45 protein-coding genes (2 of these 45 cut by a window edge) are annotated in these 57,671 nt (G+C 62.1%); 23 read left to right on the forward strand and 22 right to left on the reverse strand.

The window, feature by feature from the left end; genetic code table 11:
• From ACZ6WW_RS11440 to ACZ6WW_RS11465, 6 genes are all read right to left on the reverse strand, one after another.
• Positions 1 to 606 carry the 5' portion of a 4-carboxy-4-hydroxy-2-oxoadipate aldolase/oxaloacetate decarboxylase gene (locus ACZ6WW_RS11440; protein ID WP_465274289.1) on the reverse strand. 102 nt of this gene lie to the left of the window's left edge, so only the first 606 of its 708 coding nucleotides appear in the window; its start codon is at positions 604 to 606; the stop codon falls past the left edge of the window.
• The gene (locus ACZ6WW_RS11445) at positions 603 to 1,328 is read right to left on the reverse strand and encodes a PIG-L deacetylase family protein (RefSeq protein ID WP_465274290.1); all 726 of its coding nucleotides are present in this window, start codon (positions 1,326 to 1,328) and stop codon (positions 603 to 605) included. The genes ACZ6WW_RS11440 and ACZ6WW_RS11445 overlap by 4 nt, the downstream gene beginning before the upstream one ends.
• A 28-nt stretch (positions 1,329 to 1,356) precedes the next feature.
• Positions 1,357 to 2,439: a 4-oxalomesaconate tautomerase gene (locus ACZ6WW_RS11450; protein ID WP_465274291.1), complete on the reverse strand. Its 1,083-nt coding sequence runs from the start codon at positions 2,437 to 2,439 to the stop codon at positions 1,357 to 1,359.
• Between the two features lie 724 nt (positions 2,440 to 3,163).
• Positions 3,164 to 4,078: a LysR family transcriptional regulator gene (locus tag ACZ6WW_RS11455; protein ID WP_281851059.1), complete on the reverse strand. Its 915-nt coding sequence runs from the start codon at positions 4,076 to 4,078 to the stop codon at positions 3,164 to 3,166.
• 109 nt (positions 4,079 to 4,187) lie between these two features.
• A complete protein-coding gene (locus tag ACZ6WW_RS11460) occupies positions 4,188 to 5,543 on the reverse strand; it encodes a carbohydrate porin (RefSeq protein WP_465274292.1) in 1,356 nt (451 codons plus the stop codon).
• 299 nt (positions 5,544 to 5,842) lie between these two features.
• Positions 5,843 to 6,424: a TetR/AcrR family transcriptional regulator gene (locus tag ACZ6WW_RS11465; protein WP_465274293.1), complete on the reverse strand. Its 582-nt coding sequence runs from the start codon at positions 6,422 to 6,424 to the stop codon at positions 5,843 to 5,845.
• A 153-nt stretch (positions 6,425 to 6,577) separates the two neighbouring features.
• On the opposite strand from ACZ6WW_RS11465, the gene ACZ6WW_RS11470 reads away from it, so the two are divergent.
• The gene (locus ACZ6WW_RS11470; protein ID WP_465274294.1) at positions 6,578 to 7,384 is read left to right on the forward strand and encodes an SDR family NAD(P)-dependent oxidoreductase; all 807 of its coding nucleotides are present in this window, start codon (positions 6,578 to 6,580) and stop codon (positions 7,382 to 7,384) included.
• 214 nt (positions 7,385 to 7,598) lie between these two features.
• On the opposite strand, the gene ACZ6WW_RS11475 is transcribed toward ACZ6WW_RS11470, so the two are convergent.
• Complete coding sequence (locus ACZ6WW_RS11475) at positions 7,599 to 9,161, reverse strand: GDSL-type esterase/lipase family protein (RefSeq protein ID WP_465274295.1); 1,563 nt, start codon at positions 9,159 to 9,161, stop codon at positions 7,599 to 7,601.
• Positions 9,162 to 9,671: 510 nt separating this feature from the next.
• Here ACZ6WW_RS11475 and ACZ6WW_RS11480 point away from each other — a divergent pair.
• From ACZ6WW_RS11480 to ACZ6WW_RS11525, 10 genes are all read left to right on the forward strand, one after another.
• On the forward strand, positions 9,672 to 10,199 hold the full coding sequence (locus tag ACZ6WW_RS11480) for a winged helix-turn-helix transcriptional regulator (protein WP_465274296.1): 528 nt from the start codon (positions 9,672 to 9,674) through the stop codon (positions 10,197 to 10,199).
• Complete coding sequence (locus tag ACZ6WW_RS11485) at positions 10,196 to 11,278, forward strand: HlyD family secretion protein (RefSeq protein WP_465274297.1); 1,083 nt, start codon at positions 10,196 to 10,198, stop codon at positions 11,276 to 11,278. The genes ACZ6WW_RS11480 and ACZ6WW_RS11485 overlap by 4 nt, the downstream gene beginning before the upstream one ends.
• Positions 11,279 to 11,297: 19 nt before the next feature.
• The gene (locus tag ACZ6WW_RS11490) at positions 11,298 to 12,857 is read left to right on the forward strand and encodes a DHA2 family efflux MFS transporter permease subunit (RefSeq protein WP_281851052.1); all 1,560 of its coding nucleotides are present in this window, start codon (positions 11,298 to 11,300) and stop codon (positions 12,855 to 12,857) included.
• A 22-nt stretch (positions 12,858 to 12,879) separates the two neighbouring features.
• On the forward strand, positions 12,880 to 14,397 hold the full coding sequence (locus ACZ6WW_RS11495; RefSeq protein ID WP_465274298.1) for an efflux transporter outer membrane subunit: 1,518 nt from the start codon (positions 12,880 to 12,882) through the stop codon (positions 14,395 to 14,397).
• A gap of 146 nt (positions 14,398 to 14,543) precedes the next feature.
• The gene (locus ACZ6WW_RS11500) at positions 14,544 to 15,839 is read left to right on the forward strand and encodes a carbohydrate-binding protein (RefSeq protein WP_465274299.1); all 1,296 of its coding nucleotides are present in this window, start codon (positions 14,544 to 14,546) and stop codon (positions 15,837 to 15,839) included.
• A gap of 532 nt (positions 15,840 to 16,371) precedes the next feature.
• Positions 16,372 to 17,661, forward strand: a complete 1,290-nt coding sequence (locus tag ACZ6WW_RS11505) for a carbohydrate-binding protein (protein WP_465274300.1) — start codon at positions 16,372 to 16,374, stop codon at positions 17,659 to 17,661.
• A gap of 596 nt (positions 17,662 to 18,257) precedes the next feature.
• A complete protein-coding gene (locus tag ACZ6WW_RS11510; protein ID WP_465274301.1) occupies positions 18,258 to 19,361 on the forward strand; it encodes a sensor histidine kinase in 1,104 nt (367 codons plus the stop codon).
• On the forward strand, positions 19,358 to 20,113 hold the full coding sequence (locus tag ACZ6WW_RS11515; RefSeq protein WP_465274302.1) for a LytR/AlgR family response regulator transcription factor: 756 nt from the start codon (positions 19,358 to 19,360) through the stop codon (positions 20,111 to 20,113). Before ACZ6WW_RS11510 ends, ACZ6WW_RS11515 begins: the two co-directional genes overlap by 4 nt.
• Positions 20,114 to 20,235: 122 nt before the next feature.
• Positions 20,236 to 20,739, forward strand: coding sequence for a nuclear transport factor 2 family protein (locus ACZ6WW_RS11520; protein WP_281851046.1), 504 nt, complete (start codon positions 20,236 to 20,238; stop codon positions 20,737 to 20,739).
• A gap of 274 nt (positions 20,740 to 21,013) precedes the next feature.
• Positions 21,014 to 21,643 carry a YceI family protein gene (locus ACZ6WW_RS11525; protein ID WP_465274303.1) on the forward strand — a complete coding sequence of 210 codons (630 nt, stop codon included), beginning with the start codon at positions 21,014 to 21,016 and terminating at the stop codon, positions 21,641 to 21,643.
• A 109-nt stretch (positions 21,644 to 21,752) separates the two neighbouring features.
• Here the strand turns inward: ACZ6WW_RS11525 and ACZ6WW_RS11530 are convergent, their stop codons facing one another.
• A complete protein-coding gene (locus ACZ6WW_RS11530; protein ID WP_465274304.1) occupies positions 21,753 to 22,361 on the reverse strand; it encodes an NAD(P)-dependent oxidoreductase in 609 nt (202 codons plus the stop codon).
• Between the two features lie 113 nt (positions 22,362 to 22,474).
• On the opposite strand from ACZ6WW_RS11530, the gene ACZ6WW_RS11535 reads away from it, so the two are divergent.
• On the forward strand, positions 22,475 to 23,392 hold the full coding sequence (locus ACZ6WW_RS11535; protein ID WP_465274305.1) for a LysR family transcriptional regulator: 918 nt from the start codon (positions 22,475 to 22,477) through the stop codon (positions 23,390 to 23,392).
• 50 nt (positions 23,393 to 23,442) lie between these two features.
• Here ACZ6WW_RS11535 and ACZ6WW_RS11540 read toward each other — a convergent pair whose 3' ends face one another.
• A complete protein-coding gene (locus ACZ6WW_RS11540; protein WP_465274306.1) occupies positions 23,443 to 24,186 on the reverse strand; it encodes a tetratricopeptide repeat protein in 744 nt (247 codons plus the stop codon).
• A 140-nt stretch (positions 24,187 to 24,326) separates the two neighbouring features.
• Positions 24,327 to 24,893, reverse strand: a complete 567-nt coding sequence (locus ACZ6WW_RS11545) for a DUF4142 domain-containing protein (protein ID WP_465274307.1) — start codon at positions 24,891 to 24,893, stop codon at positions 24,327 to 24,329.
• A 134-nt stretch (positions 24,894 to 25,027) separates the two neighbouring features.
• On the opposite strand from ACZ6WW_RS11545, the gene ACZ6WW_RS11550 reads away from it, so the two are divergent.
• A complete protein-coding gene (locus tag ACZ6WW_RS11550; RefSeq protein WP_281851038.1) occupies positions 25,028 to 25,231 on the forward strand; it encodes a hypothetical protein in 204 nt (67 codons plus the stop codon).
• 3 nt (positions 25,232 to 25,234) lie between these two features.
• Here ACZ6WW_RS11550 and ACZ6WW_RS11555 read toward each other — a convergent pair whose 3' ends face one another.
• Genes ACZ6WW_RS11555 through ACZ6WW_RS11565 form a run of 3 tightly spaced genes read right to left on the reverse strand, consistent with a single transcriptional unit; the run spans position 25,235 to position 27,594 of the window.
• Positions 25,235 to 25,852, reverse strand: a complete 618-nt coding sequence (locus ACZ6WW_RS11555; RefSeq protein ID WP_465274308.1) for a GIY-YIG nuclease family protein — start codon at positions 25,850 to 25,852, stop codon at positions 25,235 to 25,237.
• Positions 25,849 to 26,619 carry an N-acetylmuramoyl-L-alanine amidase gene (locus ACZ6WW_RS11560; protein WP_465274309.1) on the reverse strand — a complete coding sequence of 257 codons (771 nt, stop codon included), beginning with the start codon at positions 26,617 to 26,619 and terminating at the stop codon, positions 25,849 to 25,851. Before ACZ6WW_RS11560 ends, ACZ6WW_RS11555 begins: the two co-directional genes overlap by 4 nt.
• 54 nt (positions 26,620 to 26,673) lie before the next feature.
• The gene (locus ACZ6WW_RS11565; protein ID WP_465274310.1) at positions 26,674 to 27,594 is read right to left on the reverse strand and encodes a LysR family transcriptional regulator; all 921 of its coding nucleotides are present in this window, start codon (positions 27,592 to 27,594) and stop codon (positions 26,674 to 26,676) included.
• 107 nt (positions 27,595 to 27,701) lie between these two features.
• On the opposite strand from ACZ6WW_RS11565, the gene ACZ6WW_RS11570 reads away from it, so the two are divergent.
• Positions 27,702 to 28,526 carry an aldo/keto reductase gene (locus ACZ6WW_RS11570; protein ID WP_465274311.1) on the forward strand — a complete coding sequence of 275 codons (825 nt, stop codon included), beginning with the start codon at positions 27,702 to 27,704 and terminating at the stop codon, positions 28,524 to 28,526.
• 28 nt (positions 28,527 to 28,554) lie between these two features.
• Positions 28,555 to 29,346 carry an SDR family NAD(P)-dependent oxidoreductase gene (locus ACZ6WW_RS11575; protein ID WP_465274312.1) on the forward strand — a complete coding sequence of 264 codons (792 nt, stop codon included), beginning with the start codon at positions 28,555 to 28,557 and terminating at the stop codon, positions 29,344 to 29,346.
• A 38-nt stretch (positions 29,347 to 29,384) separates the two neighbouring features.
• Here the strand turns inward: ACZ6WW_RS11575 and ACZ6WW_RS11580 are convergent, their stop codons facing one another.
• The 7 genes from ACZ6WW_RS11580 to ACZ6WW_RS11610 all read right to left on the reverse strand — a co-directional run bounded on the left by ACZ6WW_RS11580 (position 29,385) and on the right by ACZ6WW_RS11610 (position 46,860).
• Complete coding sequence (locus ACZ6WW_RS11580; protein WP_465274313.1) at positions 29,385 to 30,251, reverse strand: alpha/beta hydrolase; 867 nt, start codon at positions 30,249 to 30,251, stop codon at positions 29,385 to 29,387.
• A 405-nt stretch (positions 30,252 to 30,656) separates the two neighbouring features.
• Positions 30,657 to 32,363: a ShlB/FhaC/HecB family hemolysin secretion/activation protein gene (locus ACZ6WW_RS11585; protein ID WP_465274314.1), complete on the reverse strand. Its 1,707-nt coding sequence runs from the start codon at positions 32,361 to 32,363 to the stop codon at positions 30,657 to 30,659.
• A 65-nt stretch (positions 32,364 to 32,428) separates the two neighbouring features.
• Positions 32,429 to 41,404, reverse strand: a complete 8,976-nt coding sequence (locus ACZ6WW_RS11590) for a YDG domain-containing protein (protein ID WP_465274315.1) — start codon at positions 41,402 to 41,404, stop codon at positions 32,429 to 32,431.
• Between the two features lie 700 nt (positions 41,405 to 42,104).
• A complete protein-coding gene (locus ACZ6WW_RS11595; RefSeq protein ID WP_465274316.1) occupies positions 42,105 to 44,420 on the reverse strand; it encodes a S53 family peptidase in 2,316 nt (771 codons plus the stop codon).
• Positions 44,421 to 44,990: 570 nt separating this feature from the next.
• Positions 44,991 to 45,521 carry a molybdopterin-dependent oxidoreductase gene (locus ACZ6WW_RS11600; RefSeq protein WP_465274317.1) on the reverse strand — a complete coding sequence of 177 codons (531 nt, stop codon included), beginning with the start codon at positions 45,519 to 45,521 and terminating at the stop codon, positions 44,991 to 44,993.
• 63 nt (positions 45,522 to 45,584) lie between these two features.
• Positions 45,585 to 46,016: a cupin domain-containing protein gene (locus ACZ6WW_RS11605; RefSeq protein WP_465274318.1), complete on the reverse strand. Its 432-nt coding sequence runs from the start codon at positions 46,014 to 46,016 to the stop codon at positions 45,585 to 45,587.
• A 97-nt stretch (positions 46,017 to 46,113) separates the two neighbouring features.
• A complete protein-coding gene (locus ACZ6WW_RS11610; protein WP_281851026.1) occupies positions 46,114 to 46,860 on the reverse strand; it encodes a glucose 1-dehydrogenase in 747 nt (248 codons plus the stop codon).
• A gap of 108 nt (positions 46,861 to 46,968) precedes the next feature.
• Between ACZ6WW_RS11610 and ACZ6WW_RS11615 the strand changes: the two genes are divergently transcribed.
• Positions 46,969 to 47,349: an ArsR/SmtB family transcription factor gene (locus tag ACZ6WW_RS11615; protein ID WP_465274319.1), complete on the forward strand. Its 381-nt coding sequence runs from the start codon at positions 46,969 to 46,971 to the stop codon at positions 47,347 to 47,349.
• A gap of 3 nt (positions 47,350 to 47,352) precedes the next feature.
• Here ACZ6WW_RS11615 and ACZ6WW_RS11620 read toward each other — a convergent pair whose 3' ends face one another.
• Complete coding sequence (locus tag ACZ6WW_RS11620; protein WP_465274320.1) at positions 47,353 to 48,273, reverse strand: LysR family transcriptional regulator; 921 nt, start codon at positions 48,271 to 48,273, stop codon at positions 47,353 to 47,355.
• A 242-nt stretch (positions 48,274 to 48,515) separates the two neighbouring features.
• Between ACZ6WW_RS11620 and ACZ6WW_RS11625 the strand changes: the two genes are divergently transcribed.
• The 7 genes from ACZ6WW_RS11625 (at position 48,516) to ACZ6WW_RS11655 (ending at position 54,859) form a co-directional block, all read left to right on the forward strand.
• A complete protein-coding gene (locus tag ACZ6WW_RS11625) occupies positions 48,516 to 49,745 on the forward strand; it encodes an acyl-CoA dehydrogenase family protein (RefSeq protein WP_465274321.1) in 1,230 nt (409 codons plus the stop codon).
• A complete protein-coding gene (locus ACZ6WW_RS11630) occupies positions 49,742 to 50,812 on the forward strand; it encodes a phosphotransferase family protein (protein ID WP_465274322.1) in 1,071 nt (356 codons plus the stop codon). Before ACZ6WW_RS11625 ends, ACZ6WW_RS11630 begins: the two co-directional genes overlap by 4 nt.
• Positions 50,805 to 51,506, forward strand: coding sequence for a histidine phosphatase family protein (locus ACZ6WW_RS11635; protein ID WP_465274323.1), 702 nt, complete (start codon positions 50,805 to 50,807; stop codon positions 51,504 to 51,506). Before ACZ6WW_RS11630 ends, ACZ6WW_RS11635 begins: the two co-directional genes overlap by 8 nt.
• A gap of 43 nt (positions 51,507 to 51,549) precedes the next feature.
• Positions 51,550 to 52,320, forward strand: coding sequence for an SDR family oxidoreductase (locus ACZ6WW_RS11640; RefSeq protein ID WP_465274324.1), 771 nt, complete (start codon positions 51,550 to 51,552; stop codon positions 52,318 to 52,320).
• A 14-nt stretch (positions 52,321 to 52,334) separates the two neighbouring features.
• The gene (locus ACZ6WW_RS11645; RefSeq protein ID WP_465274325.1) at positions 52,335 to 53,123 is read left to right on the forward strand and encodes an SDR family oxidoreductase; all 789 of its coding nucleotides are present in this window, start codon (positions 52,335 to 52,337) and stop codon (positions 53,121 to 53,123) included.
• Between the two features lie 31 nt (positions 53,124 to 53,154).
• Entirely contained in the window at positions 53,155 to 54,168 is a 1,014-nt protein-coding gene (locus ACZ6WW_RS11650; RefSeq protein ID WP_465274326.1) for an NADP-dependent oxidoreductase, read from the forward strand.
• A gap of 331 nt (positions 54,169 to 54,499) precedes the next feature.
• Complete coding sequence (locus ACZ6WW_RS11655; protein ID WP_465274327.1) at positions 54,500 to 54,859, forward strand: RebB family R body protein; 360 nt, start codon at positions 54,500 to 54,502, stop codon at positions 54,857 to 54,859.
• Positions 54,860 to 54,886: 27 nt separating this feature from the next.
• Here ACZ6WW_RS11655 and ACZ6WW_RS11660 read toward each other — a convergent pair whose 3' ends face one another.
• Positions 54,887 to 57,671, reverse strand: the 3' portion of a protein-coding gene (locus ACZ6WW_RS11660; RefSeq protein ID WP_465274328.1) for a type 2 lanthipeptide synthetase LanM family protein. 41 nt of this gene lie beyond the right edge of the window; 2,785 of the gene's 2,826 nt are visible here — the last part of the coding sequence; its start codon lies off the right edge, out of view; its stop codon occupies positions 54,887 to 54,889.

The following is a 57,671-nucleotide window of genomic DNA, read 5'->3' on the forward strand; positions in this document are numbered from 1 at the left end:
GCGTTTCGACGTCTCGTTGGCGACACGCTTTTCGCCGAGCTCGATCGCCTTGTCGACGCTTGCGTTGGCGACCACGACGACACCGTCGTCATCGGCGATGATCGCGTCGCCGGGCAGGATCGCTTGCCCCGCCACCACGACTGGCACATTGACCGAGCCCAGCGTGGCCTTCACCGTGCCACGGGCGTGCACCGCCTTGGCCCAGACCGGGAAACCCATCGCGCGCAGTTCGGCGGTATCGCGCACGCCGGCATCGATGATCAGGCCTTTGACGCCGCGCGCCATCAGCGAGGTGGCGAGCAGATCGCCGAACATGCCGTCGGTATTGTCGGTCGTGCAGGCCACCACCAGGATGTCGCCCGGGCGGCACTGCTCCACCGCAACATGCAGCATCCAGTTATCACCCGGCTGCGCCAGCACGGTCACTGCCGCACCGGCAATCGATATGCCTTGTTGAATCGGATGGACGGTGGGACGCAGCAGGCCGATACGGCCCTGCGCTTCGTGCACGGTGGCCACGCCGAGCGCGGCCAGCCTGTCTGCTTGCTGCGTGGTGATGGTCGGGCGCTGACGTACCACGACGCCGATCAGGTCCGGCCCGATCATGCCAGCGTGTCCTGGGTGACGTGCGGGAACACGCGCTGGAACGCTTCGGCGTAGGTGATCTTGAAATCCGAGTTGCGCGATGCCTGCGCTCCGCGCTGCAAGCCGACACGCGTGTAGTACTCCCACAGATGTTCCTGTGCCTGCATGGTTTCAAACGCGGCCTTCTTCTTTTCCCATACCGGCGTGATATCGAGGAACAGCTCCGGCTTCCATTCGCATTGCTCGGGCTGATGCGGCTCGAACAGGAACACCGGCGGTGCGCCGATCACCGGCACCTGCGGCTCATGGCCGTGCGCCTGCGCCACGACGCGTGCCTCCTGCGCCACATGCGTGGCCAGCGGATGATCGAAGTTGTACGGGTCTTTCAGCGAGTGGCTGAGCACGAACGCCGGGCGCAGCTTGCGATAGACCGCGGCGAGCTTGAACACCACGTCCAGATCGGCGCGCATCGGGTAGTCGCCGATATCCAGAAACTCGACCGTGGCACCAAGAATGGCCGCGGCTTCTTCGGCTTCGCGCTGGCGATCTTTCTTGACCTGCTCCAGCGTCATGCCCGGCTTCTTCCACAGCTTGGCCGACTCGCCGCGTTCGCCGAACGACAGGCAGACGATATGCACATGCCAACCCTTGCTGGCATGCAGGGCGATGGCACCGCCGGCGCGCCACACGAAATCGGCAGAGTGAGCGCTGACCACCAGCGCGGTTTTGCAGGTGTCGGACATGAAAAGCTCCTTGGAAGTAATACGCGGATCAGGCGTTGGGGCCGCGCCAGATCGAGGGGGAAATCGGTACGCTGCCGCGCATCAGCAAACGCGCGGTACGCAAAAGGGCGGCGCGCACGACGCGCTCACCATCGAAGCCAAGCTCGACGCTGAATTCGCCGCTGGGGTGCTCGATCGACAGGACACGGGTAGCGCCGCTGCTGCCCTGGGCGAGATCGAAGGCGACCGAACCTTTCATCACCGCCGCCGTGGCGACCGTGACCGCGCCGAGCACGCCGATCGCGGCGTGGCAGTCGTGCGGAATGAACGTGCGTGTGCAGATCGCGCCGCCGTCGCGTGGTGCGGCGACCAGGGTTACTTTTGGAATCGGCTTCTTGCTGACATCGCCGAGATTCATCAGCGGACCGGCCTTGAGGCGAAGCGCTTCGATACGCGCCTTCAGCGCGGTGTCCGCATCGAGCTGCTCGCGCGATTCGTAGCCGGTGATGCCAACGTCCGCTGCTCGGATCACCAACACCGGCATGCCGTTGTCGATCATCGTCACGGCGACACCGTCGATGTGATCTTGCGTATGGCCGGTGGGCAGCAGCGTGCCGCAGACGGCACCTTCGGTGTCCAGGAAACCGCAGGACACCGGTGCGGCCGGCTTGGGCACACCATCGATATGTGCGTCGCCGTCATAGAGCGGGCGACCATCGGGCGTGTCGATCGTGATCTCGGCAATCACGCCGGTATTGAGCGTGCGCACACGACGCGTCGTATGCCCGTTATCGCCGCGCAACATACCCGCTTCGATAGCGGCGGGCAGTGCGGCGGCCAGCATGTTGCCGCAGTTGGGCGTCGTATCGACGGTCGCTTCGGCCGTACCGACCTGGGCGAACAGAAAATCGAGATCGGCCTCGCCATCGGTCGGGATCGACAGAATCCCTACCTTGCTGGTCAGCGAAGTCGCGCCACCCAGGCCATCGATCTGGCGCGGATCGGGCGTGCCGAGCACGTCCATGATGATGTCGTCGCGCGTAGCGATATCGCCCGGCAAATCCTGAGCGCGGAAAAAGGGCCCCTTCGAGGTGCCGCCACGCATAAACCAACAGGGAATTTCGTACGCCATCGTGCATCGTCCACTCAGCTTTTCGGGGCTGATGGTGGACGGCAGGACGCAGCTGAACAACGCGATGGACTGGGTTTCTGATATGCGTTATTTGCAACTCTTGGGGTGAGTGTTGCGTTTTGTGCATCGCAGCATGGTAGAAAGGTCCCCGCGAGCACCCACCCCCTCCCCCCGGCGAAGCCAGGGGAGAGGGAGCAGGTTTCGGAAATTCGAAGCGTTGAGGATTTACTCAGTCGGCTCCCTCTCCCCTGGCTTCGCCGAGGGAGAGGGTTGGGGTGAGGGGGAACGCTTTAAGTCCTCACCGCAATGACGCCTCGCGCACAAATCCGGCGTACCTCAGAAGCGCCAGAAGTGTCCCCTGACGGTTCGAGTAGACGGCCCGAACGGTTTTATCCCTCAATGCTGCTCAGAGCTCTGGCTCCAAAAGGCCATTCTCTCTTTGGTTACTTTCTCTTTACTCCGGACCTAAAGGTCCTCCGCCCTCCGGGCCGGCTTCGCCGTTCGCATGCGCTACGCGCAAGCGTGGGCCAGCAAAGAGAAAGTGACTCGGACGCCGGCAGGCGTTCGAAACGCCCGCTGCGTAAGCGGCCAGGTCGTCCGAACACCCAGGCAAGAACCGAGCACTGACGCCACTGGATGACCAGCTTCGCTGTTGAAAAGCGCTTCTGGCCTACGCCGGAATGACGAAGTAAGAGAGCCGCTGCAGGGTAAGCCCCGCAAACACTCACCCCTCAATCACCGGATCCAACAACCCCCGCCCAATCGCATCATCAATCATAGAAATCGCCCGCTCGGTAATCGTACTGACCGGCCGCTGCGTAGGCGTAGCCACCACCAGTCGCGTCTCGATATTGGGTTGCACGATCGGCACCGCACGCAAACTATGCCCCGGCGCGCGCGACAACACCGCATTGCGCGAAAGCACCCCATACCCGACCCCGCGCTCGACCAGATCGAGCAGCGCGCGAATCGAATCGATCTCGACCACGATGTCCAGCGGGACGCCGTGCTTGGCGGCATCGGCCTCGACCAGTTGGCGCACGGAGTGCAGATGCGAGGGAATGATCAGCGGATAGCTGCCCAATGTGACTAGCGGCACCTTGTCGGGCAGCGGAATGCCACTGTGCGCACTACCGACCAGATAGAGCGTCTCCGAATGCACATGGCGGTAATGCACATTGGCATTGACCGGCGGGTTGTACAGCAACGCGCAATCGAGACGACCCAGCTGCAACCACTCCAGCAGGCTGGTGCTCAAGGCTTCGACGACGCTGATCGATGCCAACGGATAATTGGAGCGAAAGTGCGTCACCAGATCGACCGTCAGCAAGGCGCCGACGCTGGGCGGGAAACCCACGACGACTTTGCCGCCCTGTGGTCCGCGCGCATGGCCCAACTGCTGTCGCGCTACTTCTACCTGACGAAGAATGCCGCGGCCGTGTTCCAACAATTGCCGGCCTGCATCGGTGGCGGTGACGCCACGGCCGTTGCGTTGCAGGAGATGCGTGCCCAGTTCGATTTCCAGCTGGCGCACCTGCCGGCTGAGCAGCGATTGCGAGACGTTCAGCGTAGCGGCAGCGCGGGTGAGGCTGCCGAACTCAACAATGCGAATGAAACTCTGCAGGTGTTTCAGATCCACGAATACCTCGCCGCGAGACGACCGCTATAGCGGGGAGTATGAGCGAAAAAACGAGAAACGAGCGTTTGACTCGTTCCTCGTCGGTCACAGATTTGAGTGTTCGGCAACGTTACTGACTACCTGGTCCACCGAAGTTGAACATCACGCGCACGCCCCATACCAGCGCATTAGCCGATACATGCGTTACGTTCACCGTGTTGCCCAATACATCCGGATGCACGACGTATTGAATATTGGGCACGATGCTCAGTAACGGGAACAGCTTGTAGGTGTAGTTGAGCTCGAGCATGGTTTCGTTACGCGAGAAACTACCGGGCTGTTTGATCTTGCGCAGCAGGTCGTCTTCGAACTGCACCTGACGCTTGGCGAACTTGAACCATGTCGCCTGGAGATTCAGCGAATCGGTGGCGCGGCTGGCGAACGGGCCGGTCCATACGAAGCCTGCGGTCGACTGCAGTGTGTAGATTTCCGTACTGTCCAGCGGCGCGGTCACCGAGCCGAACAAGGCAAGATTGCGCGTGTTGCTGTTCGGGTCCGGCTTCCAGACCACCTTGTCGCCCAACGCATATACGCCGTAGCGGCCGCCGTCGTAAGTGCGAAACGCACCGCCGAACAAGGTCTTCGACACGCCGCGGGTATTGAGTTCCGGATCGGTGTAATCGGCGGAGTTGTACCAGCCGCCCACCTTCAAGGTGTGCGGGTACGGATCGGTAGCGAAAGTTGTTACGTGGCCGACTTCAACCGGCACCATGACACCCGTGGCGTTTTCGATGCCGAAGTTGATGCCGTTGTTGTTGCGTCGATTCGGGTTGATCTCAAAAGCGCCGATCGAAAAATAAAGCGAACTCGGCTGATAACGAATGCGCCCGCCCCAGTTCACATACGGGAAGCCGGAGAAGCCACCGGTGGTGTTGGTGAGCTGATAAGGACAATCCGCCGCGCTGACGAAGCGGCAGCCGTAGGTCGAGCGCGCGAATTGCCAGGTAGCGTTGACGCGGCCGAACAGCACGTTGAAATGATTGTCGTCGAAAGCCTGTTCCCAGGTCAGCTGGCCGAGCTGCCATTGGCGTTTGGGATACCAGTAGCCTTGGATCTTCTGGGTGATGCCGATGTCGGTCGCCGAGATCGAATGGCCGTAGTAGCGCGCGAAGGTGATATGGATCTTGGCGCCGTCGATGCCGGCGAGCTTGAACATATCCAGGTCCGCACCTCCAACCGCGCCGCCGCCATTGGTCTGGCCGGTGCGCTCGCCGCCTTTCACGCTGGCGAGCCAGTCATTGGCCCAGACGAAGCGCAACGAAACGCCATCGTCTTTCCAACGCTGGATGAAATTGGTGTCTGCCTGTTGCGTGTCGGCCGTCGCCGTCGATTGGGTCGAGCTGGGTGTAGCGTCCTGCGCGGCTGCGAACTGGGTCCATCCGGCGATACAAAGCAAGAGGCAGGCGATGCCGCTGCGATAACTCATGAAACATTCCCCGTGACTGTTCCGCTATCAAAGTGCGGTTTGGGTCACGATCCTCGCGACGTCATCGTGCGCTAACAACAAGATGAAGAAAGTTTCAGATATGCAGTTTATGCATAGCACGCAATGCGAAATGAAAATGATGCATCGCAAAACACTGCAATCGGCCCGTGTGGCTGCTTGTTGCGCCACGGTCGAATATTTTCGCTGCAGCGCCGCAACGCGATCAAGCCGTTTTTGCAGCTCGCATCGCTGATCGGTCAACTACTGCAAAACGGCCGTTTGGGAGCGTAAAAGCGAGCTCAGCCTTGGTCGGGAAGGGCGGCGTGGAGCTGTTCGCGCACGGTCTCGAGAATCTCGTTCGAGAGTTCCGAATCGCCCGCGCCGCGGGCAATCAGGATGGCGCCATACATGCGCGTCATCAGGGCGATGGCCTGCTTGCGCTGCTCAGCCTCGTTGCCGGGAAACGACGCGCCGATGCGGGTGAATATGCCATCCAGTTGCTGGCGGTAACGTGCCCGCGTGTCGTCGTCACGGCGCGAGATATCGGCCGAAAGCGCAGAAATCGCGCAACCGCTGCCGGGCGCATCGCGGTGCGAGTCGCTCAAGTAGAAATCGACGTAGCGGGCCAGATCGAGTTGCCCCTGGTCGTCGACGATCCCGGCGACGGTGCGCTCGCCCTGCGTGTAGGCATATTCCACCGCTTCGGCCACCAGCGCATCGCGCGATGCGAAATGCTTGTAGAACCCGCCATGCGTCAGCCCCAGCTCCTTCATCAGGTCGGCCAGGCTGATGCCATCGAGTCCTTTCTCGCGAAAGCGCACCGCTGCGGCTTCGACCAGGCGCTCGTGGGTTTGGGCTTTGTCGGCGCGGGAATGGCCCATGACGACCTCACTGCTAAGGAAGATGCAGTCGGCATCATAGCCCTATTGCTCCCAAAAGATGTTAGTTGACATCCAGATTTTACGGGCGTAGCTTAGATGATGTTCATCATCCACATTCTTTCCGCCCTTTCCTTCCCCTCTCTGGAGTCCATCATGAGCAAGCAAGCATCCCCGGGTGCCGCGTTGATTACCGGTGCATCGTCCGGTATCGGCGCCGTCTATGCCGACCGTCTGGCCAAGCGTGGCTATGACCTGATCCTGGTGGCGCGCCGCGTCGACGCGCTGAAGAAACTGGCCGACGAGCTGAGTGCGCGCGATGGCGTTCGCGTGCAGACTCTGCAGGCCGACCTGACCAACGCGCAGGACCTGGCCAAGGTCGAGAAACTGCTGCATGACGATGCGAGCATCACGGCGCTGGTCAACAATGCCGGCACCGCGACCCTCATGCCGCTTGCCCAGGCGGGTATCGAGCTCCTGCAGCGCGAAATCGAATTGAACATCACCGCGCCGACGCGCCTTACGCACGCCGTGCTGCCGGGCCTGATTGCGCGCGGCAAGGGCGCCATCATCAATATCGCTTCGGTCATGTCGCAGATGGTGCAGCCGGGCAACACGGTCTATGGCGGCACCAAGGCTTACCTGCTGCATTTCAGCCAGGCGCTGGCGCAGGAAACGGCTGGCACGGGTGTGCAAGTACAGGCTGTGTTGCCGGGCGCGACGCGTACCGAGATCTGGGGCAAGCAAGGCGCGCCCTCAGTCGAACACCTGCCGGCGGAAATCGTCATGGAAACAGATGACATGGTCGACGCATCGCTAGCCGGTTTTGACCAGGGTGAACTGGTCACCATTCCGTCCTTGCCGGATGCCGGTGATTGGCAGCGTCTGGTCGATGCGCGTACGGCGCTGTTGCCGAATCTGTCGAAGAACAAGTCGGCTGCGCGTTATGGCGTGAATGGTTGATTGAATTTGCTTGGTTATGATGGCGACTTCAAAGAGCCGCGCATAACCCCCTATCCGTCATCCCGGCGAAGGCCGGGATCCAGTGACTTCGGTTCTCGGTTTTAGCGTTAGAGCAGATGCTGGATGGCTCTCGCGAGAACCGGCTTCAACGCCACTGGATCCCGGCCTACGCCGGGATGACGAGTAGGGAGGGTTCTTAGTGAGGGTGTTACTTCTACTCCCCCGCTGTCCCCGAACTCCACACCGGCCCGTCGTTGTTATAGATCACCATATTGCCGTCACCCTGCACGAACAGGCGCGCTGCTGCCTGCCCGCCCGAGCCCGATTGCCACAACACATTGCCCAGCGCGCCGAGCACGACGAAGTTGCCGTCGGCCGTCAGGTCCGCCTGTGCTGCCGGCTGGTTGACCGTATTGCTTGCCCACAGCGGCGTGCCGTTGCTCTTGTAGAGCACAAGATTCCCATCGAGCTGCATATTGAGCACGTAGCCGCCATCGCATGAAGTGACCGTCTGCCCAGGCACGATGCCTTCGCCGGTACCGATCGTGCCGCAGCCAGTCGGTGTCGCGATGACCGGCAACGTGGCCGGCGCAAACAGCGCAAGATTCACCGCATTGGCAATCGCCTGATAGCCGGTGTCGTTCGGATGCAGATGGTCGCCGGCATCGTACGCGGGCAGGTACTTCGTCGGCGCGGAAGGATCGTGCGTCGCCGTGTCCTGGTCGATCACGCCATCGCAACCGCTGGCACTGGATTTCACCCAGTCGTTGAGCTGTTCGCGGATCACTTCCCGATCGGCCGTCCAACCACCCGATCCTTCGAACGGCGTCAGTGTCGAGCAATAGAAGCGAATGCCTTGCGCATGCGCCTGACCGATCAGGCCTTCGATGGCGCTGCTGAGATTGGCAAATGTCGCCTGCGGGTTGCCCGAACCCAGGTCGTTGATCGGATCATCGGAAAAAATCACCCAGCGCACGCCCGGCTGCGACAGCACGTCGCGCGCAAAGCGATGAACGCCACTCTGCCCCGAACCATCCTGCAGCAGGTTATTGCCGCTGATGCCCACGTTGACGATACCCACCTGCTGCCCGGCACTGTTGAAGCGTGTTGCCAGATCGTTTGGCCAGCGCTTGTTCGCGTTGTAGCTGGAATCGTAACCATCGGTAATCGACGCACCAAAGGTCACGAGCGTGCCTTGCGCTGTCGTGCTCTGTACGTCGAGGTTGGCCAGGAACGCATAGTCGCCGTTGGTCTGTGCCTGGATCGACGTCGCCGCGCTGACATCGCCATCGGCCACGTATTTGTCTTGATTGCTGAAGGAGTGGCCGGTGATGACATTGGTATTGCCATTGACGTAGAAGCTGATCGTCACATCGCTCAAGGCCGGCACGTTGAAGTCGAGACCGTCGCTGCTCACCCGTTGACCCACAGGCACCACGACGCCCGGTTGACCGTTGAAAGTAAGCTGACGATCGCTGCCGGCTTGCGTGGACGAGCCGGAACTGCGCAGCGCCACATGCACATCGGTGATCGATAGCGGCTGATCGCTGAACTCGTTGGAAATCTGCACACGCACCGAGCTGCCGGCGATGCTGGTATGCACCACCTGGCGCAACGTCTTGCCGTTGTAATTGGCGTTGCCGTTGTTCAACTGCGCCACGCCCCAGGTGCCGATCCAGGGTGACAGCGTGCTTGCAGCCATGACGCCGTTGGCCGTCAGGGTGAGGCACAAGCCTAGAGCGAGGCGATAAAGACCGCCTGAGATTCGGATAGTCATTCGTGTGCTTCGCATGGGAGGAGCACGAAGCGTGTCATTGCAGCGCACCACAAGAACGTTAGTGCGATCACGGATCGGCCGTGAACGCACTCATCACGTGCGTGTTCGAACTGTAATAATTTTGGACGTCTAAATGATTTCAGCGATTCTGTCCTGTTCAGACGTCCGATCTTTGCGAAATGCTGAAACTATTCGCTAGCGTGCTGTGCCGAATCCATCGTTTCGCACCTCATGCTTTTTCTTTTAAGCGACGACAGCCTTGCGTCGCCACGCCAGCGCCTCATCCATATCGGCCGCTTCCAGTATCCATAAACCACCGATATCTCTTCGTTGAGCGCGCGGACATCGCGGAGCATCGCTTGGCCTCGAGGAAGAGCGTGTCACGCTTATAAGCTATTGATACAATTGTCAATATTTTGACCTGTGCGTATAACGGAAAGAGTCACTTGCATAACGGTAGTCACCGGCGTATCGTTACTTGCATCTTGATAGTAACTAGGCCGGCGCGCCATGAAAAAAACCAACTTCGCTGAAATGCCATGCCCGATCGCGCGCAGTCTCGAGCGCGTTGGCGAATGGTGGAGCATCCTGATTCTTCGCGATGCCTATTACGGCATGACCCGCTTCGACGAGTTCGAAAAGAGCCTGGGTATCGCGCCGAACATGCTGACCCGTCGTTTGAACGGGCTGGTGGAAGGCGGCCTGATGGAGCGTCGCCCGTATCAGGCCAAGCCGGTTCGCTACGAATACGTATTGACCGAGCGTGGCCGTGATTTCCGGCCGGTGATGCTGGCCTTGCTGACCTGGGGCAACAAGCATTTCGCCCCCGAAGGGTTGGCCATCTTCCTTGCCGACGAACGCGATGGGCATATGGTCGAGCCGATCCTCACCGACCCGGTTACGGGCGATGCGATTACCAGCGAGCACCACGTCGTGCGCGCCGGCCCCGCCGCCAGCGAGCGCATGCGGCAACGCATGGCCCTGAGCGCCGAACGTCGTGCGGCCGCTCGCTTGGCCAAGCAAGGAGCACAGGCATGAGCGCCGTCGCTCCCGTCGCCGTTACCGATGTGCCCACGCGCCGCCTGGGCAAGCGTCATGTAGTGCTTGGCCTGGGCATCGCTGCAGGTGTGGCTGTTGCCGTGTGGGGTGCGCATTGGTGGACAGTCGGTCGGTTTATCGAAAGCACCGATGACGCTTATGTTGGCGCGGACATCACCGCGATCAGTCCCAAGGTATCCGGTTACATCACCCAGGTCGCCGTCACTGACAACCAGGTGGTTCACGCCGGCGACCTGCTGGCGCAGATCGACGACCGCGATTACCGTGCCGCGCTACAGAAGGCCGAAGGTGCGGTCGCCGCGCAACAGGCGTTGCTGGCCAATCTGGACGCGAACGAACATCTGCAGCGCGCGGTGATCGATCAGGCGCATGCCGGCATCGATGCGGCACAGGCGGAAAGTGTCCGCGCACGCGATGACCAGGCGCGTTATCGCGACCTGTCCAGTCGTGCCGCGGTGTCGGTTGAAAGCGCGCAACGCGCGGATGCTGTATTCAAGACCGCACGCGCGGACACCGAAAAAGCACAGGCGGCTTTTGCCGCCGCGCAACGCCAGCTCGATGTGATCACCACCCAGAAACAACAGGCGCGTGCAGCGCTGATGCAGGCCGAGGCCGAGCGCCAGTTGGCACAGTTGAACCTTGGCTACACCACCTTGCGCGCGCCCGTCGATGGCAGCATCGGTAATCGCCGCGTGCGCCTGGGAGCCTTCGTCGAAGCCGGCTCGCCCTTGCTCGCGGTCGTGCCGTCGCGCGGCCTGTGGATCGACGCGAACTTCAAGGAAGACCAGCTGGCACATATGAAACCGGGCCAGCCGGTCACGATTCGCGCCGACGTGCTGCCAGGCCGTGAATTCCACGGTCGCCTCGGCAGCCTGGCGCCGGCGACCGGCGCGCAATTCAGCGTGCTGCCGCCGGAAAACGCCACCGGCAACTTCACCAAGATCGTCCAACGCGTACCGGTGCGCGTACTGCTGGACGAGCGCGATGCCACGTTGGGCGAGCTTCGCCCGGGGCTGTCCGTCACCGCGGATGTCGATACGCAGGCCACCGCGCGCTGATCACCTAGAGAACGCCGTCATGTCGCATGTGCAATCCCCCGCCGACATGTCGACGGGACAGAAAGTCTTTGCCTTCGCCAGCATGTGCGTGGGCATGTTTATCGCGCTGCTGGATATCCAGATCGTCTCGGCGTCCTTGCGCGATATCGGCGGCGGCCTGTCGGCTGGCGCGGACGATACGGCCTGGGTGCAGACCAGTTACCTGATCGCGGAAATCGTTGTGATTCCCCTGTCGGGCTGGTTGGCGCGGGTGATGTCGACGCGCTGGTTGTTCTGCATATCCGCGGCGGGCTTCACGTTGACCAGCCTGCTGTGCGGCGCGGCGTGGGACATCAACAGCATGATCGTCTTTCGTGCGCTGCAGGGGTTCATCGGCGGATCGATGATCCCGATGGTGTTCACCACCGCCTTTATGTTCTTCAGCGGCAAACAGCGCGTGGTGGCGGCAGCGACCATCGGCGCGATCGCTTCGTTGGCGCCGACGCTTGGGCCGACCTTGGGTGGCTGGATCACCGATCACTATTCGTGGCACTGGTTGTTCTTCATCAACCTGGTGCCCGGCTTGTTCGTCACCATTGCCGTGCCGCTGCTGGTGAATGTCGACGAGGCGGACTTCTCGCTGCTGCGTGGCGCTGACTACATCGGCATGCTGTTGCTGGCAGTTTTTCTGGGATGCCTCGAATACACGCTGGAAGAAGGCCCACGCTGGAACTGGTTCAGCGATCGCACCATGCTCACCACGGCGTGGCTGTCCGGCCTGGCGGGCGTGGGCTTTGTCGTGCGCAGCCTGACCTTCGCCCATCCGGTGGTCGACTTGCGCGCCTTACGCGATCGCAATTTCGCGCTCGGCTGCTTCTTTTCCTTCGTCACCGGCATCGGTCTGTTCGCGACGATCTATCTGACACCGTTGTTTCTCGGTCACGTGCGTGGCTACAGCGCCTTGCAGATCGGCGAAGCCGTGTTCTCAACCGGCGTATTCCAGATCATGACGATTCCGCTGTACGCCTTCCTGGCCAATCGCTTCGACCTGCGCTGGATCATGATGGTGGGCCTGGCGCTGTTTGCGCTGTCGATGTGGGATTTCAGCCCGATCACCCATGACTGGGGCGCACACGAGCTGTTGTTGCCGCAGGCATTGCGCGGGATGGCGCAGCAACTGTCCGTGCCGCCGGTAGTCACGCTCACCCTGGGCGGCCTGCCGCCGGCGCGATTGAAGCTGGCCTCCGGGCTGTTCAACCTGATGCGCAATCTCGGCGGCGCAATCGGCATCGCAGCGTGCGCCACCATTCTCAACGACCGCACCAATCTGCATTTCCAACGCCTGGCCGAACACATGACCACGGCGAACGAGCCGATGAACGACTGGCTGGTCCAGGTCAGCCGACATCTGGATCACGCGGCGCAGGCCGGTTCGGCCGCGGTCCAGCAACTGGGCGCATTGGTGCTACGCGAAGCGCAGACACAAACCTATGCCGATGCATTTCTCGCCATTGGCGTGTGCTTTGTCATCGCCACCGTCATGGTGCCGTTGATGCGCAAGGTGGCACCGCCATCGACGCCATCGGCCGACGCGCATTGATCGATTATCGAAGGCAACCGCCATGAGCCGTCACACCCGTACTTTTGTAGCAACGACCTTCACCGCAAACGCGCTTGCGCGCCGCGTGCTGATACCAGCCCTGCTGGCTGTCAGCCTGGCAGCCTGCACCGTTGGCCCGGACTATGTGCGACCACAGCCCATCGTCGACGGCAGTTACGCGCATGCCGCGCAATGGCAGCAACATAATGCCGATCGCCCGGCAGCGGCACTCGACACGTGGTGGCAGGGTTTCAATGACCCGGTACTGCAGCAGATCGTCGAACGTGCGGTGGCGCAGAACCTGGACGTAGCTGCCGCGATGGCGCGTATCGAGCAGGCCCGCGCCGCCGCTCAGGGCGCCGATGCGCAGCGCCTGCCGCAGGGTGCACTGGATGCGCAGGTCGCGCGCGAGTATCAATCGCTGAACAGCGCCCTCGGCGAAGTCGCCAGTACGTTCCCGGGTTACAAGCGGACGCAGACGCAGCAGGACATCGGTGTTGGCGCCAGCTGGGAACTCGATCTCGCGGGCGGCCTCAAGCGTGGAGCGCAAGCGGCGCAGGCCGAGTATCAGGCCGCCCAAGCCAGTGGCGTCAGCGTGCGCGTATCGGTCGCTGCCGAGGCCGCCGATGCTTATTTCAAGGCACGAGGTGCACAGGAACGCATCGCCCTGGCGGAGCAACAGGTCGACACGGAAAGGAAACTTCTCGACCTGGTACGCGTGCGTCTCGCCGGTGGCGTCGGCACCGACCGCGAAGTGGCACAGGCCGAAGCATTGGTGCAACAGGCGCAAGCGACCTTGCCGCCCCTGCGGACCGAACGCGAGCACCAGCTCAACCGCCTCGACGTCCTGATGGGCGCGCAGCCCGGCAGTTACGCCAAAGGCTTGCTTGAACAGCCGGTCACGTATGCAGTGCCGGCGATCACCGCCGAAAGCGGGCCGGCATCGCTGTTGCGGCGCCGTCCCGACGTTATCGCCGCCGAGCGTCGTCTGGCGGCATCGAATGCGCGCATCGGCGAGGCCCTTGCCGAGTACTACCCCAAGCTCTCCCTGGGTGGGCTGCTCGGTTTCGAGAGCCTGCACAACGGCAAGTTGTTCGATTCGAATTCGTTTCAGCCACAGGGCTTGATCGGCCTGCATTGGCGCTTGTTCGATTTTGGCCGCGTCGATGCCGAAGTCGGTCAGGCACGCGGGGCGCAGGCCGAAGCGTTGGCAAATTATCGCCAGTCCATGTTGCGCGCGACCGAAGACGTCGAGAACGCGATTGTCACGATGAGCGAGCTGGAAAACGAGCAAGACACGCTTACCAAGGAAGTCGCCGCTCATCAGCGCGCACGGGCCAGCGCTGAGGATGCCTATAAAGGTGGCGCCATCAGCCTGCTCGAAGTGCTCGATGAAGACCGGCAGTTGCTCAGTTCGCGTGATCGTCTGGCGCAGACACATGCCGACGACGCACGCGCGGCCGTGGCGACATTCCGCGCGTTGGGTGGTGGTTGGGCGGGTGCCGACAATGACGTCGCGAAGGTAAGCGTGGATAAGTAGGCTCACAAGCAGCTTTTTGAAGACGATGCCTATGGACGGGCCTGTCGCGTAGGACTATCACTAACCTGGCTTGTGCCCGGAACGACAGGGATTGTCTGTGCTGTGCAAAGCAAATGGATTTGCGATCGATTACAAGGAGAGTACGCATGTCGAAACAAAGGACGTTTCAGTGGTCGGGTGCATGGCTGGGTGGCTTTGCTAGCTGCATCGGCGCGGCAGCTTGGCTGGCGCTGGTGCCGGTGCAAGACGCAAAGGCGCAGCAGACGCAGGCTTGCGCCGCTGAATGGAATGCAGGATCCACCTACACTGGCGGTTCGACGGTCAGCCAGAACAACGTCAACTACAAGGCCAATTGGTGGACCCAGGGCGACGATCCGCGTGCCAACCATGGGCCGGTCGGATCGGGACGGCCATGGACGTCGCTGGGCGCGTGTTCGGGTGGAGGTGGCGAAAACCCCAGTCCGCCGCAACCGCCACCGCCGCGCCCATCAGGCATGCTGTTCAGTCCGTACAAGGACGTCACGATCAATCTCGACTGGAATACGAATGTGATGCGCACGGGTGCAACGGGCAACACCATTTCCGTTGTCGGTGCAGGCAGCTTGTTCGCGGTTCATCAGCGCAACCTGGGGGCGATCACCCTCGCCTTTGCCACCGGCGAGTGCGGCAATGAAAACTGGGGCGGTATCTCCGCATCGCGTTTTGCAGATGCCAACATCGTCGCGCTTGACCGCGCGGGCCTGGATTACATCGTCTCGACCGGCGGTGCCGCGGGTGCTTTCACTTGCTCAAGTAACGATGGCATGGCCAGTTTTCTACGCCGCTATATGACGCCGCACATGGTGGGCCTGGACTTCGATATCGAAGCGGGACAGTCGCTGGATCACATCAACGCACTGGTGCGATCGGCGAAGTACGCCGAAAGCCTGTACCCGGATCTGCGCCTCTCCTTTACCGTGGCCACGCTTGCCGCGTCGGACGGCAGCAAGGCCAGCGTCAATGCCAAGGGTGATGCGGTGATTCGTGCCGTGCTGGCGTCGGGTCTGCGCAACTACACCATCAACCTGATGGTGATGGATTACGGTAGCCAGGCCAGTCCCTCCATTTGCGTGGTGAATAGCGGTTTGTGCGACATGGGCCGTTCGGCGATCCAGGCGGCGCAGAACGTCAAACAGGTCTATGGCATCCCCTTCGGCAAGCTGGAGCTTACCCCGATGATCGCGGTCAACGACGTCGCCAGCGAGGTGTTCTCGCTTCGGGATGTCGACACGGTGGTCGCGTTCGCGATGAGCGAAGGACTGGCCGGACTGCACCACTGGTCGCTCGATCGAGATACGCCGTGCAAGGACGGCCAGAGCACCGCATCGCCGATATGCAGCTCGCTGCCGGGCGCGGCTTCGTTGGACTACACCCGCCGCTTTCTGCGACAGCTTGGCCGCTGACTCCGTATTGAACCGTTGAGTGTGGACGCTCCGGGCGTGCTCGGAACGTCCTTTTGTCCGGTGGACAACGTTGTCAGGCATGACTCGGAGCAGGACAAAGCGAGACATTTCTTTCGAGGACAGAATCGGCCCTCATTCGACAAGATAATCGGCGGACGGGAGAAATTGCGCATTTTCATGCGAATTATCTCCCTGGTTATTACAAAAGGCGATAACGACGGGACAGCCCATAAAACAAGCCTTTTTATGCTGCGGCGCGAGAATAGAACGATCTAATTTTAGACAAAACCTTTATGCTTTCCCGTCAACCTGTGATGCAATTGGCATTTTGACGCGAGCCAAAATAATTTCTAGATATTTCGCTAGACAACGTTGTCACGCAGGACTATCACAGCAGCGCTCTGAACGAAGAAAACCGGCTATGCATGGAACGTTTCGGGGTGACCGTTCCAATGGCGCCGGGGTATCAAGGGGGAGTTCCGTCACTCCGATTCATTTGCTGGAGACAGACATGTCCGAGAAGCGATCCGTTGTGTCACGTTTGGTCCTGGGGGCACTGAGCAGTTCAGTGGGGGCGGCCATGGCGATCGGCCTGATGGCCGTAGCGCCTGTACAAACGGTTGAAGCGCAAAGCGCACCTGCGTGCGCCGCGGCCTGGAGTGCGTCGCAGGTTTACACCGGCGGCAACACGGCCAGCGAAAATGGCATCAATTACATAGCGAATTGGTGGACCCAGGGTAATGACCCGGCGACCAATAACGGTGGCAGCGGCTCGGGTCAGCCGTGGACTTCTCAGGGCGCGTGCTCCGGTGGAAGCGGCGGTGGCGGTACACCTCCTCCCCCGCCGCCGCCGCCCCCGCCGCCGCCGACTGGTGGTAGCAGCATGCTGTTCAGTCCGTACAAGGACGTCACGGTGAACCTCAACTGGAACACCAACACCATGCAGACCGCCGCTGCGACCGGCTCGGCGATTCCGATCGTCGGCAGCAACAGCCTGCTTTCGCATGTGTCCAACCTTGGCGCGATCACCCTGGCCTTTGCTACCGGTGAATGCGGCAGTGAAAACTGGGGCGGTGTGCCCGGTGCCTCGTTTGCCAGTGCCAATATCGGTGCACTCAATAGCGCCGGCCTGAGCTATGTGGTGTCGACCGGCGGTGCCGCTGGCGTCTTCACCTGCGGTAGCACCTCGGGAATGGCGACTTTCCTGTCGCGTTACTACACCGCGCATATGGTCGGTATCGACTTCGACATCGAAGGCGGTCAGAGCCAGAGCACGATCAACAACCTGGTCAGCGCAGCGGTGTATGCGCAAAGCCAGCATTCGAACCTGCGTTTCTCGTTCACGATTGCCACGCTGGCAGCGTCGGACGGCAGCTTCGGTGGCGTGAACTCGCTGGGCGACATGGTGGTGCGCGCGGTCAAGGCATCGAGCCTGAGCAACTACACCATCAACCTGATGGTGATGGACTACGGCGCAGCAGGCCCGGGCATCTGCGTGGTGAGCGGTGGTGCATGCGATATGGGTCAGTCCGCCATCCAGGCAGCCAAGAACCTCGAACACACCTACGGCATTGCGGCCAGCCATATCGAGCTGACGCCGATGATCGGTGTGAACGACAACTCGGCGGAGCTGTTCTCGATCGCCAATACCGACACCATGGTCAGCTGGGCTGTCTCCAATGGCTTGGCCGGTGTGCACTTCTGGTCGCTCGATCGCGATACGCCGTGCTCGCAGAGTACTGCGTCGCCGACGTGTAACTCGGTGCCTTCGACGACTGCGTTGCAGTATACGAAGCGGTTCTTGAGTGATTTGGGTCGGTGATTTGAGGTTGTAGTTTGATGGATGAGGGGCGCCTCGGGAGACCGGGGCGCCCTTTTTGTTTCCGCAAATCCCGGCATGGTTCACCTCCGCCTTAATACTTCGTCATCCCGGCGTAGGCCGGGACCCAGTAACTTCGGTGTTGGGTTGTCGCGAGAGCGTGCATCGCTCTGGTTCTGCTCGACGGCTAGAAAGTCGCCTGCGGCGTGTTTCGCCGACCTGCCGGTCGCCGAGTTACTTTCTTTGCTTGTCCAAAGAAAGATAACCAAAGAAACGACACCCCGCGTCCGCCGTCCTTCGGACCGTGAGGTCTGGCCGGGCTTTTCGACAAGACATCCCTGTCTTGTCGAAAAGGACTCGGCGTCCATGCCGAGTCCCCCCTTCGGGGGCCTCATCGTCCAAACCTCACTCGGCTCCCGAGGGGGCCCGAAGAGCTGAGCGCTCGCTTCGCATCGCTTGCCAGAGAGACGTGCTGATGAGCCTGGGCATGCTTTTACTCACTCCTCACTCCTAGCCCGAAAAGCGACTATGCCCCTCGATACATGCGCACTCTCCAACTTTGCGCCATGCTAATCCGCACCCCACGACCGAACCGAAGCATGTCGTCCACGGCCTCCCCCCTCGAAGTCACCGACAACCGTCGCGCTTTCTGGCGTGGCGTGATGATCGCGTTCGGCTTCTGGACCTTGCTGGCTCTGACCAGCTCGGTGGCCATGCAGCTCGCTGCCATGGGCGAAGGGGAGGTGCGGTCCTGGCAGCGGACGCTGGCCTGGAATTTTCCGGATTTCTGGAGCTGGATGCTGCTCACGCCGTGGATTGCCTGGTTGGGCAAGGTGGCCTCTCGGCGCGGTTGGGCTCGCTTCTTTACGGTCCATATTCCGCTTGGCCTGGCGACGGCGGCGTTGCATACGATGGTCTTGCTGCTGTTGTACTGGCAGATGCATGGCAATGATCCGTCGGCGATCAACTCGTTGAGCAAGCTGTTCCGGGTCGAGTTTGTTTATCAGTTCCATCTGGACCTGATTACCTACTGGGTCGTGCTGGCCGTACTGCGTGGATCGGATTTTCAACGACGCCTCAAGAGCGAGCGTCTGCGCAGTGCGCAGCTTGAAGGGCAGCTTGCGCAAGCGCAGCTGCATGCCTTGCGCATGCAGCTGCAACCGCATTTTTTGTTCAATACGCTCAACGCGATTTCGGCGTTGGCACTGTCCGATCCGGCCACGGCGCGCACGATGATTGCGCGCCTGAGCGATTTTCTGCGCTTGACGCTGGAAGCCGATCAACGCCAGTCCGTGCCGCTGGCGCGAGAGCTGCAGTCGCTGGAATCCTACCTGGCGATCCAGCGCATCCGCTTTCATAACCGCCTGGACACACAGTGGCAGGTAGCGGATGACACGCTCGATGCGGCGGTGCCTTATCTGATCCTGCAGCCCTTGGTGGAAAATGCGCTGCAACACGGTTTGTTGCCGCTTTCCGGCGGCGGTAGCCTGCTTATCGAGGCTCGGCGCGAAGGTGGTGAGCTATGCATGACGGTGGAAGACAACGGTCGCGGCTTGCCCGATCGCGATATGCGCGAAGGCGTTGGCCTGGGTAACACCCGCGCCCGCCTGGATGCACTCGCTGGCAGGCTTTCGCTGTTGGCGCGCCCCGGTGGCGGTACGCGGGTGGAAGTGCGTATTCCCTATGAGGTCAGCATCGCATGAGCACCGAGCGCATTCGCTGCTTGCTGGTGGACGATGAAATGCTGGCGCGCTTGGCACTTCGTCAGGCGTTGGCTGCACATGCGGTCGATGTGGTCGGCGAATGCGGCAGCGCGGACGAAGCCATGCAAGCCATTGCGCAATTGCAGCCCGATCTAGTGTTTCTGGATATCCGCATGCCGGGGATGGACAGCTTCGAACTGATGCAGCGACTGCAGCCCGATACCTTGCCGCTGGTGGTGTTTGCCACCGCATTCGATGCGCATGCATTGAAAGCCTTCGATGCCGGCGCCTTCGACTATGTGCTCAAGCCGATCGATCAGGAACGATTCGATCGCAGCATGGACCGGGTCACGCGTCAGTGGCGGCGCCTTACCGTGGATCATCAGGCCCCGCGCCAGCCTCTGTTCGCCGCGACGCCTTCGGTGGAACGCCTGAGCGTGCGCGTGGGCGAAGCCTTGCGGGTGCTTCGCGTGGGCGACATCGATTGGATTGCCGCCGAAGGCAACTATGTTCGCCTGCATGCCGCCGGCGAAGCCATCCTGCATCGACAGACCTTGCAGCAGCTGCATGGGCAACTCGATCCGTCGCGTTTCCTGCGTATCCACCGCGGTACCGTGGTCAACCTGGACCGCGTGAGCGAGATCCATCCACTCTTTCACGGTGACGCTGAGGTCGTGTTGCGCGACGGTACCCGCTTGCCGCTCAGTCGTCGTTTTCGCGACGGCGCGCGCGCGGCGCTGGGTTTGCGCTAACCGCCCGCCGCGACTATCGCGCCGTCGGTCACCGGCTCGATCCCGCTTGTCACAAATCGACTGCGTGGACTCTTTCTCGCAGGCAAGCTTCTCGCATTCCCCACGATGCGTCCGGAGTTGCCATGTCGATCTACCGCGATTGTGTTTCCTGCCGCTTCGCACTGATGCTGTTTTCCGCCGTCGCATTGGGCTGGTCGGTGGTCTACGCCGATGGCGTGCAGGGCAGCAAGGACGAGGAGTCGGCCATGACCGAAGCGGGTGTGCGTGCGGTCGAGCAGCACTGGACGCGTGCCGAAGGCACCGGTGATACCGATTTTCTTGAGTCGATGCTCGCGCCCGACTACCGCTCGGTCAATGCCGACGGCAAGGCCATCTCCAAGTCGACCATCGTCGAGCATGCGGCGAAGAACAAAGGCTCGGATAAGGGCATGCAGGAGATCGATGCCTATATCAAGGCGCATCCCTATGGCGAAGCCGTAGCCATGCACCAGAACAGCGCCGTCGTGACCTTCTACGACCCGCAGCTGGGTCCGCAGAACGGCGTGAAATCCGCGGACATCTTTATCTACGTAGACGGCCATTGGCACGCGATGTATTCGCAGCACAGCGCGGTGGGCAAGCACTGACGCCACCCACTGTTTATCGACTGGGACCACCTGGCCGGCGTAGCGTGCGGCCAGGTCTTTTTTTAGAGGCGAACGATGACCTTGTTCGGCAAATCGATGATGGCGCTGTCGATCTGCTGGATCGCTCTGACCATGTGCTCCGCATGGCCGTGTGGTATTGCCGCGCTGACGGGCGTGAAAAATTTCCGCCTCCCGTGTCGATCGGAGTCATGGCCGTTCGTCGTACAGGTAAGCGCGGGCCATGGGGCCACGCATTACTCACCGGAGAATGACCATGTTTTCAGGAAGCCGCACCGCCAGTTTCGCGCTGGGAATGTTCTCGCTCGCCATACTTGCCAATAGCGGCGTGGGTCGGGCAAACGAAGCCAGCTATACGATCGATCCCGATCACACCTACCCCAGCTTCGAGGCCGATCACTTGGGCGGTTTGTCGACCTGGCGTGGCAAGTTCAACAAGACCACGGGCAAGGTAACGCTGGATAAGGCCGCAGGAACGGGTAGCGTCGAGATCGCCGTCGATGCGGGCAGCATCGATTTCGGTCAGGACCAGCTCAATACCTGGGCGGTGGGCAAGGATCTGCTCGAAACGAACAAGTATCCGCAGGCCGTCTTCAAGGGGCGGCTTGAAGGCTTTGTCCACGGCGAGCCAACCCGTGCTGTTGGCAACCTGACCTTGCATGGCGTTAGCAAGCCGTTGGTCCTGAACATCGACGGCTTCAAGTGCATGCCGCATCCCATGCTCAAGCGCGAGGTCTGTGGCGCGGATGCGCTGGCCACCATCAAGCGCGACGACTTCGGCATGGCGGCCGGCAAGGATTACGGCTTCAAGATGGATGTCGTGCTGCGGATTCAGGTAGAGGCGGTGCAGGATGCTGCCGCGGCGTCGACGCCGAAGGCGCCCTGAGCCAAGATGATGTTGTGACGGGACGGTCGCGACTGAGGTCGCTCCTACAAGATAGCCATGCTTTCCCAAGTCTGTAGGAGCGACTTCAGTCGCGACCGCACACCTTCAATCAATAACCGACCGTAAAACGCTGCCGGATATGCGCAGGTTTCTCGATCTCGTCGAGCATCGCAATCGCATAGTCCTCAAACGACACCCAGCTCTTGCCATCGGCAGCCACCAGCAACGTATCCGCGCCTATCCGGAAATGCCCGGTGCGCTCGCCGGCAATGAACAAGGCGGACGGGCTGAGAAAGGTCCAGTCCAGATCGCTGATGCCACGCAGCACATCGAGGAAGTTCTTGCCGGCGCGGGCCTCGTCGAGATAGATGGCGGGGAAATCCGCACCGTCGACCAGCAGCTTGCCGGGTGCGACTTCAAGGCTGCCTGCGCCGCCGACCACGAGATAACGCTTCACGCCCGAAGCGCGTACCAGCGCGAGCAGGTCGTCCGACGAAGCCTGGGTAAAGTGGATCGAGCTGATGATGGCGTCATGGCCGCGCAGCTTGGCCGGCAAGGACGGGTCCGTGATATCGGCAGCGATATGCGTCAGCTGCGCGGTGTCGGCCTGGTTGTCGGCACGGCGGGCAACGGCAGTGACCTGGTGACCGCGTCGCAGCGCTTCAGCGACCAAGCGTGTACCGACGTTGCCGTTGGCACCGAGAATGGCGATTTTCATAGTGACTTCCTTCGAGTTGGAGATGACCCACACCGGCCATCCTAGGCCTCGCGGAGGCTGCCGATAAGACGGATAATCACGTTTTCACTAGCCATCCATAATGGACAATCCCCATGGGTAGCCCACTGGCGTCGGTCAATCTCAATCGCATCGTGGTGTTCGTGGCGGTAGTCGAGTCGGGTTCGTTTACCGCGGCGGCGGCACGCCTGGGGATGGTCAAGACGATGGTCAGCACGCATATCAAGCGACTCGAGGTCGAGGTCGGCGCCAATCTGCTGGTCCGCACGACCCGTCGTATAGCGCTGACCGATGCCGGCGAGGCCTTCTATGAAGCCAGCCGGATATTGATCCGTGACGCCGAAGCCGCGGTGCAGGCCGCCGGCGAAGACACCACGGCGCTACGCGGGACCTTGCGCATCACTGCACCCGTCGACTATGCCGCCACCATTCTCACGCCGCTGTTGGTGCGGATGCGCGAGACCCATCCCGAACTGCGCGTCGAATTACTGACCGGCGACCGCCTGTTCGACCTGGTGGCCGAAGGTATCGATGTGGCGATCCGCGTTGGCAATCTGTCCGACTCGCGCTTGCGCGCGGTGCAGGTGGATAGTTACGCGCATTGGTTGGTGGCGACGCCGACCTGGCTGGATGGTCGGCGTCCCAAGCGGCCGGAGGATGTCGCCAAGCTGCCTTTGGTAGCGATGTCGGCCTTGCAGCGTCCGTCGACCTGGACGTTTACCGGTGCCAAGGGCGCCACGCGCACGATCGCTTTCGAATCCCCGATGACGGCCAACATCGCCCTGGTGGTCAAGGCTGCGGTCATGGCCGGGGCCGGCATGATGGTGATGCCGGACTTTGCGGTGGTCGATGATGTTGCCGCCGGCCGATTGATCCGTTTGTTGCCGACATGGCAGTTGCCGGGCGGTGGCATCCACGCGGTGTTTCCGGCGAGCCGCTTCATGCCGCAACGCGCGCGTGCGTTTATCGACCTGCTGCGCGAGCATCTCGCCGTGACCAGGCGCGCGCGTTGAACGACGGTCGCGTCGCGAAATGCCGATGACGCGACCTTAAGCCTTCCGCATTACCTGGGAGCTGGCGGTTGCTTACCCTGCTTCTGCAACTGCTGGCGCACATAGCCGAGCTCTTTCAGCGAGCCCTGGTCGTCGGGTACCAGATGCAGGCAGGCGTAGTATTTCTGCGCCGCATCGTCCAGTCGATTCAATTCGACCAGATCGTAACCCTGGCCGCGCAAGCCGCGGCATTTCAAGCGCCCGATATCCGCAGGGGTGTTGCCGGTCAGTTCGGCATACTTTTCCGCGATCTCAAAGGCAGCCAGCGAGCGATGCCAGTCGCTCAGACGCTGATAGGCAAAGCCAAGCTCGCTGTTGTACTGGCTATCGGTGGGCGCGAGCTTGACCGCTTTTTCCAGTTCGTCGCGACTCTTTGCGTACTGCCCCAGCTCGCCATAGGCGTAACCCCGTGCCCAGTACGCCATCGCCCAGGCCCTGCCCACCGCAATCGCCTTGCCACTTGGCCCCGGGTGCTGGGCCGCGCCGGTCAGATAGAACAGCGTGTCCTTGAGGCCGCGAGGCGAGTACATGACATCCTTGCTGTTGCCGTACGCGTGCTCGTAGTAGTCGACCACGTCGGTAAGCGGCCCATCGATGGCCTGTTGCGGTTGATGTGCCTCGATCAACTTCGCGCCATCCAGGACTTTCTTCAGTTGCTCCTCGTCCTGCGCGGACGCCTTATGCGAAGCCGCGGTCTGCGATGCCGCCGCGGTATCGTCTTGCGCCCAACAGTGCATGGATGCCAAAAGCACCATGACAACTGCACACCATGACCATCCTTTCATGACGTCCCCTCTCGCGTTGTGTGGCGATGATAAACGCAAGGCGCAGGCGGGAGGGGTTGAAGTCCGGGACGCAAAAAAATGCGATCTACGAATGCGATCTACGGATGCGCTTACTTGGCGGTATCCGCGGGGGATTTGTCGCTTGAACCTTTGGGCAACGCCTGCGCCATCTCCAGATGATGCTTGAGCGTCGGCAGCGTCTTGGCGGCGAACGCTTTCAAGTCCGAGTCCTTGCCGCTATCGGCTTCCTTGGTGAACAACGCCACCGCCTGTTTGTGGTCCGCCAGCATCTTTCGGCTGAAAGCGGTATCGAAAGCCGTACCTTGCCTGGCACCGATGGCCTTGGCAGCCGCGGCATCCTTGGCCGAAGGATCGGTAGCGACGATCAGACCTTTTTCGCTGGCGATCGAGCTCAGTTCGTCGTTCGCCGATGTGTGATCTTTTACCATCTGCGCACCGAACTGCTTCACCTGGTCGGATTGGCCTTGCGACTGGCCGAGCTTGCCCAGTGCCACCTCCGCGACACCGGCGGCGCTGGCGTTCTTGACGAACATGGCATCACCACCGGTCTTACTGGCGGTGCTCGGCGTGCTCGCTGGTGTACTGCTCTGCGCGACAGCTCCACTCGCGGCGAATACCAATGCGAGCGCAGCGCTGATCATCATCGGTTTAAGCATGATGTTCTCCGTTCTTGATGGACAAGGTAAGTGAAGCATCGTCTTGTCGGCCGGAGCGTCGCGTTGATTCGACGTGCACGCAGCATCAACGCATGGAGGCCTACGGTGTATGCGTTGTCGTCGAGGAGAAGCCCATGGCTAACGAACATCCCACGCCGCTACCCAAGGGTGCGGTGCTATGTGAGACCTGCAAGCAAGCTGGACAGAAGGTGGAAATGGAGCGCTACGATCCGGAAGCTCCCGCCAATCGCGAGCGCAAGAACGAAGCCACCGATACGGAATTGCAGACCTATCGCTGCCCGGTGTGCGAAGACGTGTCGGTATTTCGCGTGAGTTGAAGCTTATCCGTGCAGCGGATGATCGCCATGTTCGTACCACCGTAGTACTTCGTCGGGAACGAGTCGTTCGAGTGGCAGTCCGATGCTTCGGTACATGTCGAGCACGTTCAGCAAGGCCCGTTGCAGAGGGCGCTTCGGATCGCCGTGAAAGCGCTCGTACTCTACTTGTTCAAGCATCCTCGCGCTGCCCTCGTAGAGCCAGTCGACACGCTCTTCCAGCAGCGAGCGCAGCCACGGGCGCAAAGGTCGATGCAGCGTGTGGCCCGCGTCCTCGGCAAGCTGCTGTGCCAGTGCGGTGATCTCTGGATAGATGCCGCGATACCACTCGGTGTAGCCGGCTGCGGCTTCGCGCACGACCAATGGCGCAGGCGCGCGGTTTTCGATCCATGTGTCGATAAAGCGACGTTCGATGCGGCGAGCGTCGGAGACACGATCGACTTCGATCAGCAAGCCGCGGTCGAGATCGAAGAACTCGTAGAAGCGCCGATGCAGCGTGTGAAAGCGGGTGAATGGGTCACGCGAAAAGCCAAGCTTCAGCAGATCTTCGTCGCGACACGGCAAGACGTAGACATAAGCGCGTCCGCGCGAGGCAAACTGCGGATAGCCAACTTCGTCGCTCATGGCTCTGCAGTGGACTCTCCATTGAGCTGGCGCGACAAGGCATAAAGCAGGCGCAGATCCTGCGCATCGAGCGCATCGCCGTCGATGCCGCGAAAATGGCGATGAAAGGCGCGTACCACTGCGTCGCGATGGTCCAGCGGATAACCGATGGCGCTCAGTGCCATCCACGGGTCGAATCCCGCCGGCGGATCGATCAGCGGCAGCTTAGGCCATAGGCCGAAACCCGCATTGGCAAGCTGCTGCCAGGGAAACAGCAGTCCGGGATCGTTCTTGCGGTCCGGCGCGAGATCTTCGTGGCCGATAATCTGCGTGCGCGGAATGCGCCAGCGCGTAGTGAGGTCGTTGAGCAGTCGCAGCAGGCTGTCGATCTGCGCGGCGGTGTATGGCGACTGCGCGTCATTGTCCAGTTCGATACCGAGCGATGCGGAGTTGACGTCGGTAATCGTGCCCCAGCGCCCTGCCCCGGCATGCCAGGCACGTTGTTCGTCGGCGACCAGCTGATAGATCGTGCCGTCGCTGCCGATCAGATAGTGTGCGCTGACCGGGCCGCCGCTATTGCGCGTGCGCAGCGTCTCAAGGCTGGCCTGCACCGAGCGTTGCTCGGTGGCGTGCAGCACGATCAGTACCGGTCGGCGAATGTCGTGGTTTGGGGATGGTACCCATTGCGCCAGCGGGTTGTGTGTTGGCACCTGGGCGCAACCGGCGAGCCAGGCCAGTGCCAGCAGGCAGGCCCATCGGCCAGGGCTGCGATAAGCGACGGTCTTCATGCGGTGATTGTATCGTCGCGTGCCCGTCGTGTTCGATGCGGAACACGAATGCGGCTATCCGATGTTTCCCGCCGGCTCTATCAGAAACGTCCGCAGCCGCGGCGTCATGAAATCCAGAAACGCCCTGATCCGCCGCGGCGCACGCTTGCTCCCCAGATAAAGTGCATGAATCGATTCGCTGTCGGCGATTACATCATCCAGCACCGTGACCAATCGCCCGGCGCGCAGATCCGCGCGCACATGAAACTCGCCCAGTCGCGCCAATCCCATGCCGAGCACCGCCAGATGCCGCACAGTTTCGCCATTGTTGGCAACGATCGATCCATGCACTTCGCGATCCACTAGGCGCCCACCGCTACGCAGCGGCCACACGCTGGCCGCACGGCGAAAATTGAAGCCCAGGCAGTTGTGCTGTTCGAGGTCGGCCGCCTGTCTGGGTGTGCCGTGCGCGGCGAGATAGGCAGGCGACGCCACAATGCGACGGCGCGTCTGTCCCAGGCTCACCGCAAGCAGCCCAGAATCGCTGAGCGGGCCGATACGAAAGGCGATGTCCGCCTGCGCCGCGTAGAGATCGACCACATCGTCGGTGACGGTGAGATCGAGCCGCACTGCAGGAAAGGCTGCGCTGAAAGCCGGTAGCAACGGCATCAGGGCGTGCCGCCCGAAGGGTACCGAAACATTGATGCGGATCAGGCCGGCAGGAGATCGAGCTTCACCCGCCACCTCCGCATCGAGGCCATCCAGTTCGCCAAGCAGCGCCTCGGCGCGCTCACGGTAGAGCTCGCCTTCGGCGGTGAGGCGCAGGCGTCGGGTCGAGCGTTCGACCAGGCGTACACCGAGCCGTTGTTCGATCCGGGTGATCAGCTTGGCGGTGGAGGATGGCGTCATATTTACCACCCGTCCGGCGCCGCTGAAGCTGCCGGTGTGGGCCACCTGCAGGAAAACCCGCATTTCCCAGGCACGTTGATCGCTCATGGGTTGATTATGTCATTCAATGACAAAGTAATGCGAATTGCGAGCGGATTCTAAGCAGCCAATGCCATGGCTAAGCTGCATCGTATCTTTTCAAGAAGGACTCCCTCATGAAAATAGTCCAGGCCAATGGTGCATCGATTCCGGCCCTCGGTTTCGGCACCTTCCGCATGCCAGGCGCGGACGTGCTGCGCATGTTGCCGGCGGTGCTCAAGCTCGGTTATCGGCATATCGATACGGCGCAGATTTACGGCAACGAAGCCGAAGTGGGCGAGGGCTTCGCGCATTCGGGCGTACCGCGCGATGAGGTGTTCCTGACCACGAAGGTGTGGGTGGACAACTATCGTCGTGATGCCTTTGAGCGCTCGGTCGACGAAAGCCTGCGCAAGCTCAGGACCGATCATGTCGACCTGCTTCTGCTGCACTGGCCCAACGACAAGGTACCCCTGGCCGAGCAGATCGAGGCCTTGAATGCCGTACAAGCCGCCGGCAAGACACGACACATCGGCGTCAGCAATTTTTCCACCGCATTGATGGCCGAGGCCGAGGGATTGAGCAAAACGCCGCTAGTCACCAACCAGGTCGAGTGGCATCCCTACATCGATCAGACGATCGTCCATGAAGCCGCTCGCCGTGCCCGCATGAGCGTGACGGCGTATTACGCGATGGCCGACGGCAAGGTCTTCGACGATGTGGTGCTAAAGAGCATCGCCGCCAGCCACGGCAAGAGCGTTGCGCAGGTCGTGCTGCGCTGGCTGATTCAGCACGACGGCGTGATGGCACTTTCCAAGACGGTGAGCGAAGAGCGCGCAGCGAGCAACGCGGCGATCTTCGACTTTGAACTTTCCGACGCCGAGATGACGGCGATTCGCGCCTTGGCGCGCAAAGACGGCCGCATTGTCAGCCCGCCCGGTCTTGCACCGGTGTGGGATTGACCGAACTCCTTTCATAGAGAGACACATCATGGACCTCAAGCTCAACGGCAAGACCGCACTCGTCACCGGCTCGACCGCCGGCATCGGCCTGGAAATCGCGCGCAAGCTGGCGCAGGAAGGCGCCGAAGTAATCATCGCCGGTCGCAACCAGGCCAAGCTCGATCAGGCCCTGGCCGATATCCGTGCATCCGGCGGCGCAAATGTGCGCGGCATCGTGGCCGACCCGGTCACTGCCGAAGGCGCGGACGTTCTGCTCAAGGCACAGCCCGAGGTCGACATCCTGGTCAACAACCTGGGTATCTACGAATCCAAGCCGTTCGAGAAGATCACGGACGACGACTGGCGCCGATTCTTCGAAGTGAACGTGCTCAGCGGTGCGCGTCTGTCGCAGCGCTACTTTCCGGGCATGCTTGCGCGCAACTGGGGCAGGGTGATCTTCATTGCCAGCGAATCGGGCCTGATGGTGCCGCCAGACATGATCCACTACGGCATGACCAAGACCGCACAGCTGGCGATCTCGCGTGGCATGGCTGCATTGACCAAGGGTGGCAACGTCACCGTGAACACCGTGCTGCCGGGTACGACGCGTTCGGAAGGTATCGTCGATTTCATGAAGAGCGTGACCAGCAATCCGAACGCCAGGCCGGACGTCATCGAGAAAGAGTTCTTTGCCAAGGAGCGTCCGACCTCATTGATCCAGCGCATGATCGAGGCCGAAGAAATCGCCAGCCTCGTCGCCTACGTTGCCAGCCCGCTGTCGTCGGCCACCAATGGTGCGGCGTTGCGCGCGGACGGCGGGATCACACCGACCATTGCCTGAGGGCAGGAAGTCGCGCCTCGCGGCGCGACTTCTCCAGATCACTGCTCATAAACCGCCGTGTTGGTAGCCCAGGCATCCGGCGGCGTCGGCAAGGAGCCGCCGCTTGCATTGGCATTGGCCGGATCCGTGCCGTTGGCGGCTTCCTCGATCAGCTTGGCTACTTCCTTGGGCTGCGATTCGTAGACCGAATGGCTGGCGCCCTTGGCCTCGACGGTGTGGCTGCCCGCGCGCTTGGCGTACATGCGTTCCAGATCGGGGCTGATGATGCGGTCACTCTGCGCCACCATGTACCAGCTGGGCTTGGTCTTCCATGCCACGTTCTGCACCGGCGTGGAGAACACCTTCGCCGCGGTCAGCATCTGCGACTGCGCTTCGAACTCGGCCTGCTTCTGCGGCAGGTCGGCGGCGAAGTCCTGATAGAAGCGAGCCGGGTCGAGATACAGAAAACCATCGGGCGTCTTCAGCGGCTTCTGTGCAAGCGCGGGAAAACGCTGACCGTTGCCTACCTCGGTTTCGCCGGCATCCGGCGCGTGCGCCGCGATATACACCAGGGCTTTCACCTTCGGGTCGACGCCCGCTTCGGTGACGATGGTGCCGCCATAGCTATGGCCTACCAGCACGACCGGGCCGTCGATCGTATCGAGCACGCGCTTGGTCGCCTGAACATCATCCGCTACTGACGTCAGCGGTTCCTGCACCAGGGTCACCTTGTAGCCGTCGCGCGTGAGGATGTCGTACACCGGGCGCCAGCCCGAACCATCCACGAACGCACCATGCACCAGCACGATGTTCTTGATCGAGGTGGGCTTGATCGTGGCAGCGCTGGTTGAAGCGGCGGCAAAGGCCAGGGCGACGCCGACAAAAAGGGCGGCCGGGCGCGAGACGATGGAAGTGAAGCTACGCATGATGGTTCTCCTATCTCTTCGAATGGGGGTAACGCCGCGCCCGCATGGCGCTGTCGTTGTGTGTCTGACGTATGAGCGTCAGGTTTATTTCGTCGGGATAAGAAAAAAAGTTTCACTATCAATGATTTATCGTGATATCCGCTGACTGTCAGTGACTAGGGCACTGAATGCGATGAGCAGAGTTCTCTAAAAACTTCTCCTGGCCGTCGTCCCGGCGAACGCCGGGATCCAGTGCCTTACGTTCAGCGTGCGAAAGGCGCTGGGCCCCGGCGTTCGCCGGGGCGACGATGAAGACGGAGGTCATTCGAGGCACTAAGGGGGCGGGTGTATCTACTTGCACACGGCATAAAAAAAGCCGGCAACTTTCGTTGCCGGCTCTCGATGTGCTGTGCTTCGCTAAGCGACTCAGTAGAACGCTTTCTGCACCTGCACCCAGAACCGCGTCTTGGTATCGGGATTGTTGCCCAGCAGCTCCGGCGTGTTGCCGATCGGCTTGGAGGCGCTGGCGTTGACGACCCAGTTGTCCGTGGCGGCCCAATGCAGGCCGATACCCGCGCTGCTGACGCGGCCGCTGTTGACGCCGTCGATGAACGGGTTCTTGTACACCTGCACGCGGCCGGTATCGGCAAACAAGGCAACCTGCCAACGGCCCGGCACCTGCGGTAGCGAAAAGTCGTGGCGGTATTCGACGGTGAACAGGTTGCCCTGCGAGCCGGCCAGCGCGCCGACGTCGTAACCACGTACGGTGTTCGGGCCGCCGAGATAGAACTGCTCGGAGGTATCGAGGTTCTTGTTCGACCACTGTGCGGTGTAGCCGAAGTAGAAGGCGTTGTTCGGGTCCAGCTGCTGCAGGCGCGAGATCGAGCCGCTGAACTTGGTGTACGTGCCGGCGGTGCGTGCGGTCAGTGCATCGATGAATTCGGACAGGAGATCGGTGTAGGTGATCTTGCCGTACGAACCGCTGATATTGAAGTTGGTGATACCGGTCGAGTCGCGCTGGTCGCCGGCCAGCGTCCCCACCCACACATTGGCGTGACGATCGGTATCGACGAACGCTGCCTCGATATCGTCCTTCAACAGCTTGTGATCGAACTCGATCTGACCATAAAGGTTGAAGGCGGTGTTGCGGACGAACGGTTGCGACAAGGTCAGGCTGCCGACCAGCGCCGAGCCATGCGCATCCAGCGGCTCCAGTCCGTTTTCCAGGTGATAGTGCAGCGTCGATACGGCGGCGCGCAGCGTGGTGCCCTGGCCATTGAGCAGATAACGGTAACCGGCCTGGAAATAGTTCATGCCGCCGCCGGACGTGAGCGCGCTGAAGTCGAGCAGGTCGCCCTGGTGCAGCAGGCCGTTGATATCGAAGTTGCCGCCCAGGCGTGCACGGCCGGTATAGCTATTGCCGAAATCGTCCAGGCCCACCGTGCCGGTATAACGCGGCGCGGAGGCGACATTGACCAGCAGGTCGGAGGTGCCGGGCTCGTCGCCAGGGCGCACCACCGAACCGGTCAGCGCACCCGGGATGTCCGACAACAACAGCAGGCTGCGCTCAAGCTGATAGTTGCTCACCGGCTGGCCGGGCTGCAGCGGCGACAAGGTCGCGTCGAGCGGGCCGTTGGATACGGCGCTGTCGTTCTGCAGTACGACCTTGCCATAGCGCGCTTCCACCACGGCGATGCGCACCGTGCCTTCGCGCAGCGTTTGCGCCGGCACATAGGCGCGGGTCAGCGGATAGCCGGCGTGCTGATAGGCGGTGCTGATCTTGTCGGCCAGGTCGTCGAGGTCGTTCAGGCTGAGCTGCTTGCCTTCGCCGCTGGCGACCAGCGCATGCAGCTGGTCGGTCGGCAGCAAGGTGTTACCGCTGATCTCGATCGAGCGCACCAGGAACGGCTGCGTATCCTGCGCACGCTGGCGCTGCGGACGCTGCATCTTCAGGTCCAGGTCCGATGACGGCGAGGTAATCGGCTGGGGCACTTGCTGCAACAGCTGACCGCTGCTCGGCAGCTGTGTCTGCGGCACGGCGACCTGCGCATGCACTGCGGTGCCCCACAAGCCGAGCGACAGCATGGAGCAGAGCAGGGTGAGGCGCGGTGCGGGTTTGGACTTCGGGTTCATAAGATTCGTTCTAAGGCTCAATGGATGCGAGGGGCGCTTGGCGCGGGACGTCATCGGTGAATGGCTCATGGCATCGCATTCACTGGCATCTGCACGCCGCCATCGACCACCTTGAGCGCGAGCCCGGAATGGAAGTCGGTGCGTGCACGGTTACGCTCGTTCGGACGGTGTTCTTTTTTCTGGTTGCCGGTGAACGAGCCCACGACGTCCTGATCGGCGACGCCGTAGGGCGTGGCGATCGCCGAAGGCCCAACCGCGCCTTGCAACTGTGCGAGCAGACCATCGTCGACACCGAAGGCGGAAGCCTGGGCACCGGTGATGTTTGCGGTCGTGGTCGTGGTCGGATCGACGACGACATAGTTGCCCGCATCCGCGCCCGAGCCGGCGATACCGGTGACCGTAACGGTCTTGCCGTTGCCCACGTTGGGATCGCTGAAGTTGGCACCGGTCCCGGCGAAACTCACCTGGTCGCCGCCCAGCACGCCGTCGCTGCTCAGCGTGACCGTGTCCTTCGTATTGCCGTCGAACATCTTGTTCGTGCCGGTCGCGGTAATGTTCACCGGGCGCGGCGTCACATCGGCGGTAAGGCCGGTCGGCTGGACCAGGATGTAGTTGCCCATATCGCCGCCGCTGATGGTCATCGCGGTGGTCACCGTCTTGTCGTTGCCGACATTCTTGGTGTCGAACAGGCCGGTCGCGGTATTGCCCAGCGTGACGTCATCGTTGCCGAACAGGCCCGACAGCATCGAACCGCTCAGCGCATCGGTACGGGTGCCGTCGTAAACGCGATTGGTCGTCTGCGTGCCGATCACGGTCAAGGTGGCCGGCGTGATCGTCAGCCAGTCGGTCCCGCCGGTGAGCGTGTAGTTGCTGCCCAGTGCCGAACCGTTGCCGGTCAGGGTGAAGCCGCCCAGGCCGCCATTGGCGAAGGCTTTCTGGGAGCCGACGTTCTTGTCCGACACCGTATCCGTGCCGGTCAACGTCAGCGTCTCGCCATTCACGCCGGTGAGCACGCCGTTGTTGCCGAACAGGTTGCCGGCGGCACCGGTGGTGCCGTCGTAAGTGCGCGTGCCGGTGAGGTCGAGCACGACCGGCGTGATGTTGGCGGTCGTCGTGGTGTTGGTTGTCAGGGTGTAGTTGCCGGCATCGCCACCGTTCAAGTTGCCGTTCACGTCGACGGTCTTGCCGTTGCCGGCGTTCTTGTCCTGGAAATTGCCGCTACTGACGATACCGACCTGGTCGCCCGCGATGACACCGTTGAGGCTGCCACTCACGCTGGCGTTGGTATTGCCGTCATACACCTTGTTGCCCGCGACGATCGTGCCGGTAATCGCCAGCGGAGTGATGTTGGCCGTGGTGGTGGTATCGGTGTTGAAGGTGTAATTGCCCGCATCGGTACCTGTGGCGGTGATGCCGTCGACCGTGACGGTCTTGCCGTTGGCTACGTTCTTGTCGCCGAAAGCCGCCGAGCCGGCGGTGAAGTCCACCGTGTCGCCGGCCAGCACGCCGCCGCTGCTCACCGTGGCGGTGGCCGCGGTGGTGCCGTCGTAGATTTTGTTGTTGGCGGTCGCGCCCACGGTGATCGCCAGCGGGGTGATGTTGGCGGTGGTGGTGGCGGTGTTGTTGAAGGTGTAGTTGCCCGCATCGGCGCCACCGGCAACGATGCCGTCGACCGTGACGGTCTTGCCGTTGGCCACGTTCTTGTCGCTGAAGGTGCCCGGATCGCCGCTGAAGTTCACCGTGTCGCCAGCCAGGATGCCCGTGCTGCCGAGCGACGCGATAACGGCCGCATTGTTGCCGTCGTAGACCTTGTTGTTGGCGGTAATGCCGACGGTGACCGCCAGTGGCGTGATGTCGGCCGTCGTGGTGGCGGTGTTGTTGAAGCTGTAGTTGCCTGCATCGGCGCCACTCGCTGTGATGCCATTGACGGTGACGGTCTTGCCGTTGGCCACGTTCTTGTCGCTGAACGTACCGGGGTCGCCGCTGAAGTCCACCGTGTCGCCGGCCAGGACGCCGGTGCTGTTCAGCGCGGTGACGGCCGCGTTGTTGCCGTCGTAGACCTTGTTGTTGGCGGAGGCGCCGACAAGGATCGTCAGCGGCGTGATGTTGGCGGTCGTGGTGGTATTGGAGGTGAAGGTGTAGTTGCCCGCATCGCCGCCATCGAGCGTGCCGGCGACCGTGACCGTCTTGCCGTTGGCCACATTCTTGTCGCCGAACTGGCCGCTGGTATCGAAGGTGACATTGTCGCCGGCCAGCACGCCGGTCAACGTACCGTGGGTGGTCGCGCCGAGACCGGCGTCGTACACCTTGTTGTCGGCGGTGATCACGCCGGTGATCGCCAACGGGGTGATATCGCCGGTGGTCGTGGTGGCGTTGTTGAAGCTGTAGTTGTTTGCATCGGCGCCGTTGGCGGTGATGCCGGTCACGGTGATGGTCTTGCCGTTGGCGACATTCTTGTCGCTATAGGTGGCGCTACCGTCGCTGAAGCCGATCGTGTCGCCGGCGAGGACGCCGCTGCCGGCCAGGGTCACGCCGGCCACGTTGTTGCCGTCGTAGACCTTGTTCGAACCGGTCGCGCCCACGGTGATCGCTAGCGGCGTGATATTCAGCGTCGACGTGCCGATCTCGTAGTTGCTCGAAAGCGAGCCGTTGCGACCGCCCAGCGTCATGTCGCCGGCACCGTCGAACACCTTGCCGTTGGCCACGTTCTTGTCGGCGACGTTGGAATTGCCGCTAAGAGTGAGCGTTTCGCCGTTGACACCGGTGAGCACGCCGCCTGCGCCGAACAGCGATGAGCTGACATCGGTCAGGCCGTCGTAGACGCGCGTGCCGCTCAAGTTGATGATGAACGGTGTGACGTTGGCGGTGGTGGTCGTGCTGGTGTTGAACGTGTAGTTGCTCGCGCCGGCGCTGCTGGTGCTGATACCGGTGACCGCCACCGTTTTGCCGTCCGCGACGTTGGCGTCGCCGAAATCCGAAGCGCCGGCGGTGAAGGTCAGGCTGTCGCCGCCGACCAGGCCATTGGCGGTCAAACTGACGTTATCGTGGGTCAAGCCGTTGTAGGCGCGATTGGTGCCAGTCGCGGTCACCGTGATCGCCAGCGGGGTGATGCTGGCCGTAGCGGTGCCGTGCACAAAGTTGTAATTGCCGGCATCGCCGCCTTGCACCGTAATGTCATCGGTAACGGTCTTGCCGTTGCCGACATTCTTGTCGCTGAAGTGGCCGTCGACCTGGTCGTTGAGCGTGACGTCATCGGTGCCCAGCACGCCATTGAGCGAGGAGACATGGATGGTGGCGTGGGTGGTGCCGTCGTAAACCCTGCTATCGGCGGTGAAGTCGGCATCGAGCTGTGCCTTGGTCACGGTCAGCTTGGCATCGTCCAGCACGTAGTTGCTGGACAGGCCACCGTTGGTACCGTCGCCCAGGCCCAGAGTGCCGAGAGCCACGGTCTTGTTGTTGCCCACGTTCTTGTCGGCAAGGCTGCCGGCACCGGTGACCACCAGGGTCTCGCCGGCGACGCCGGTGGCGAGCTGGCCGCCGCTCATGAACACCGCGGCATTGGCATCGGTCAGTGCGTCGTACACGCGCGAACCGGTCAGGTGGATTTCGCGCGGCGTGATGTTGGCCTGGGTCGCGGCCGAGGTGTTGTCCAGCACGTAGTTGCCCGCGTCGCCGCCGTTGGCGGTGATGCCGGTGACCGAGATACCGATGTTGTTGCCGACGTTCTTGCTGGCGAAGTTGGCGGCGCTGTCATTGAAGCTGATGTTGTCGCCGCCGACCACGCCAGCGCTACTGAGGTCGACCTGGGCCGTCGTCGTGCCGTCGTATTCCTTGTCGTGCCCGGTTGCACCGACCGTGAGGTGCTTCTGAGAAATGTCGGCCAGGGCCGTGCCCTGGGTGAACACGTAGTTGCCGGCATCGTTGCCGGAGATCGTCATGTTGCCGGTGACGGTCTTGTTGGTGCCGGCGTTCTTGTCGCTGAAGCTGCCGTTGCCGGTGTTGTTCAATGTCACCAGATCGCCGGCGACCAGGCCGCGATTGCCGTTGGCGGCTTCCAGCGCGGCACCTGTCAGTGTTGCGTTGGCATTGCCGTCGTAGGTCTTGTCGTCTGCGCCAAAGGTGGCGGTCAGCGCGCGCGGCGTGATCGTCACCCAGTCGATACCGCCGACCAGGGTGTAGTTCGAGGCCAGGGTGGTGCCGTTGTCGACCAGGGCCAGGCTACCGAAATCGGCAAAGGCTTTCTGATTGCCGACGTTCTTGTCCACCACGTTGGCCGAGCCGGTGAGCTTGATCACTTCGCCATCGACACCGGCAATGGTGCCGCCCGGCGCAAACAGCGAAGCATCGGCAGCGGCGGTACCGTCGTAGACGCGCGTGGCGGTCAGGTTGATGATCGCCTTGGTGATCGTGCCGGTGCCGGTGGCGGCGGTCGGCAGGATGTAGTTGGCCAGGTTGGTGCCCGCGCCTGCGACAAAGTCGGATACCACCAGGGTCGAATTGACCGTGATGCCGGTACCCGCGTTCTGGGTGATGTAGTTGGCGGTAGCCGACTGCGGCACGGTGGCGCCCTGGCCGGCGACGAAGCCGTCGAGCTCGTAGTTGGCCGCGGTCAGCGTGGTCGAGGTGCTGCCGTCGTAGGCCTTGGTCGGGTCGCCGATGATCGAGGCGGTAAGTGCACGCGGTGTGATGTTGATCGTGCTGCTTGCCGGCTGGCTCAGCGCGTAGTTGCCAGCCAGCGTGCCGGTCAGCGAGTAGCCGCCGAACAGCACCGAGAGATTGTTGCCGACATCGGCGGTGCGCGTATTGGCATCGGCATCGGCCGTGACCAGCTGCACCGATGCCGCGTCGCCACCGAGCAGGCCGTTGAGCGCGGCGGTGCCATGAATGCCGACACCCGTAGTGCCGTCGTAGACCTTGCTCGGATCGATGCTGATGCCCGAGACGGTCAACGGTGCCGGCGTGATGTTCGCAAACAGGTTGGCCGGCTGCTGCAGGTTGTAGTTGGCCGCCTCGCTACCCGAGAGCGAGAACGTGCCGGGCGTAACGGCAATACCGGTACCGGCGTTCGCGGTGGCGAAATGGCCGGTGTTCGCTGTATTGAGCGTGACATTGCCCACGTCTGCGGTGACCAGGCCTTGCATCTGCGCGCCGCCGACGTTGAGCGTGGCCGCGTCAGTGGTGTCGTAGACCTTGTTCTGCGCGCTCACGCCGGTGATGAACAGCGGTGCCTGCTGGATCGTGCCCATGCCCTGGGCCTGGGTCGGCAGGATGTAGTTGGAGAAATCCGTACCGGCGCCCGGCGTGAACGAAGTGGTGGCCAACAGCGCCACGATGTTCCAGTTGCCGGCGTTCTTGCTCGCGAAATCGACCTGCGCGGACGGCGTGATGGTGCCGCTTTCGCCGGCGACGAGGCCGTCCAGTTCGTAGTTGCCCGCGGCCAGCGAAATCTTGGTGGTACCGTCGTAGACCTTGGTCGGGTTGCCGATGATGCGCGCGGTCAGCACCGCCGGATTGATGATGCCGGTGCCGAAGGCCTGCGTCGGCAGGGTGTAGTCCTCGGGGTGGGCCGAGTTCACGCTCAGGTCGCCGTTGCCGAAGCTGGCGGTCAACGACTGCGTGCCGACGTTCTTCGAGCCGAAGATGCCGGTAAGGTTGGCAAAGTTCATCGACACCGTGTCGCCGTTCAACAGGCCGGTGAAGGAGAAATTGGCCGGCAGCAGGCTGATGGTGTTCAGCCCGTCATAGGTTTTCGATGCGCCGACCAGGCCGGCGATGATCAGCCCCGCAACCGGTACGGGCGTGATCTGGCCGGTACCGGCTGCCACGCTCGGAATCGAATAGTTGTTGAGATTGGTGCCGCCGTTGGCGACCAGGTTGGCCGCGCTGAGCAACGCGGTGACATTCCACTGTCCTACGTTGGGATCGGCATAGGTGCCGGCAGTCTGGTTGACCGTCGCGCCCTGGCCTTGCAGGAAACCGTTGATCTGGAAGTTGCCCGCGTTGAGCGTGGCGACATCGGTGCCGTCGTAGACCTTGGTCGGGTTGTTGATGATGCCGATCGTCAGCGGTGCCTGGGCGATCGTGCCGGTACCTGTCACCGTGGGGGTGAAGCTGTAGTTGGACATCGACGTGCCGCTGGCCGGGTGGAAGTCGGACGCTTCCAGCGTTGCGGTCAGGCCGATGTTGTTGCCGGCGTCGGGGCCGGCGTAGTTGGCTGTGGAAACCTGGTCCAGCGTCGCGCTCTGGCCACCCTGCCAGCCGACGATCTGCCAGTTGGCGGCCGTGGTATCGGCGGTGGTGGTGCCGTTGTAGGTCTTGGTCGGGTTGCCGATCAAGGTGATCGTCAACGGTGCCGGCGTGATATTGGCGAACAGCCCGGTAGGCTGCGTCAGCGTGTAATTGCCTGCGCCGCCGCCGGTCAGCCCGAAACCGCTGGCGCTGACCGCGATGCCGTTGCCGACATTGGGCGAGGCAAAGGTGCCGGTCGCGCCGCTGCTATCGAGGCTCACCGTGCCTGCGTCACCGGCTACCAGGCCCTGCAGCGCGGCAGTGCCGGCGTTCAGTGCATCGTTGGTGGTCGCGTCGTAGTTGCGATTGGTCCCGGTCACGCCGCTGATGGTCAGCGCCTTGGGCGTGATGTTCGCGGTCAGGGTGGTGGGCAGCACCAGGTTGTAGTCATTTGCCTTGGCGCCGCTTAACGAGAAACCCGTGAGCGTTACGGTCTGGTTGTTGCCTGCGTTGGCCGAGGCGAAGTTGCCCACGCCCTGCACCAGCGACACGTTGCCGGTGTCGCCGGCGATGATGCCGAACAGGTGCTGGTTGCTGATATCCAGGCCGGCGAGCGTGCTGCCGTCATAGACCTTGCTGTCGGCCAGGATGCCCGACAAGACCACGTTCGCCGGGTTGATCATGCCGGCGCCGGTCGCGACGGTCGGCAGGATGTAATTGGACAACTGCGTGCCGATGCCGGCGATGAAGTTGGTGTCCTTGAAGCCGGCGGTGATCAGCTCGGCGCCGGCTTCGGCGCTGGCATAGCCGACCGAGTTGGGCTGGTTGACGGTGATCGTCTGTCCACCGACCAGGCCGCTGATCACATAGTTACCGCTGCCCAGTGTGGCAGTGGTGGTGCCGTCGTAAGTCTTAGTCGGCGTGCCGACGATGCTGGCGGTCAGCTGCGCGGGCGTGATCTGGCCGACAGCCGCGGTGACCGGCGAGCTACCCAGCGTGTAGCCGAACACGGGGATGTTGCCGCTGCTGTCGGTGATGACGAAGTTGCCGATCGCACCGGGCGAGGTTACCGAAATGCCGCTGGCGACGTTGACCGACGCGTAGCTGCCGCCGCTGGCCGTGGCGATCTTGTCGCCATTGAGCAGGCCGCTGGTGACGAAGTTGCTGCCGTTGAAGCTGGCCGCGTTGGTGTTGTCGTAAACCTTGCTTACCGTGCCGGTCAGGCCGGTGACCTGCAGCGAAGCGGCGGTGCTGTAGATCAGGCCATTGCCGCTGCCTTGCAGCGTACCGCCCAGGCTGGTGCCGTACTGGATGAAGTTCGGCGTGATGCCACCAAGCACATTGCTGGCTGGGTTGGCGGTGAACAGGTTCCACTTGGCGCCCAGCGCGTTGGCGCCGGCGTTGTTGGTGAACTTGCCGGCATTGAGCGTGGCACCCGTGCCGGCCGACAGGCCGCCGGTATTGCCGACGCTCAGCGTGCCGGAGGTCGCGTTCATCACGATCCCGCCGCTGCCGTTGATGATCGCGTTGACATTGATGTCGTGGAACGCGTCCAGCTCCAGCGTGGCTGCGGCGTTGTTCCAGCTGATCGCCGCATTGACGTTGATATCGCCGTTACCCGACGACTGCACGCCGACGCCGCTGGCGCCGCCCGACGTCGTCTGCTCGACGACATTGGTGCCGCCGTTGAGCGTGCTGGAGATCGTGTTGGCCGCGTTGGTGTCGATGGTGAGATCGGTCGGGTCGACCAACCAGGTGCCTGCCTTGCCAGCTGCTGCGGAGGCGTTGATCTTCGCGTCGGTGGCCAGCTTGAAGTTGGCCGCGGAGGTTTCGATCTGGCCGCCGTTGCCGCCGTTCGGTGCGCTCGCATCGAGCGTGCCGCCGACATTGACCGTACCCGCTTCCATGCCGCCAAGCAGAGTGATCACGCCGTCATGGTTTTGGACGCTGCGCGCCTGCACGGTACCGGTGTTGTTGACCGCGCTGGCCAGCAGCGAGTCGCGTGCGCCGGCGGTCATCAGCACCTGGCCGCCATCGGCGACGATCAACTGGCGGTTCTCCGCAAGATTGTTCAGCGTGCTCTTGTCCACCGCCAGATGCAGCAAGTGGTTGTCGCTGAAGGTCAGCGTGACGGCACTGCCGCCGCCGAGCGCTACCGTACCGAGCTGTGCGCGGATCACACCCTGGTTCGATACCTGGTTACCGATCAGCGCGGCATAGCCGCCGTTGGCGGTGGTGATGCTGCCCTGGTTGATCACCTTGCCCTTGCCGTCGCCACTGAAGCGCACGGTGTTGGAGCCGAGCGTGCTGTCATCGAGATCCAGCGTCGAGGCAACGATGCCGCCCACGTTGACCTGCGCGCCCTGGCCGAACAGCACGCCGTTCGGATTGATCAGCCAGACCTGGCCGTTGGCATTCAAGTGGCCGAAGATCTCGCTCGCGGTATTGCCGAGAATGCGGTTGACCGCGATCGAGCTGGCGCCCGGCTGCAGGAAGTTCACCGTCTGGTCGGCGCCCACGTCGAAGCTCTGCCAGTTCAGCGACAGCACCTTGCTGTTCTGCTGAATGGTGGTGGTGTTGCCCGATTGCTGGATCTGGCCGGAGCCGGACACGATCTGGCCGCCGGTCGGCGCGTTGCCCGCGTGCGCCAGTCCCGTCATGCCCAGCGATGCCGACAGCAGCGACAGCATCATCACTCGATGTCCGACGACATTGCCGCGCGACATGCCGCCGCGCTTGCTCTGTGCCAGCTCCGAAGCGGGAACCCATTGGGAGAGCGAGCGGTTCCAGCACAGCCGATAGATGTGGTTCATGGCTCAACGCGTCCTGTTAATTTAAGTGCATACAAATGACGGGCGTACGCGCGCGCGCGACACCTTGGTCGTGTGGCCTGAGCAGATGAAAAACTTTCAGGGGAAAACGCGTCCGCGCGCTAATGCGCGCGGAAAACATCGAGCCGATGGTCGTTGTGACTTAAGGAATGCGCAGAAGCGACACACGCATTCCCCGTGCACGCCATGGCGTGCATGTTTTGAAACTCGTTTCGATGTTCGACTACTGCTGATACACGCCGTCGCGCGTCCCCTGAAAAGCCCCCTTCAAACCCCTAGCCTATAAAGCGCGCCGTCGAGGCGCTTGCCCTGTAGCAACGCTTGCCCTGTGTGTTGCTTGGCGAAAATGATACCTAGATCACGTGACAGGGAGGACTTTTACAAAAATTCTCTGTTTTTGGCCATTTGGCCCGATTTGTGCTTAGCGCGGCGTCAACGCAAATTTTTCATAGCTCGCGAACTTGGGTCGCATCCCTTTTCATCCGCTGGCAGCTCATGAAAACGATGTAACGCGAGGCCGGACAAGGCCTTTAAGCTGCGTGTGTTCTCCGGGCTGGTTTTGTTTTTTCTGATAATCGCGAACGAACGTTTTAACCAGCCATGCGCATCTCGCAATACGCGCAAACAAGAAACCCCTGGCAGGAATACTGCCAGGGGTCTTGAGCACGTTACCGACATTGACTTACTTGGGCGCGTTGACGAACTTCTTCCACGCAGCGAGCAGGTTCGAGCCGTTGACCGAGCCCAGGCCTGTCGCGAAGCTCCAGCCCGGCTGCGCGTTGTACGCCGCGGTGTTGGCGTTGTACTTCTTGGGATTGGTCGAGGTCAGGCCGATCTGGGTCGGGCCATAGAAACCCTCGAAGTTCTTCAGCGAACCGTAGAAGTAGCAGTCGTCGGTGACCTGATCGAATGCCTGGATCTGGATGCACTGGGTCGAGATGCCGCCGCGCGTGACGTTGTGGAACACGCACTTGCCCGTACCCTTGGTACCGTTGTCCGCACTGCACTTGGCCAGGGTGTCGGGTGAGGCGCCGGTCGGGCCGCCGTACTCCTGCGCGGCCAGCACATAGAGCGTCGGTGCGGCGTTGCCCTGGTTCGGTGACAGCCCCTTGTCCGACAGCCCCTGGTCGATCAATGCCTGGATACCCGCGAACATCGGCGAGGACAGCGAGGTGCCGCCTTCCAGATACACCGGCGAGGTGAAGTTCGGCACGCAGGGATACGCATCGGTACAGATGATCACCCAGGAATAGCCGCCATAGGAGCCGGCGAACAGGGAGACATCCGGTACGTCACGCGACTGATCCTTGGCCGCGCCTTTCACCAGCCGCTGCCAGACAGGCTTGGCATCGATCGATGAAGGACCACCGCTACCGGCCTCGGAAGTGGCATAGAGGCCTTCCGGATCGTAGGTCAGGTACTGCTTGCAGAAAGCCAGCCCGTTGGCGAGCCCCAGCGATTGCGCCGCAACGTCGTTGCCGCAGGATTCGTTCCACGGAATCTCCGGTACGTACGACTTGGCCGAGCCATAGTCGGCGGTAAAGGTGGAGTTGAAGTACTTCTTGGTGGTGCCATCGAGCACGTCGGCCGTGTCCGTGCCACCGACGACGGTGACATTGGGCGAGGTACCAAACGCGTTGGCATCGACGCCGACGCCATTGATGATGCTGCCGTTGAAGCTCGGATTGGAGCCCGAGTCGCCGCTGGAAACGAACACCGAGATACCTTCGGCATCCGCCTGTGCCCACATCAGATCGATCGCCGTCTTGCTGGCGGTGTCGGTGAAGCCTTCACCATAACCGTAGCTGGCGCTGATCACGTTGGGCCGTGAGGTGCCGTTGATCAGGTTGGTTGCCGCGGTGAATACGCCGCCGAAGAAGTTGCTGCTGTTGGAATCGTCGCAACTGGCCACCACGATGTTGGCGCCCGGTGCCATGGCGGTCGACCATTCCGCATCGAGCACGGTTTCGATGCCGTCTTCGCCCGGGAAGGCGATATTCGGATCGATGCAGTTGGTAAACCCGGTCGCCTGCGGCTGAACCTGCGCAAACGTGCCGCCGTAGCTGCCCAGCTGGAACTGCGAGACAAAGTTGTCCCAGTCGGTCGGCACCATCGATTCGTCTTCGACCAGCGCGATGGTGATGCCCTTGCCCGTGGTGCCGGCGGTGTGCAGCGTATCCACGCCGTACATCTTGGCCAGGTCCGACGGCGAGAAGCCGCGCGAACCATCGGTAAAGGTCACCGCATCCGGGCTGACTTGCGACTTGAGCTGCCTGCTGGCGGCTGTGGTGACCGGCTCCTTCACCTTGAACTTCTGCGACGACGCGTTGAACTGCGCCAGCTTCTCCTGCACGTGTTGTGCCTTGGGACGGATATCGTTAAGCCCGGCCACGCCCGTCACCACGTCTTTCAATGCCGTCGGCACGCTGATGTCGCCGCTATTGGCGATGTGGCTTTCGTTGTTGATCGTGTACCGGCTTTCCTGCGTATGGAAGGCGCGCTTGACCGCACCGGCCGTACCGTTGAAGTCGATCTGCATCTTGTTGGCGTAGACGCCGTTGACAGTGAAGCCCTGGCTGGTCAGCCAGGAGGTGATCGCGGCGATATCCGCATCGTTCGCACCGAAACGGCTGCCGAATTCCTGCGGCGTGATCCACTTATGAAACTTGTTGGAGGTCGGGTCGTGCTGCGCAGCAAGCAATGCATCGAGTGCGGCGGCGCGTTTCGCGCTGCGCTTGAGCACCAGCTGCATATGGTTCATCGGGGTGGAGTCGGCGACAGCCGCGGTCGGCTTCGCTGCGGCAATAAAGGCTAGATGCGAATTGGCCACGGCCGTGATGGCGCGGCTGTCTACGGTCTGCGTGACGCGTGCTGCTTCGGACGTATCGATATCGGCAAGCGCGGCGTTCTGCGATACCGAGGTCTGTGCCATACCGATCACCGGCAACGCGGCCAGGGCCGCAGCGATCGATACAGCTATCACAAGCTCGTTTCTCATGACTCACTCCTTGGAAATCCAATGAAAAAAGCGAGGCCCCCTGTGATGTTTGGTGTGACGCGATGTGCTTTCTAAGTCCACCTCCCAAGTGGCGCGAGATCGTGTGCGATGCTCGCCGGTCTTCCCCTATGCTTGCGCAAATTTGTCGATGCAAATTCGCGAACGCACCCTTGGCGCCCGAACATGAAGTCGGGGCAAATGATCATGCGCCGGTGTCAACGACGGCGTCTAGGGCTTTGGCAATTCGAATGCGCAATATAAGTGTTGCAATGTTGAAACAGTGCGCGAGCGTGTGAATTTAGACGGCTAAACGTTCACATTGCTTGATGCGTATTTTCTTGCTGTTTCGCCATTGCGATCGAAAGATAATTCGATTTCGGTGTTCGTTGAAAACCTCCCCTATTCGTCATCCCGGCGAAGGCCGGGACCCAGTGACTTCGGTTTACGGCTTTCGCGATAACGCAGACGCTTGTTGGCGCTAGCGATAACCGATCACAAAGCCACTGGGTCCCGGCCTTCGCCGGGATGACGATGGAAACTGAGGTTCCAGGGAGTTTGCGTTGGCCTTGCCTACTTGGCCGGCCGCGTCGACGCATCGACCAGCTCGATCGAACGCACATTGCGCTCCCAACGCGCCGGGCGCTTGTCGTTCGGCACGATCAGGCGATAAGGGCCGTCCTTGCCCAGCGGTTGGCCATCCTTGCGGTCGGCAACGATGACATGCAGATCGCCGAAGGCGGGGTCGAGCTCGGCGGCGCTGAAAATCACCTGATAGCCATCCGACGCGGTCACGCGCACGAAGCGGGCCAGCGCGCGCCCGCGCAATGCTTCGCCGGTGGGAAGGGTCGTGCGTCCGAGTACATCCTGCAGCGCCACGCCCTGCCACTGGCTCGGTGGATCGTTATGGGCTGCAGCGGTGACGGTGACGTGTGGCATGCCGGCGAACGCTGCGTGATCCAGTGCCGTTGTTTTTCCATCGACGACGACACTGATCGTCTTGTCAGAAGCAGCAGCGGCCTCTTGGGCGTGCAACGACGCGCCGAACAGGCTCGCAGTCAGAACGAACAGGTAAACGGTGTGGCGCAAGCGTGCGATCGGCATGACTCATCCAGGGATAAGAGGCGGTGGGCCGATCTTATCCGCTGCCGCCACCCAAGCCCCAGGTCAGGGCTGCTTCACCGGCTCGGCGATCGGCTTGCCCTTGTCGATGATCCAGGTCGACACCGCCATACCGCCCTGGCTGCCGGGCGCAGCGGCCAGGCTATGCACGGCGCCACGCGGATTGAAGAAATGATCGCCGGCCTTGAGCACTTGGTCAGGCTTGCCTTGTGTCTTCAACACCAGATCGCCCTTGAGCACATAGCCCGACTCGTCGCCATCATGGGTATGCCAGCCGATCACCGTGCCGGCAGGCAGCTCCGCCGTACCGATCACGATCTCCTTGCCGGGTACGCCGCTCTGATCATGGCGATCGAGGATGCTGCGTTTGGGTTGGGGGCCATCGGTTTTCGCGGCGTCCTGGGCAAAGCCAGGCAGGCTGAAGATCAGCCCGGCAAAAACGACGGCGATAGATGTGACACGAAGATAACGCGACATGACGGCTTCCTCGATGTGCATCGGCGAATGAGGGAACAACGAGGCCCTATCGTACATCCGGCTGCGGGAGCGCAGCCGGATGTTGTCGCTCTACGAATTAGCGCATGCCACCGCCGGCATACAGCTTTTCGCCGGTCAGCCAGAACGAATCGCTCGACGCCAGGAAGACGGCGATCGAGGCGATGTCATCGGGCTGGCCGATGCGACCCAGCGGGGTCTGCGACACGGCGTGCGTATTGAAGTCCGAGCCGATGAAACCGGCGGCGTGGGTGCCTTCGGTTTCGACCATGCCGGGGTTCAGCGCATTGACGCGGATGCTGCGCGGGCCCAGTTCCTGCGCCAGCACGCCGGTGATGGCGTCGACCGCGCCTTTGGTGGCGGTATAGACGGCGCTTCCCACCGGGAACAGGCGGCTGACCAGCGAGCCGATGTTGATCACGCTGCCGCCTTCGGTCATGTGCTTGGCGGCCGCCTGCGTGGTCAGCAGCAGGCCGAGCACGTTGACGTTGAACTGCTTGTGGTAGTGATCTTCGGTGATCTCTTCCAGCGGGGCGAATTCGTACACGCCCGAGTTGTTCACCAGGATATCGAGGCGGCCGAACTGCTTGACCGCGGCGTCGATCAGGCCCTGTGCGTCGGCAGCCTTGGACACGTCGCCCTTGACGGCAACAGCCTTGCCGCCGGCGGCGGTAATGGCCTCGACGACGGTATCGGCGCCGGCCTTGCTGGAAGCGTAGTTCACGACCACTGACGCGCCTGCGGCGGCCAGCGACTTGGCAATGGCGGCGCCAATGCCCTTGGATGCGCCGGTGACGACGGCAACTTTACCTGCGAGCTTGCTCATGGACTGTTCCTTGACGGGAGGTGGGACGGAAAGAAGCGGATCAGAAATCCTATAGTTCGCAACATATGAACTATGGAACTAAGAGTCAAGGGGGGCTAAAATGACCGCATGAGACCGCTGATCCATCCATCGATCGAAGACATCACCGTGGAGGGCATCCTTCACGTGCTGTCCGATCCCGTGCGTGTGGCGATCTATGCGCAGATGGCCAACGCCGGCTGTGCCTTCAACTGCACGAACTTCTCGCAGGTCAGCGACAAGACGATTCCCAAGTCCACGTTATCCCAGCATTTTCGCGCCTTGCGCGAAGCCGGGCTGATCCGTAGCGAACGCCACGGCGTGGAAATGCATAACACCACGCGCTGCAAGGAAATCGAGCAACGCTTTCCGGGGTTGATCGGCGCGATCATGAATGCGCATGCCGTACAGATGACCGAGCAGGCACGCGCGAGCAAGCGCAAGTCGGCTGCAAAACCCAAGATCGCCTGATCGTCAGGAGCCGTGCGGTCCCAGCGCCTGCGCAATGGCCGTGGTCATTTGCTCGCGAAACCAGGCATGTGCAGGGTCGTTGTCTTTCGAACTGTGCCAGTAGGCAAGAATCGGAAAGGTCTTGAGCCGGATCGGCAGCGGATGAATGGCGATTGGCAGCAGGCTGGCGACGTGCGCCGCGTAGGATTGCGGCAGGGTCAGTAGCAGATCGCTGCCCGCAACGATCTGGCAGGCGGAGAAATAGTGCTGGCAGACCAGCCGGACCTGTCGAAACATGCCGTTCTGTCCGAGCAAGGTATCGAGCGCGTTCGATTCGCCCAGTGGCGAGACGGTGATGTGCTCGGCGGCTAGGTAGTCGGAACGGCGCAGCAACGCGCTTAGCGGATGCTTGCGGCGCATCGCCACCGCGAGCGACTCGTCCAGCAGATGCTGGCGCGCAATAGCGGGGCCTGCGCGCAGAGGTCGGTCGACGGCCAGGTCCAGCGTACCGGTGGCCAACTCACGTTCCACGTCGTCGGCAGCGACACGGCGACTGACGATGCGCACACCGGGCGCTTCGCTCTCGATGCGCGCCATCAGGCCGGGCAGGGCGGTCGATTCGAGAATGTCGCGAAAACCGACCACAAACTCCATCGCCAGTCGCGCCGGTTCGAAACTCGGCTGCGTATGCGTGCTCGCCAGCAGGGCTTTGAGATGCCACTGCACCGACGGCATCATCGCGCGCACTTTCTCCGTCGGCACCACGCGATTGCCCTGGCGTACGAACAGCGGATCGTCGAGATGATCGCGCAAGCGCCCCAATGCATGCGTCACCGCGGGTTGGGTCAGATGCAACGCGCGCGCCGCGGCGCTGACCCCACCATGGGTGTAGATCGCGTCGAGCACGCGAAACAGGTTGAGGTCGATGCGGGTGTCGCGTTCCATGAGGTTGGCTCTGAAGAGATTTCCGACAACAAACTTTCTATGGCGGTAACTCGAAATAACCGCTGTCTTTCCTACCGTCATCCCGGTCTGCGCCGGGATGACGAATAGGGAGGGTCATCTGTTAATCCTGGAAGTCACTCCATGGCATCCATTCACACAATTAATAACCAGCCATAAAGCATATTCATTTCAATTATTGGCTGACCCGGGCGTACTCTGCAACGCATTCCAAGGAGACTCCCGTGGATTTCGCCCCTTCAGAGCGCACCCAGGCGCTTACCGAACGTCTAAGCCGCTTCATGCAGGACGATGTCCTGCCAGCCGAGCCGGTGTATCGCGAGCAACTGGTCGGCGGTACCGATCACCGGCAATGGCGCCAGCCGCCGGTGATGGAGGCGTTGAAAGCCCGCGCCCGTGCGGCAGGCCTGTGGAACCTGTTTCTTCCCGACGCCAAGGACGGGCAGGGCCTGAGCCATGTCGAGTACGCCTCGCTGGCCGAGATCATGGGGCACTCGTTTATTGCGCCGGAGGTCTTCAATTGCGCTGCGCCCGATAGCGGCAACATGGAAGTACTGCATCGCTACGGTTCGCCGATGCAGCGCGAGCGCTGGCTGGCGCCCTTGCTGAGCGGCGAGATTCGTTCCGGCTTCGCCATGACCGAGCCGGACGTCGCCTCGTCCGATGCAACGAACATGCAGGCCACCGCGCGCGTCGAAGGCAACGAGGTCGTGCTCGATGGGCGCAAGTGGTGGACCACCGGCGCCGGGCATCCGCATTGCCGCTTCGTGATCTTCATGGGCCTGAGCGATGCGAACGCGGAGCCGCATCGCCGCCATAGCATGGTGATCTGCCCGCTCGATCATCCGGGTGTGCGCATCGAACGCATGCTGCCGGTGTTTCACGACGTCGACGAACCCTCCGGTCACGGCGAGATGAGCTTCGATCATGTCCGTCTGCCGCTGGATCATGTGATTCTCGCGCCGGGCGCTGGCTTTGAGATTGCGCAGGGTCGCCTGGGCCCCGGGCGCGTGCACCACTGCATGCGCGCGCTGGGTGCGGCCGAGCGTGCCTTGTCGCTCCTGGTTGAGCGCGCCACGACACGCGTCGCGTTCGGCAAACCGTTACTGCAACTCGGTGGCAATGCCGACATCGTGGCCAACCTGCGTATGGCGATCGAGCAGGCGCGCCTGCTGACGCTGAAAACCGCCTGGACGCTGGACACGCAAGGCAGCAAGGCGGCGCTCAGCCTGATTTCGCAAATCAAGGTGGTCGTACCGATGGTCGCGCAGCAGGCCGCCGATGCGGCGATCCAGATCCACGGCGCCGCCGGCCTGTCGGACGACTTTCCGCTGGCGCGGCTGTACACCTATGCGCGCGTACTGCGTCTGGCAGACGGTCCGGACGAAGTGCACCGTGCGGTCGTCGCGCGCCTGGAAGCGAAGGCGCAACAAATCCGCAAGGAAACCACATGAGCGAACTTCGCGACCAGCTTCGCCCTGTGCGCGAAGAAGACGCCTTCGATGTGGCGCGCATCGATAGCTTCCTCAAAGCGCATATCGACGGCCTCGAAGGCGCGCCCAAGGTGGCGCAGTTTCCGGGCGGCGCATCCAATCTCACCTATCTGATCAGCTATGCCGATCGTGAACTGGTGCTGCGCCGTCCGCCGGCCGGCGCCAAGGCCAAGGCGGCTCACGACATGTTGCGCGAGGCACGCATCATGGCGGCGCTGCGTGGCAGCTACCCGTATGTACCGGCGATTCTCGCGCGCTGCGATGACGCTGCGGTGATCGGTAGCGATTTCTATGTGATGGAGCGTTTGCGCGGAAGCATCCTGCGCCGCGACCTGCCGGCCGAACTTGGGCTCGATGCCGAAGGCGTGCGCAAGCTTTGCGTGACCTTTATCGATCGCCTGATCGAATTGCATCGCATCGATGTTACGCAGGCGGGCCTGCACGACCTGGGCAAGGGCGAGGGCTATATTGCCCGTCAGGTATCGGGTTGGAGCGAACGGTATCGCCAGGCCATGACCGAAGGTGCCGATGCGTGCGAGGACGTGATGGCGTGGCTGGCGGCGAATCAACCACCGCGCGACAACGCCAGTTGCATCATCCACAACGACTACCGCTTCGACAACGTCGTGCTCGACCCGGACGATCCGCTGCGGGTGATCGGCGTACTCGATTGGGAAATGGCGACGATTGGCGATCCTCTGATGGATCTGGGTGGATCGCTGGCCTATTGGGTGCAGGCCGACGACGATCCGGTGTTCCAATCGTTCCGTCGCCAACCCACGCACGAGGCCGGCATGCTGACGCGTCGCGAGGTCATCGCGTACTACGGTCAACAAAGTGGGCTGGACGTGTCGGCCTTTGGGTTCTACGAGGCCTTTGGCCTGTTTCGCCTGATGGTGATCATCCAGCAGATCTATCGCCGTTTTGCGCTGGGCCAGACCAGCAACCCGCAATTCGCCGGCTTCGGCGATGCCGCGCGCTACATGGGCCAACGCTGTCGCCGCGTGATTCAAAAAGCCCATGGCTAAGGTCGCACGCGAACTGCTGTTGATCCGCCATGGCCAGGCCAGTTTTCATGCGGAAGACTATGACCGTCTGTCCGGCATCGGCGAGCAGCAGTCACGCGAACTGGGAGCGTGGCTGGCAAAGTGCGGGCAGGCGCCGGATCTGGTCGCGATCGGGCCACGCGTCCGTCATCGCGATACCGCCACGCTTTGCCTGGCCGCTGCCAAGGTCGAGGCCGAACCGTTGTTGCTCGACGGCCTGGACGAAGTCGATCACCACGAACTGTTGGCTCGTCAACGCCCGGATCTGGCCGGCGCAGGCCAGTTACGTGAGGCGTTGAAGCAGGAGAGCGACCCCAAGCGTGCCTTTCAGGAGCTGTTCGTCGCCGCACTGCATCGCTGGATCGGCGGCAAGCACGATGCCGACTACAGCTGCACTTGGCCGATGTTCCGCGAGCGGGTGCTCGATGCGTTGGCGCAATTGCAGCAACAATCAGCCTCGTCGATCTGGGCATTTACGTCGGGCGGTCCGATTGCCGTGATCGTCGGTACGTTACTGGGCGTGCCGCTCGAGCAGACCTTCCATCTGAGCTGGCCCCTGGTCAACAGCGGCATGACGCGGCTGCGCCTCGGTGCACATGGTGCCAGTCTCGTGACGTACAACAGCTGGCCTCATCTGGAACACGGCAACTCATGCGAATGGATCACGCTGCGATGAAGCCTTGGACGGCATGGCGATGCAACCCCAACAAGAGCGATCTATGACAGCCCCCAACACATTCGATCTCAGCGGAAAAATCGCCATCGTCACCGGTGCCAGTCGCGGCATCGGCGCGGACATCGCGCGTCTGCTGGCACAACACGGTGCGCACGTCATCGTGTCCAGCCGACGTCAGGCCGATTGCCAGACCGTCGTCGACGGCATCAAGGCCGAGGGCGGTTCGGCCGAGGCGATTGCCTGCCATATCGGCGAGCTCGAACAGATCGAGGCGCTGTATGCCCAGGTGGGAGCGAGCCATGGTCGCCTGGATATCCTGGTCAACAACGCCGCGACCAATCCGTACTTCGGACATATTCTCGACACCGAGCCGTCGATCCTGCAGAAAACCGTCGACGTGAATATCCGCGGCTACTTCTACATGTCCACGCACGGCGCACGGCTGATGATCAAGAACGGCGGCGGCTCGATCGTCAACGTCGCATCGGTCAATGGTGTGGTGCCAGGTATGCAACAGGGCATCTACTCGATCACCAAGGCTGCCGTGATCTCGATGACCAAGGCCTTTGCGGTCGAATGCGCCGAACAGGGTGTGCGCTGCAATGCGCTGCTACCGGGGCTGACCGATACCAAGTTCGCTTCGGTGCTGGTCAATACACCGGCGATCCTGAAGCAGGCGCTGGCGCACGTGCCGATGCGCCGCGTGGCGCAGCCATCGGAAATGGCCGGCGCGGTGCTTTATCTCGCCTCCGATGCTGCCTCGTACACCACCGGTGCGGTGTTGAATGTGGACGGGGGTTACTTGAGCGTATGAGCCAGGGGGAATCCATGAACAACCATGTAGCGCCGCGCGCCGCAGGCAAGCAAGTATTTATCACCGGCGCTGCCGGCGGCCTGGGTGCTGCGATGGCGCGTATGTTCGCTCGCCACGGCGCCAAGGTCTTTCTTACCGACATCGATGCGGACGCTGTGACGGCCGTGGCCGATGAGATCAATCGCGAGCTGAGCAATACGGTGGCATGGGCGGCTACACAGGATGTCCGCGACGAAGCGACCTGGATCGAGCGTCTCGATCAGGCTGCCAAGGCGATGGGCGGCCTGTCCGTACTGGTCAACAACGCAGGCATCGGTTCGCTCGGTTCGGTCGAACAGATCGAACTGAAAGAATGGCGCCGCGTCATGAGCATCAATGTGGAAAGCATTTTGCTCGGTTGCAAACATGCCTTGCCATATCTGCGTGAGGCGCAGCCGGCGTCGATCGTCAATATCTCTTCGTTGGCGGCGTTCAAGGTCGATCCGGATTACGCGGCCTACAACACGTCCAAGGCGGCGGTGGCCATGCTGACCAAATCGGTCGCGATGGATTGCACCCGACAGAAGATCGATGTGCGCTGCAATTCGGTCCATCCGGCGTTTGTACGCACCGGCATCGTCGCGCCGTTTTATGATGCCCTGGGCGAAGAGGAAGCCACGCGCAAGCTGACACGCGGCATCCCGATGCGTCGCCTTGGCGAGCCAGACGACGTGGCCTACGCCGTCCTGTACCTGGCCAGCGACGAAAGTCGTTACGTCACCGCCGCCGAGCTGGTCGTCGACGGTGGCGCCTGCGCCATCTGAATTCAACCAGCCGATTCCAATGAGGTTAGCCATGTCGCTTGTCAATCGTCAGCTACGGCTGAAAACGCGTCCCGAAGGCCTGGTGCGCCAGGATAATTTCGACCTGGTCGAGCTGCCCGTACCCGAGCTGGCCGAAGGTCAGGCGCTGGTGCGCGTGCTGTATCTATCGATGGACCCGACCAACCGCGTATGGATGAGCGATATCCCACAGTACATGCCGCCGGTGGCCATTGGCGACACCATGCGTGGCCTGGGCCTTGGGCGCGTCATCACCTCGCGTTCGTCGCACTATGCCGAAGGCGATCTGGTGCAGGGCCTGGTCGGCTGGCAGGACTATGCGGTGCTCGACGAAGCGCGCGCCAAGGACTGGGTGAAGCTGCCGCCCAAGCCGCCAGTGTCGTTACCGACCTTGCTTGGTGCCTGCGGTTTCAGCGGCATCACTGCCTACTATGGTCTGACCGAAATCACGCCTGTGCAGCCTGGGGAAACCCTGGTGGTATCGGCCGCCGCCGGCTCGGTCGGTTCGATCGCCGGCCAGATCGGCAAACTGCGTGGTGCGCGGGTGGTCGGTATCGCCGGTGGTCCCGACAAGTGCCGTCATCTGATTGACGATCTCGGCTTCGATGCCGCCGTTGACTACAAGGCCGACGACTGGAAGGAGCAGCTCAAGCAAGCCACGCCCGATGGGGTGCATGTGAATTTCGAAAACGTCGGCGGCCCGGTGATGCGCGCGGTGATGTCGCGCATGGTCAACGGTGGCCGTGTGGCGTTGTGTGGCTTGATTGCCAACTACGCCAACGGCGGCCGTCCTTCGGACGATTACAGCGTCATCATCGTCAAGCGTCTTACCGTGCGTGGTTTTCTGGCGTTCGATTATCGTGACAGCCAGAAAGCGGTGCAGGACTTGATTGGCTGGGTCAAGGAAGGGAAGGTCAAGGCGGGCGAAACCGTCGCCGAAGGATTGGAGAATGCGCCGACAGTGTTGAATCGGTTGTTTGAGGGTACGAGCACCGGCAAACTGGTGTTGCGCGTGCACGGGGAATAGTTCGCAGCGAAAGGGAATATCGAAAACCTCCCTAGCCGTCATCCCGGCGCAGGCCGGACTAGCGCTTGCGCGTAGAACGCCCGCAGGGCGGCCCCGAAGGGGCGAGCAAAGCGAGTAACCCAGTGGCTTCGGTTTTCGGTCTTCGCGATAGAGCAGATGCTTATTGGCTCTCGCGATAACCGATCACAAAGCCACTGGATCCCGGCCTGCGCCGGGATGACGATGGATCTCTTTGAACCGTTCCTGCGAAGAACAGTGGCTTTATCAACATCCCATTCGAAAGCTATCCTGCACCACGCAATTTTTCTCCCATACACACCAAGGAAGCCCCATGACGGATCTGGATCAGGCAAAGCTGGCTCAGCTGCGTAGTGTTGCCGAGACCTGGCTGAAACGCCCGCTCACGCCGCAGGAAGTACAGCAACTCGAGGCCTTTCTTCGCGAATTCGCAGCGGTAGACCTTGGAAAGGCATACCAATCCATGTCGCACGCCACCGGCATCCTGTTCGAGAACGCCGTGTCCGCGCAGCAACAGCAAAACACCTTGTCACAGGCGGCCGCCAATCAGGGCGTCATGCAGATCTACTCGGTGGACACGACCGCCGCTGCCGGTGCGACAGAAAAGATCGCGCAGACCGGCGTTGCCGACAACCTCACCAGCCTGCTCACCGTACTCAGGGCGTTCGGCTAAGCACCGTCGAGATGCGGAGCGTCCGCATCACGCGGACGCCTCCAGCAACAGAGGCGACCCCAATCGACATTCGGGATGCATACGGCTGAGGCCGTGCACCGCTCCGGCCAGTCCGGTCATCAGGCCGGGCGTAAATGCCGCGCGGGTCATACCGCCGATGACACCGCGGTTTTCTTCGATCGAAGACACCACCTGGGCGACCGCCGCATTGCGGTCCAGTGCGGCGGCCGTCGGATCCAGTACTGTCGCGCGCGAGTGGAACTCCCACAGTGAAAAATCGCCGTGGCATAGCGTATGCGTTATGCCCCACATGCTTTCACAGGCACGTAGCGCCTGTCGCACGGTATGCAGATGACGCGGATCGCGCGTGCGCGCATACAGGTCGCTCGCCGCCAGGCCGATACCGACGCTGCCATTGCACCATGTGTGATAACCAGGCTTGTTGTCGCCATGGCGCAAGTCGTACCAGTTACCGGACGCCGGGTCATACAGCGAGTTTTGAAATGCCTCGGTCGCCTTGGCCAGGCTCTGCCAGCGAGCACGATCGATGGCAGAGCCTGCGTCGCTCAGCGCCAGTCTGGCCAGGCTCCATCCAATGCCGGCGGCGCCATGAGCGAAGCCGCCGATGGAGCGATCGGAATTGGCAGTTATCCAGCTTGTCCGGCCCTGATCGTCGAGGATCGCAGACTTCTCCAGGTGCCTGCCTGCGTTCGCCGCCAATGCCAACCAACGCGGCTGGCCGGTGAGTTCGGCCAGCCGCAACAGCGGAACGATGGCACCGCTTGCGCCGTCGAGAATGTCGAACAGCGTGTCCTGTTCGAAGCCTTCGCTCTCCAGTGCCTGGGCCACAGCCGCGGCCCGCGAGATCCAGGCGGCGCGCGGCAGCAGATCGTAGAGCGTGAGCCAGGTCCAGACGCGCGCACCGTAACCGGTAAAGCCACCAAAGGTGCGCGGCTTGTCCTGCTCCAGCGCTTGCAATGTCTGCAGTGCACCCTCCAGCGTCTCGTCCAGGCCGGACACGGGATCTGCGCGATCGAGTTGCACTTCATGCCGATACCCGGCCAGCGCGATCACGACGCCACCCATGCCGAAATACACGTCTGACTGCAGCGGTTGCACCATCCAGCCGTCCTGGCAGGTTTCGGGCGTGATCCAGGTGACCGAGCCATCGTTGCCTCGCACCGAAAGACGTAGCAGGCGTTCGGTGGCGTCGGTAAGCAGCTGGCGGCGACGCGTTTCCAGATGGTCGCTGTGCGGATGGCGCGGATAGAAGTCACGTGCTGCAGGAGAGGCGGCGAAACGCTGATTGAGCGAGGTGATGACCAGCGCGCTGCGAATAGTCAGTTCTTCCAGGTCGATGCGCATGCCGCGCCAGTCGGCCAGCGCCCCATCGATGCGCGCGCGCGTGAGCGGCGCGGAAAATACCGGGATGTCGCCGTGGCGCAGATCGTCGATTTCCGCAGTGATCGCTTCGGGGGACGAGGGTGCGATCGGCATCACGATGGCATTGCGCGCCAACAAGTCTCGCGCACGCTCGATACCTGGCGCTTCGTCGTGCAATGAGGCTGGATGCCACAGCATCCGCCCCAGCTCCACGTACGCCTGGGTCGGTCGCAGGATGTCGCGTGCGACGCAGCCTTCGAAGGCATCGAGCATCGGGGCGAGCTGCCCGGTCGCATCCAGGTGGCGCAGCCGGCGGCTGGTATCGAGAAAGCCTTCGCTGATCCGATCCCAGTACAGCGACACATCCGGCCGCGGATCGGGATGGTTCTGCGAGTGTTCCACGTCGATATCGACGATATCCAGCCGCGCTTCGGTGGTGCCGGCATTGACGATCACCGGCACCTGCAACTGAGGTTGTTGATCGGGCAATGCGCCGGCAGCGGATACGTCCACGCCATCGAATCCGAGCGCGGGCGCGCGAAACGGCACGATGCCGGTACGCAGCACCGAACTTCGAATCAGTCCCTGCGCCAGCTCGTGAGCATGTCCATAAGGCGACGATGGCACTTTGGGAAGCAGTGCGAAAAGACTCTCCGCGTCGATCACCGTCGGTGTGGGGCCGACCGCAATCAGGTTTTCGTGATGAATGTCCGTGCCGCCCACCAGGCGCAATATCCCGAGCCAGTCGCCCATGCGGTGGTAGAAAGCACGAAGTTCATCGTCACCGTCGCAATAGCGATGAGGGACGAAAGCGGCCCAGCCATAATCGCCTCGATCGATCACCGGCGGTACGCGGATGCGATCCGGGTCGTCGTCAAACACCGCGTCCAGCAAGTTCTCGAGCACATGATCGATGCGCAACGAGCGCGGTTTGTACATGATCTGGCCGCCTTCCACGGTCAGGCGGGCGACAGCCTGACCGCCGGCATGCAGATCGCCTTCGCCCATCGTCAAGGCGAGCAGCCGCCCCGCCGGCTTGCCGAGTAACGTCGTCAACGCATCGCGGTCGGCGATAAAGCGTTCGGTCATCGCTTCGATAGCGTGACGTTGCCGATCGAGCATGCGGTACAAACGAGAGCGCAGTACGGGGTAGCGTGTATCCAGATGAGTGACGAACGCCGGTTTACAGGCCAGTTCCACGAACTGGGCAAAGCGTGCCGATTCATCGTTCGCTGTCAGCAGCCCTTCCAGCTTGGCTGCGTGCAACTCGAGCAACAGGACGCGATTGAGCTTGAGCCGTGCATGGGTATGCAATGCCGCATCCGCCATGCGTCCGATAAGGTCGCGTTCGCTATCGTCCAGTTGCGGCGACCAGGCGGTGAGGCGTGCTGCCAATACGTCGCGGTGCGGTTCGGTGAAGCAGGCGATG

It is taken from the genome of Dyella sp. NPDC103356, assembly GCF_055584465.1.

Excerpts from the sequence above, each read along its gene's own strand:
- ACZ6WW_RS11445 (WP_465274290.1), bottom strand. The coding sequence starts at position 1,328 with ATGTCCGACACCTGCAAAACCGCGCTGGTGGTCAGCGCTCACTCTGCC.
- ACZ6WW_RS11450 (WP_465274291.1), bottom strand. The coding sequence starts at position 2,439 with ATGGCGTACGAAATTCCCTGTTGGTTTATGCGTGGCGGCACCTCGAAG.
- ACZ6WW_RS11460 (WP_465274292.1), bottom strand. The coding sequence starts at position 5,543 with ATGAGTTATCGCAGCGGCATCGCCTGCCTCTTGCTTTGTATCGCCGGA.
- ACZ6WW_RS11465 (WP_465274293.1), bottom strand. The coding sequence starts at position 6,424 with ATGGGCCATTCCCGCGCCGACAAAGCCCAAACCCACGAGCGCCTGGTC.
- ACZ6WW_RS11470 (WP_465274294.1), top strand. The coding sequence starts at position 6,578 with ATGAGCAAGCAAGCATCCCCGGGTGCCGCGTTGATTACCGGTGCATCG.
- ACZ6WW_RS11475 (WP_465274295.1), bottom strand. The coding sequence starts at position 9,161 with ATGACTATCCGAATCTCAGGCGGTCTTTATCGCCTCGCTCTAGGCTTG.
- ACZ6WW_RS11480 (WP_465274296.1), top strand. The coding sequence starts at position 9,672 with ATGAAAAAAACCAACTTCGCTGAAATGCCATGCCCGATCGCGCGCAGT.
- ACZ6WW_RS11485 (WP_465274297.1), top strand. The coding sequence starts at position 10,196 with ATGAGCGCCGTCGCTCCCGTCGCCGTTACCGATGTGCCCACGCGCCGC.
- ACZ6WW_RS11490 (WP_281851052.1), top strand. The coding sequence starts at position 11,298 with ATGTCGCATGTGCAATCCCCCGCCGACATGTCGACGGGACAGAAAGTC.
- ACZ6WW_RS11495 (WP_465274298.1), top strand. The coding sequence starts at position 12,880 with ATGAGCCGTCACACCCGTACTTTTGTAGCAACGACCTTCACCGCAAAC.
- ACZ6WW_RS11500 (WP_465274299.1), top strand. The coding sequence starts at position 14,544 with ATGTCGAAACAAAGGACGTTTCAGTGGTCGGGTGCATGGCTGGGTGGC.
- ACZ6WW_RS11510 (WP_465274301.1), top strand. The coding sequence starts at position 18,258 with ATGTCGTCCACGGCCTCCCCCCTCGAAGTCACCGACAACCGTCGCGCT.
- ACZ6WW_RS11515 (WP_465274302.1), top strand. The coding sequence starts at position 19,358 with ATGAGCACCGAGCGCATTCGCTGCTTGCTGGTGGACGATGAAATGCTG.
- ACZ6WW_RS11520 (WP_281851046.1), top strand. The coding sequence starts at position 20,236 with ATGTCGATCTACCGCGATTGTGTTTCCTGCCGCTTCGCACTGATGCTG.
- ACZ6WW_RS11525 (WP_465274303.1), top strand. The coding sequence starts at position 21,014 with ATGTTTTCAGGAAGCCGCACCGCCAGTTTCGCGCTGGGAATGTTCTCG.
- ACZ6WW_RS11530 (WP_465274304.1), bottom strand. The coding sequence starts at position 22,361 with ATGAAAATCGCCATTCTCGGTGCCAACGGCAACGTCGGTACACGCTTG.
- ACZ6WW_RS11535 (WP_465274305.1), top strand. The coding sequence starts at position 22,475 with ATGGGTAGCCCACTGGCGTCGGTCAATCTCAATCGCATCGTGGTGTTC.
- ACZ6WW_RS11540 (WP_465274306.1), bottom strand. The coding sequence starts at position 24,186 with ATGGTGCTTTTGGCATCCATGCACTGTTGGGCGCAAGACGATACCGCG.
- ACZ6WW_RS11545 (WP_465274307.1), bottom strand. The coding sequence starts at position 24,893 with ATGCTTAAACCGATGATGATCAGCGCTGCGCTCGCATTGGTATTCGCC.
- ACZ6WW_RS11550 (WP_281851038.1), top strand. The coding sequence starts at position 25,028 with ATGGCTAACGAACATCCCACGCCGCTACCCAAGGGTGCGGTGCTATGT.
- ACZ6WW_RS11555 (WP_465274308.1), bottom strand. The coding sequence starts at position 25,852 with ATGAGCGACGAAGTTGGCTATCCGCAGTTTGCCTCGCGCGGACGCGCT.
- ACZ6WW_RS11560 (WP_465274309.1), bottom strand. The coding sequence starts at position 26,619 with ATGAAGACCGTCGCTTATCGCAGCCCTGGCCGATGGGCCTGCCTGCTG.
- ACZ6WW_RS11565 (WP_465274310.1), bottom strand. The coding sequence starts at position 27,594 with ATGAGCGATCAACGTGCCTGGGAAATGCGGGTTTTCCTGCAGGTGGCC.
- ACZ6WW_RS11570 (WP_465274311.1), top strand. The coding sequence starts at position 27,702 with ATGAAAATAGTCCAGGCCAATGGTGCATCGATTCCGGCCCTCGGTTTC.
- ACZ6WW_RS11575 (WP_465274312.1), top strand. The coding sequence starts at position 28,555 with ATGGACCTCAAGCTCAACGGCAAGACCGCACTCGTCACCGGCTCGACC.
- ACZ6WW_RS11580 (WP_465274313.1), bottom strand. The coding sequence starts at position 30,251 with ATGCGTAGCTTCACTTCCATCGTCTCGCGCCCGGCCGCCCTTTTTGTC.
- ACZ6WW_RS11585 (WP_465274314.1), bottom strand. The coding sequence starts at position 32,363 with ATGAACCCGAAGTCCAAACCCGCACCGCGCCTCACCCTGCTCTGCTCC.
- ACZ6WW_RS11590 (WP_465274315.1), bottom strand. The coding sequence starts at position 41,404 with ATGAACCACATCTATCGGCTGTGCTGGAACCGCTCGCTCTCCCAATGG.
- ACZ6WW_RS11595 (WP_465274316.1), bottom strand. The coding sequence starts at position 44,420 with ATGAGAAACGAGCTTGTGATAGCTGTATCGATCGCTGCGGCCCTGGCC.
- ACZ6WW_RS11600 (WP_465274317.1), bottom strand. The coding sequence starts at position 45,521 with ATGCCGATCGCACGCTTGCGCCACACCGTTTACCTGTTCGTTCTGACT.
- ACZ6WW_RS11605 (WP_465274318.1), bottom strand. The coding sequence starts at position 46,016 with ATGTCGCGTTATCTTCGTGTCACATCTATCGCCGTCGTTTTTGCCGGG.
- ACZ6WW_RS11610 (WP_281851026.1), bottom strand. The coding sequence starts at position 46,860 with ATGAGCAAGCTCGCAGGTAAAGTTGCCGTCGTCACCGGCGCATCCAAG.
- ACZ6WW_RS11615 (WP_465274319.1), top strand. The coding sequence starts at position 46,969 with ATGAGACCGCTGATCCATCCATCGATCGAAGACATCACCGTGGAGGGC.
- ACZ6WW_RS11620 (WP_465274320.1), bottom strand. The coding sequence starts at position 48,273 with ATGGAACGCGACACCCGCATCGACCTCAACCTGTTTCGCGTGCTCGAC.
- ACZ6WW_RS11630 (WP_465274322.1), top strand. The coding sequence starts at position 49,742 with ATGAGCGAACTTCGCGACCAGCTTCGCCCTGTGCGCGAAGAAGACGCC.
- ACZ6WW_RS11635 (WP_465274323.1), top strand. The coding sequence starts at position 50,805 with ATGGCTAAGGTCGCACGCGAACTGCTGTTGATCCGCCATGGCCAGGCC.
- ACZ6WW_RS11640 (WP_465274324.1), top strand. The coding sequence starts at position 51,550 with ATGACAGCCCCCAACACATTCGATCTCAGCGGAAAAATCGCCATCGTC.
- ACZ6WW_RS11645 (WP_465274325.1), top strand. The coding sequence starts at position 52,335 with ATGAACAACCATGTAGCGCCGCGCGCCGCAGGCAAGCAAGTATTTATC.
- ACZ6WW_RS11650 (WP_465274326.1), top strand. The coding sequence starts at position 53,155 with ATGTCGCTTGTCAATCGTCAGCTACGGCTGAAAACGCGTCCCGAAGGC.
- ACZ6WW_RS11655 (WP_465274327.1), top strand. The coding sequence starts at position 54,500 with ATGACGGATCTGGATCAGGCAAAGCTGGCTCAGCTGCGTAGTGTTGCC.